56 protein-coding genes, 1 tRNA gene and 1 riboswitch (2 of these 58 only partly in view) are annotated in these 55728 nt (G+C 72.0%); of the genes, 29 read left to right on the top strand and 28 right to left on the bottom strand.

Features of this window, described 5'->3' with window-relative positions; translation table 11 throughout:
- The 3 genes from B0I28_RS15345 to B0I28_RS15335 form a co-directional block, all read left to right on the top strand.
- A protein-coding gene (locus B0I28_RS15345; RefSeq protein WP_106364706.1) for a sulfotransferase family protein crosses the window boundary here: on the top strand, positions 1–269 show its final stretch. Its footprint begins 934 nt before the window's first position; 269 of the gene's 1203 nt are visible here — the last part of the coding sequence; the start codon falls outside the window, past its left edge; the stop codon is at positions 267–269.
- An 89-nt stretch (positions 270–358) separates the two neighbouring features.
- On the top strand, positions 359–1012 hold the full coding sequence (locus tag B0I28_RS15340) for a hypothetical protein (protein WP_106364705.1): 654 nt from the start codon (positions 359–361) through the stop codon (positions 1010–1012).
- 68 nt (positions 1013–1080) lie between these two features.
- Complete coding sequence (locus tag B0I28_RS15335) at positions 1081–3624, top strand: ATP-binding protein (RefSeq protein ID WP_106364704.1); 2544 nt, start codon at positions 1081–1083, stop codon at positions 3622–3624.
- 281 nt (positions 3625–3905) lie between these two features.
- On the opposite strand, the gene B0I28_RS15330 is transcribed toward B0I28_RS15335, so the two are convergent.
- Entirely contained in the window at positions 3906–4637 is a 732-nt protein-coding gene (locus B0I28_RS15330) for a 4'-phosphopantetheinyl transferase family protein (RefSeq protein ID WP_106364703.1), read from the bottom strand.
- 125 nt (positions 4638–4762) lie between these two features.
- Between B0I28_RS15330 and B0I28_RS15325 the strand changes: the two genes are divergently transcribed.
- From B0I28_RS15325 to B0I28_RS15270, 13 genes are all read left to right on the top strand, one after another.
- Positions 4763–5572 (top strand): AfsR/SARP family transcriptional regulator, encoded by an 810-nt coding sequence (locus B0I28_RS15325; RefSeq protein WP_106364702.1) that lies wholly within the window; start codon positions 4763–4765, stop codon positions 5570–5572.
- 105 nt (positions 5573–5677) lie between these two features.
- Positions 5678–6724: a tRNA preQ1(34) S-adenosylmethionine ribosyltransferase-isomerase QueA gene (gene queA, locus B0I28_RS15320; RefSeq protein WP_106364701.1), complete on the top strand. Its 1047-nt coding sequence runs from the start codon at positions 5678–5680 to the stop codon at positions 6722–6724.
- Between the two features lie 22 nt (positions 6725–6746).
- The gene (locus tag B0I28_RS15315; RefSeq protein ID WP_106364700.1) at positions 6747–7028 is read left to right on the top strand and encodes a PqqD family protein; all 282 of its coding nucleotides are present in this window, start codon (positions 6747–6749) and stop codon (positions 7026–7028) included.
- A gap of 34 nt (positions 7029–7062) precedes the next feature.
- Positions 7063–7188: a hypothetical protein gene (locus B0I28_RS28290; protein WP_281260932.1), complete on the top strand. Its 126-nt coding sequence runs from the start codon at positions 7063–7065 to the stop codon at positions 7186–7188.
- A 66-nt stretch (positions 7189–7254) separates the two neighbouring features.
- On the top strand, positions 7255–8526 hold the full coding sequence (locus B0I28_RS15310) for a nucleotide sugar dehydrogenase (protein WP_106364699.1): 1272 nt from the start codon (positions 7255–7257) through the stop codon (positions 8524–8526).
- Between the two features lie 5 nt (positions 8527–8531).
- Entirely contained in the window at positions 8532–9650 is a 1119-nt protein-coding gene (locus tag B0I28_RS15305; protein ID WP_106364698.1) for a glycosyltransferase family 4 protein, read from the top strand.
- Positions 9647–10411, top strand: a complete 765-nt coding sequence (locus B0I28_RS15300; protein WP_106364697.1) for a PIG-L deacetylase family protein — start codon at positions 9647–9649, stop codon at positions 10409–10411. The genes B0I28_RS15305 and B0I28_RS15300 overlap by 4 nt, the downstream gene beginning before the upstream one ends.
- Positions 10408–11730 carry a metallopeptidase TldD-related protein gene (locus B0I28_RS15295; RefSeq protein ID WP_106364696.1) on the top strand — a complete coding sequence of 441 codons (1323 nt, stop codon included), beginning with the start codon at positions 10408–10410 and terminating at the stop codon, positions 11728–11730. The genes B0I28_RS15300 and B0I28_RS15295 overlap by 4 nt, the downstream gene beginning before the upstream one ends.
- Before the next feature lie 92 nt (positions 11731–11822).
- Positions 11823–12827, top strand: a complete 1005-nt coding sequence (locus tag B0I28_RS15290) for an ABC transporter ATP-binding protein (protein ID WP_106364695.1) — start codon at positions 11823–11825, stop codon at positions 12825–12827.
- Positions 12820–13665, top strand: coding sequence for an ABC transporter permease (locus B0I28_RS15285; RefSeq protein WP_106364694.1), 846 nt, complete (start codon positions 12820–12822; stop codon positions 13663–13665). The genes B0I28_RS15290 and B0I28_RS15285 overlap by 8 nt, the downstream gene beginning before the upstream one ends.
- Before the next feature lie 4 nt (positions 13666–13669).
- Positions 13670–14491, top strand: coding sequence for an ABC transporter permease (locus tag B0I28_RS15280; RefSeq protein ID WP_106364693.1), 822 nt, complete (start codon positions 13670–13672; stop codon positions 14489–14491).
- 1 nt (position 14492) lies between these two features.
- Positions 14493–15251, top strand: coding sequence for a hypothetical protein (locus B0I28_RS15275; protein WP_106364692.1), 759 nt, complete (start codon positions 14493–14495; stop codon positions 15249–15251).
- A gap of 10 nt (positions 15252–15261) precedes the next feature.
- The gene (locus tag B0I28_RS15270) at positions 15262–16329 is read left to right on the top strand and encodes a DNA glycosylase AlkZ-like family protein (protein WP_106364691.1); all 1068 of its coding nucleotides are present in this window, start codon (positions 15262–15264) and stop codon (positions 16327–16329) included.
- A gap of 9 nt (positions 16330–16338) precedes the next feature.
- Here B0I28_RS15270 and B0I28_RS15265 read toward each other — a convergent pair whose 3' ends face one another.
- From B0I28_RS15265 to B0I28_RS15255, 3 genes are all read right to left on the bottom strand, one after another.
- Positions 16339–19065: an amino acid adenylation domain-containing protein gene (locus B0I28_RS15265; RefSeq protein ID WP_181245800.1), complete on the bottom strand. Its 2727-nt coding sequence runs from the start codon at positions 19063–19065 to the stop codon at positions 16339–16341.
- Positions 19065–20030: a methyltransferase domain-containing protein gene (locus tag B0I28_RS15260; RefSeq protein ID WP_106364689.1), complete on the bottom strand. Its 966-nt coding sequence runs from the start codon at positions 20028–20030 to the stop codon at positions 19065–19067. The genes B0I28_RS15265 and B0I28_RS15260 overlap by 1 nt, the downstream gene beginning before the upstream one ends.
- A 237-nt stretch (positions 20031–20267) precedes the next feature.
- Positions 20268–22679, bottom strand: a complete 2412-nt coding sequence (locus B0I28_RS15255; RefSeq protein WP_106364688.1) for an ATP-binding protein — start codon at positions 22677–22679, stop codon at positions 20268–20270.
- 154 nt (positions 22680–22833) lie between these two features.
- On the opposite strand from B0I28_RS15255, the gene B0I28_RS15250 reads away from it, so the two are divergent.
- The gene (locus B0I28_RS15250; RefSeq protein ID WP_106364687.1) at positions 22834–23151 is read left to right on the top strand and encodes a PadR family transcriptional regulator; all 318 of its coding nucleotides are present in this window, start codon (positions 22834–22836) and stop codon (positions 23149–23151) included.
- A gap of 2 nt (positions 23152–23153) precedes the next feature.
- Positions 23154–23684 (top strand): PspC domain-containing protein, encoded by a 531-nt coding sequence (locus tag B0I28_RS15245; protein ID WP_146148116.1) that lies wholly within the window; start codon positions 23154–23156, stop codon positions 23682–23684.
- Between the two features lie 114 nt (positions 23685–23798).
- Here the strand turns inward: B0I28_RS15245 and B0I28_RS15240 are convergent, their stop codons facing one another.
- Complete coding sequence (locus B0I28_RS15240) at positions 23799–24464, bottom strand: lytic polysaccharide monooxygenase auxiliary activity family 9 protein (protein WP_219926778.1); 666 nt, start codon at positions 24462–24464, stop codon at positions 23799–23801.
- Between the two features lie 189 nt (positions 24465–24653).
- Here B0I28_RS15240 and B0I28_RS15235 point away from each other — a divergent pair, with 189 nt between their 5' ends.
- Positions 24654–25034, top strand: coding sequence for a hypothetical protein (locus tag B0I28_RS15235; protein ID WP_106364684.1), 381 nt, complete (start codon positions 24654–24656; stop codon positions 25032–25034).
- Positions 25035–25196: 162 nt separating this feature from the next.
- Here B0I28_RS15235 and B0I28_RS15230 read toward each other — a convergent pair whose 3' ends face one another.
- Positions 25197–26477 carry a CE1 family esterase gene (locus B0I28_RS15230; protein ID WP_106364683.1) on the bottom strand — a complete coding sequence of 427 codons (1281 nt, stop codon included), beginning with the start codon at positions 26475–26477 and terminating at the stop codon, positions 25197–25199.
- A 451-nt stretch (positions 26478–26928) separates the two neighbouring features.
- Positions 26929–27013, bottom strand: a tRNA-Leu gene (locus B0I28_RS15225).
- A gap of 157 nt (positions 27014–27170) precedes the next feature.
- Here B0I28_RS15225 and B0I28_RS15220 point away from each other — a divergent pair.
- Positions 27171–28184, top strand: a complete 1014-nt coding sequence (locus tag B0I28_RS15220) for a phosphotransferase (RefSeq protein WP_181245799.1) — start codon at positions 27171–27173, stop codon at positions 28182–28184.
- A gap of 45 nt (positions 28185–28229) precedes the next feature.
- The gene (locus B0I28_RS15215) at positions 28230–29327 is read left to right on the top strand and encodes a C45 family autoproteolytic acyltransferase/hydrolase (protein WP_146148115.1); all 1098 of its coding nucleotides are present in this window, start codon (positions 28230–28232) and stop codon (positions 29325–29327) included.
- Positions 29328–29339: 12 nt separating this feature from the next.
- Here B0I28_RS15215 and B0I28_RS15210 read toward each other — a convergent pair whose 3' ends face one another.
- From B0I28_RS15210 to B0I28_RS15170, 9 genes are all read right to left on the bottom strand, one after another.
- On the bottom strand, positions 29340–30164 hold the full coding sequence (locus tag B0I28_RS15210) for a TrmH family RNA methyltransferase (protein ID WP_181245798.1): 825 nt from the start codon (positions 30162–30164) through the stop codon (positions 29340–29342).
- 55 nt (positions 30165–30219) lie between these two features.
- Positions 30220–31254, bottom strand: coding sequence for an SPFH domain-containing protein (locus B0I28_RS15205; RefSeq protein WP_106364679.1), 1035 nt, complete (start codon positions 31252–31254; stop codon positions 30220–30222).
- Positions 31255–31292: 38 nt separating this feature from the next.
- Positions 31293–31772, bottom strand: coding sequence for an NfeD family protein (locus B0I28_RS15200; protein WP_106364678.1), 480 nt, complete (start codon positions 31770–31772; stop codon positions 31293–31295).
- A gap of 108 nt (positions 31773–31880) precedes the next feature.
- A complete protein-coding gene (locus B0I28_RS15195; protein WP_106364677.1) occupies positions 31881–32933 on the bottom strand; it encodes a ferrochelatase in 1053 nt (350 codons plus the stop codon).
- A 12-nt stretch (positions 32934–32945) separates the two neighbouring features.
- Positions 32946–33728: an enoyl-ACP reductase FabI gene (fabI, locus tag B0I28_RS15190; protein ID WP_106364676.1), complete on the bottom strand. Its 783-nt coding sequence runs from the start codon at positions 33726–33728 to the stop codon at positions 32946–32948.
- Positions 33729–33772: 44 nt separating this feature from the next.
- Positions 33773–34477: a beta-ketoacyl-ACP reductase gene (locus tag B0I28_RS15185; RefSeq protein ID WP_106364675.1), complete on the bottom strand. Its 705-nt coding sequence runs from the start codon at positions 34475–34477 to the stop codon at positions 33773–33775.
- A gap of 105 nt (positions 34478–34582) precedes the next feature.
- On the bottom strand, positions 34583–35533 hold the full coding sequence (locus B0I28_RS15180; RefSeq protein WP_106364674.1) for a VWA domain-containing protein: 951 nt from the start codon (positions 35531–35533) through the stop codon (positions 34583–34585).
- A 24-nt stretch (positions 35534–35557) separates the two neighbouring features.
- Positions 35558–36454 (bottom strand): DUF58 domain-containing protein, encoded by an 897-nt coding sequence (locus tag B0I28_RS15175; protein ID WP_245888987.1) that lies wholly within the window; start codon positions 36452–36454, stop codon positions 35558–35560.
- Between the two features lie 4 nt (positions 36455–36458).
- The gene (locus B0I28_RS15170) at positions 36459–37550 is read right to left on the bottom strand and encodes an AAA family ATPase (RefSeq protein WP_106364673.1); all 1092 of its coding nucleotides are present in this window, start codon (positions 37548–37550) and stop codon (positions 36459–36461) included.
- A gap of 373 nt (positions 37551–37923) precedes the next feature.
- Here B0I28_RS15170 and B0I28_RS15165 point away from each other — a divergent pair, with 373 nt between their 5' ends.
- From B0I28_RS15165 to B0I28_RS15150, 4 genes are read left to right on the top strand one after another with little or no spacing between them, the layout of a single operon-like run.
- A complete protein-coding gene (locus tag B0I28_RS15165; protein WP_106364672.1) occupies positions 37924–38487 on the top strand; it encodes an alpha/beta fold hydrolase in 564 nt (187 codons plus the stop codon).
- A 23-nt stretch (positions 38488–38510) separates the two neighbouring features.
- A complete protein-coding gene (locus B0I28_RS15160; protein WP_219926776.1) occupies positions 38511–38705 on the top strand; it encodes a hypothetical protein in 195 nt (64 codons plus the stop codon).
- A gap of 7 nt (positions 38706–38712) precedes the next feature.
- Complete coding sequence (locus B0I28_RS15155) at positions 38713–39219, top strand: PH domain-containing protein (protein ID WP_106364670.1); 507 nt, start codon at positions 38713–38715, stop codon at positions 39217–39219.
- A complete protein-coding gene (locus tag B0I28_RS15150; protein WP_106364669.1) occupies positions 39216–40652 on the top strand; it encodes a PH domain-containing protein in 1437 nt (478 codons plus the stop codon). The genes B0I28_RS15155 and B0I28_RS15150 overlap by 4 nt, the downstream gene beginning before the upstream one ends.
- On the opposite strand, the gene hisG is transcribed toward B0I28_RS15150, so the two are convergent.
- On the bottom strand, positions 40653–41498 hold the full coding sequence (gene hisG, locus B0I28_RS15145) for an ATP phosphoribosyltransferase (protein ID WP_106364668.1): 846 nt from the start codon (positions 41496–41498) through the stop codon (positions 40653–40655). It lies immediately after the preceding gene.
- 14 nt (positions 41499–41512) lie between these two features.
- Positions 41513–41776: a phosphoribosyl-ATP diphosphatase gene (locus tag B0I28_RS15140; protein WP_106364667.1), complete on the bottom strand. Its 264-nt coding sequence runs from the start codon at positions 41774–41776 to the stop codon at positions 41513–41515.
- A 215-nt stretch (positions 41777–41991) separates the two neighbouring features.
- Between B0I28_RS15140 and B0I28_RS15135 the strand changes: the two genes are divergently transcribed.
- The gene (locus B0I28_RS15135) at positions 41992–42696 is read left to right on the top strand and encodes a GH12 family glycosyl hydrolase domain-containing protein (protein ID WP_106364666.1); all 705 of its coding nucleotides are present in this window, start codon (positions 41992–41994) and stop codon (positions 42694–42696) included.
- Positions 42697–42745: 49 nt separating this feature from the next.
- Here B0I28_RS15135 and B0I28_RS15130 read toward each other — a convergent pair whose 3' ends face one another.
- Positions 42746–43627: a glycoside hydrolase family 2 TIM barrel-domain containing protein gene (locus B0I28_RS15130; protein ID WP_245888993.1), complete on the bottom strand. Its 882-nt coding sequence runs from the start codon at positions 43625–43627 to the stop codon at positions 42746–42748.
- Between the two features lie 16 nt (positions 43628–43643).
- Here B0I28_RS15130 and B0I28_RS15125 point away from each other — a divergent pair, with 16 nt between their 5' ends.
- Positions 43644–44498: a hypothetical protein gene (locus tag B0I28_RS15125; RefSeq protein WP_146148114.1), complete on the top strand. Its 855-nt coding sequence runs from the start codon at positions 43644–43646 to the stop codon at positions 44496–44498.
- On the opposite strand, the gene B0I28_RS15120 is transcribed toward B0I28_RS15125, so the two are convergent.
- Positions 44495–45247, bottom strand: a complete 753-nt coding sequence (locus tag B0I28_RS15120) for a TetR/AcrR family transcriptional regulator (RefSeq protein ID WP_181245797.1) — start codon at positions 45245–45247, stop codon at positions 44495–44497. The two genes, B0I28_RS15125 and B0I28_RS15120, sit on opposite strands and share 4 nt — an antisense overlap.
- Before the next feature lie 110 nt (positions 45248–45357).
- Here B0I28_RS15120 and B0I28_RS15115 point away from each other — a divergent pair, with 110 nt between their 5' ends.
- Together B0I28_RS15115 and B0I28_RS15110 are read left to right on the top strand one after the other, a co-directional pair.
- Positions 45358–46266, top strand: a complete 909-nt coding sequence (locus tag B0I28_RS15115) for an NmrA family NAD(P)-binding protein (RefSeq protein WP_106364662.1) — start codon at positions 45358–45360, stop codon at positions 46264–46266.
- Between the two features lie 130 nt (positions 46267–46396).
- The gene (locus tag B0I28_RS15110; RefSeq protein ID WP_106364661.1) at positions 46397–47848 is read left to right on the top strand and encodes an ArnT family glycosyltransferase; all 1452 of its coding nucleotides are present in this window, start codon (positions 46397–46399) and stop codon (positions 47846–47848) included.
- On the opposite strand, the gene ribH is transcribed toward B0I28_RS15110, so the two are convergent.
- From ribH to fmt, 8 genes are all read right to left on the bottom strand, one after another.
- Positions 47845–48315: a 6,7-dimethyl-8-ribityllumazine synthase gene (ribH, locus tag B0I28_RS15105; protein ID WP_106364660.1), complete on the bottom strand. Its 471-nt coding sequence runs from the start codon at positions 48313–48315 to the stop codon at positions 47845–47847. The genes B0I28_RS15110 and ribH overlap by 4 nt on opposite strands.
- Position 48316: 1 nt before the next feature.
- Complete coding sequence (locus B0I28_RS15100) at positions 48317–49567, bottom strand: bifunctional 3,4-dihydroxy-2-butanone-4-phosphate synthase/GTP cyclohydrolase II (RefSeq protein WP_106364659.1); 1251 nt, start codon at positions 49565–49567, stop codon at positions 48317–48319.
- Complete coding sequence (locus tag B0I28_RS15095; protein ID WP_106364658.1) at positions 49564–50154, bottom strand: riboflavin synthase; 591 nt, start codon at positions 50152–50154, stop codon at positions 49564–49566. Before B0I28_RS15095 ends, B0I28_RS15100 begins: the two co-directional genes overlap by 4 nt.
- 88 nt (positions 50155–50242) lie before the next feature.
- Positions 50243–50384, bottom strand: a riboswitch (FMN riboswitch).
- Between the two features lie 79 nt (positions 50385–50463).
- Positions 50464–51453 carry a GGDEF domain-containing response regulator gene (locus tag B0I28_RS15090; protein WP_106364657.1) on the bottom strand — a complete coding sequence of 330 codons (990 nt, stop codon included), beginning with the start codon at positions 51451–51453 and terminating at the stop codon, positions 50464–50466.
- 7 nt (positions 51454–51460) lie between these two features.
- Positions 51461–52156, bottom strand: coding sequence for a ribulose-phosphate 3-epimerase (gene rpe / locus B0I28_RS15085; RefSeq protein ID WP_106364656.1), 696 nt, complete (start codon positions 52154–52156; stop codon positions 51461–51463).
- A gap of 76 nt (positions 52157–52232) precedes the next feature.
- The gene (locus tag B0I28_RS15080; RefSeq protein ID WP_106364655.1) at positions 52233–53585 is read right to left on the bottom strand and encodes a glycoside hydrolase family 6 protein; all 1353 of its coding nucleotides are present in this window, start codon (positions 53583–53585) and stop codon (positions 52233–52235) included.
- Positions 53586–53730: 145 nt separating this feature from the next.
- On the bottom strand, positions 53731–55149 hold the full coding sequence (locus B0I28_RS15075) for an RsmB/NOP family class I SAM-dependent RNA methyltransferase (RefSeq protein ID WP_106364654.1): 1419 nt from the start codon (positions 55147–55149) through the stop codon (positions 53731–53733).
- Positions 55110–55728, bottom strand: partial view of a methionyl-tRNA formyltransferase gene (fmt, locus tag B0I28_RS15070; protein WP_106364653.1) — the 3' portion only. 302 nt of this gene lie beyond the right edge of the window; only the last 619 of its 921 coding nucleotides appear in the window; its start codon lies beyond the right edge, outside the window; its stop codon occupies positions 55110–55112. The genes B0I28_RS15075 and fmt overlap by 40 nt, the downstream gene beginning before the upstream one ends.

The raw sequence follows: 55728 nt of genomic DNA, 5'->3' as shown, positions 1-55728 counted from the left end.
GCACCTGGCGGCAGGACCACCGCGAGAGCATCGTGGACGTGCCGTACCACCGGCTCAACGCCGACCCCGACAAGTACGTGCCGGAACTGTACCGGCGGCTCGGCGCGACGTGGAGCGACACCGACGCGGCGCACCTCGCGGCCGCACTCGCACGCCCGGCCACCGACCGCAGGCACGAGTACTCGATCCGCCAGTTCGACCTCACCGAGGACGACATCGAGGCCGCGTTCGGCGACTACACCGCTTGGGTCGTGACCCTCAACAGCTGAGCAGGAGCGGCCCGGCCGCGAGCACGGCCGGCGGCCGGCGCGGTCCGGGCCCGATAGTCTCTGAGGACGACAGGGGGGCGGACAGGGACATGGCGAAGCGGGCAGCGGGCGAACAGGTCACGATCAGGAACCCGATCGAGCGCGCCTCCTGGGCCTGGGCCGGGATCGGCCTGGCGGTCGCGGTCGGGACGGTCCTGTGGATGATCGCGGCGGGCGGCGAGACGATCATGGTCCGCGACCGCTACGTCTGGATGTACGAGACCGAGGCGTACGCCTGGCAGCCGCCGCTCTACCTCGGCCTCGCCCTCCTCGGCTACCCGCTGGTCCGCAGCCTCATGCTCCTGCGCCCGCTCCCCGCCGCCCGCCTCGACCCCGCCGGGATCACCCTCCTGGACGGCGCGAAGGTCCGCGCGAAATGGGCCGAGGTCGACCGCGTCGTGCTGTGGCGCCAACGCGCCAAGCGCTTCGGCGTCGAGTCCTGGGCCCCTCGGATCGGCGTCGTCCGGCGCGGCGAGCGCACCGACAACTTCCGCAGGGCCGCCGAAGCGCGGCACTGGACGGCCGCCGACCTCCGCGACAACGGCGTCCCCGCCTGGCTCCCCGGCGGCATCCACAAGTGCAGCGCCCGCCTCCACCCCGCCCGCGCCGGGGTGCTCGCCGCCGCCGTCGCCCGGTTCGCCCCCGATGTCGCGGTCGTCGACGAACGCGAACCCGATGGCCCCGCTCCCGTCCCACCGGTCTGAAGCCCGTCAGCCTCGGCGTGCTGCTCGCGGCGCGGGGTGCGATTGGGCGTCGCGTCTATTATGTCCCCATGGCCGACCGAGCGTTCGACGCCCGAACCAACCTCCGGTCGCTCCGGCTGCGAGCGGTGATGACGCAGGAGGAGCTCGCCGCCAAAGCCGGTCTGGGCATTCGCACCGTCAGGGACATCGAATCCGGGAGGGTCCGGCCGCAGCCGAAGACGCTGCGGCTGCTCACCGAGGCCCTGGGGCTGGGGGCGGCGGACCGGGGCCGACTCTCCGACGAGCTGCGGCGGACCGACCCTGTGCCGCGCGAACTGCCGATGGCGCTGGCGGCCTTCGCCGGGCGCGGGCCGCAAATGGACGCGCTGTTCGCCGCGGTGGACGAAGGCGCCGCCGTCGTCGCAATCCACGGCATGGCCGGAGTCGGGAAGACCTCGCTGGCGGTGCGGGCCGCCCACGCGCTCGCCCCCCGGTTCCCGGACGGGCAGGTGTTCGTGGACCTCCACGGTTTCACGCACCCGGCCGGGCCGCGCCGCGGCATCGAGTCCGTGCTGACGCGCGTCCTGCGGAGCCTCCACGGCGCCGACCGGCCGCTGCCCTCAGATCTCGACGAGCTCACCTCCCGGTACCGCAGCGCCGTCGCCGACCGCCGAGTGCTCCTGGTGTTCGACAACGCGGCGGGCGCAGAGCAGCTGGGGGCGCTGCTGCCGGGCGTCCCCGGCAGTCTCGTGCTCGCGACGAGCCGGCACGACCTCTCCCCGCTGGCGGGCGCGTACACGATGGCGCTGGAGCCGCCGGCCATGCGCGACGCGGTGGCCATGCTCAGCGCGGCCGTCGCCGATCGGATCACCGACGAAGAGGCCGTCGCGATCGCCGAGCGCTGCGGGAGCCTCCCCCTGGCGATGGGCCTGGCGGCCGCACGGCTGCGCAGCCGCCCGCAGTGGCGGGTCGAAGACCTGCTGATACGCCTCGCCGGACACGGCCTGCTCGACGAGTTCGGTATGGGACACCAGGGCGTCGCCGGGGCCCTGCGCGGTTCGTACGTCGAACTCGACCCCGCGCACCGGCGCCTGTTCCGGCGCCTGGGCCTCGCCCCCGGCGACGATGTCGACGTGCACGCGGCCGCAGCGCTGTGCGAGGCGGACGCGGAGCGGACGGCCGCCATGCTGGAAGCGCTTGTGGACGTGCACTTGGTGGAGACCCGCGCGCCGGGCCGGTACCGGCTGCACGACCTGGTGCGGCAGTTCGCGGCCGGGCTCGCGGCCGCGGAGGAGACCGAGGCCGACCGCGACGGCGTCCTCCGGCGCCTGTTCGACTGGTATCTCGACGCGGCCGATACGGCTTGCACGAGCCGGTATCCGGGGTACGCGAGGCTGCTCGGCGGCGCCGGGACCGCCGCGGTTCCCGGGCTCGACGACCCGGCGCGGGCCGGCCGGTGGCTCGCGGAGGAGCGGGAGAACCTCGTCGCCGTCGCCCGCTTCGCGGGCGAGGCCGGCTTCGGCTCGGTCGCGTGGCGACTCGCGGACACGCTCCGCGGCCATGCGTTCATGGACATGGGCGCCGCGGACTTCCTGGCGCTCGGACAGGCGGCGCTGCACGGGGCGCGAGCCGAAGCGAGCCCGGCCGGCGAGGCGACCGCCGCGTTGTTCATGTCGACGGCGTACGTCAAGGACCGCGATTTCGAGGCCGTCATCCGCCATTCGGAACGGGCGGTCGAACTGTCGCAGCGGCTCGGCTGGGACTTCGGGCGGGCGTCGGCGCATCACAACCTGGCGCTCGCCTCGTGGAACCTCGGCAGGCTCCGGGCCGCGCTCGAACACGGGGAGGCGGCGCTCGCCATGAACCGCGAGGGCGGCAGGGCGCGGGCGGTGAGCGTCAACCTCGGGGCGCTGGGAGTCGTCCACGGCGACATGGGGAGGCCGCGGGTCGAGCTGCGGCTGCTCGAAGAGGCGCTGGAGCTCGCCGAGGAGGTCGACGACGTCCGCCTCCAGGCCTCGCACCTCCGAAGCCTCACGTCGGTGTGGATCCGCCTCGGTTCGGTCGCGACGGCGGAGCGGTGCCTGAACCGGCTCATGATGATCGAAGCGGACGCGGGAGCCAGGGAGATCAGCGCGTCAAGCGCGGTGTACATCGCGGAACTGCATTCGGCGCGCGGCCGCCACCTCGACGCGCTGGAGCACGCGGACCTGGTGGTGCGGCAGGCGGCGCTGCGGGGCGACCGGCTCGCCAAGGCGAGCGGGCTCGTCTCGGTGGCCGTTGCCCTCAACGGCCTCAAGCGGTCTGAGGAGGCGGTGGACGCCGCCGCGCGGGCGCTGGAGGTGGTGGACGGCGGGCTCCCGGGGACCCGGATCAGGGCGCTCGTCGAGCGGGCCGTCGCCAGCATCGCGCTCGACCGGCCCGACGCCGCAGAGGCGGATGCGGGCCTGATCCTCGAACTGGCGCGCGAGGGCGGGTACCGCGCCGCCGAGGCGGCGGCGCTCGACATCATGTCCGAGGTGCGGCTCCGGGCCGGCGACGCGGCCGCAGCCCGCGAACACCGCAGCGAGGTCGAGGCGATCTGCACCGAAATGGACGCTCCCGTGCCGGCTAGGTTCAAGGCCGCATCCGTCTAATCCGGCCGACCTCTCCGGTGGGCTCGGCGCGCCGCGGACGGCCGGTGGCGGCGATTCGGCGGCGAGGGAGCCCGAACCTGCTGGTATCCCGCCGGAATCCCGCCTTGCGGATCGGGTCGTCCTCCGAAAAACTGTCCTGAACTCCGCGTTACCGTCTGCAATCGTGAGGCGGGCAGCTGCACCAGTGCCTTGCTTCGGTCAGGAGGCAGCTCGTGCCCGGGAATCGTAGCTTCGACGTCGAATCGCCTGACCGCGCCTCCGGAGGCGACCGTGCGGCGCCGTCACCCGGCGCTCACCGCGAGGGCCGCCGTCCATCCCCGCGGCGCGAGCACATCGGCGACGGCCCAGCCGGCCTGAGGGGACCTCGGCCGCGGGCCCGCACCGACGAGGTCCCGCCGGGTGTCGCGCGCGAGACCCGTGCCCAGCGCCTTCAGGAACGCCTCCTTGCGGACCCAGGTCCGGGTGAACGCACGCCGCAACCGGTCCCCGGCGAGCCCGGAGAGGTACGCCGCCTCCGCCGGATGCATCCGCTGAGCGAGCGCGGCAGCCCGCTCCTCGCTCGCCTTGGATTCGAGATCGACCCCGACCGCGGTGCGCGCGACCGCGACGAGCACCCACGGTCCCGAACGAGACACTGAGAATTCAAGCGGCGCACCGGCGACCGTCGGTCTCCCATGCGGACGACCGCAATGCGCACACGGCTCCCGGGCCAGCCGGACGTCGGCCGGAGCGCCACCGAGGCAGGCGGCGAGCAGCGTTCGCAGCACCGCGCGGCCGACCAGGCGGCGCCGGCGCGCGAGCAGGTCGGACATCGGCTCGGCGTCCGCCATGTCCTCGGGCCCGAGCAGGTCGGCGAGTCCGGTCACGGGGCCGTCGGTCCGGCTGATCCACAGCAGGGGCCCCGCCGTGAGATCCGGCTGCGAGGGCACGGCCGAACGCAGGTCGGACCCGTCCGACCACCGCAGCTCGACCGGCCGGACGGCCCGATGCGATCCGGCGAATCCTCCGCCCACCCTTGAACTCCTCCTCCGACCGCTCCGGCAATGGCGCGAGCCTACGCCGGTCGGCACGACGGAACCGCAATCGCTCCGACCCCGACTCGAACCCACGGTCAACCCTGTTAGAGAAGAGGAATCGCATGCAACTCTCCGTTCACCTCCTCGGCCCCGTCCGCATATCCGGTCCCGATCGTGAAGCCGCCGTTCCGAGCAGGAGGGTCCGCGGACTGATCGCGGCGCTCACCCTCGACGGTCCCGTCACCACTACCGCGGACGGCCTCATCCACGCCATCTGGGAACGTCCGCCGCGTTCGGCCGCGGTCAATCTGCGCACCCTCGTGAGCCAGCTCCGATCCCGCCTCGAATCGGTCGGCCCCGGTCTCGGGGACCGCCTCACGACACTTCGCGGCGCCTACGGCGAAGGCGGCGCGTACCGGCTGCGGCTCAGCGCCGACGAATGCGACGTCCAGCGCTTCCGCGCCCGGTGCTCCGAAGGCCGGGCGGCCCTGGTCGGCGAGGACTTCGAGACGGGCAGGAAGGCGCTTGAGGCGGCCCTGGGGCTGTGGGACGGTCCCGCCGGGGTCGACCTGCCCTCGACCCGGCGCTTGAACGGCCGCTGCGACGCGCTCAACGAACTCAGGCTCACGGCCATGGAGGACCTGCACCACGTCATGCTGCGCATGGGACGGCCCGCCGAGATCGTCCCCGCCGTCCGCGCCGCACTGGAGCGCAGTCCGCTCCGCGAACGCTCGTGGAGCCATCTCATCCGCAGCCAGTACCTGAGCGGCGAGATCGGCGCCGCCCTCGACAGCTTCCGGCGGCTGCGCGCGCTCCTCGACCGCGAACTCGGCATCGAACCGTGCCCGTCCAGCCAGCGGCTCCATCTGTGCGTCCTCCGCGGCGACACCGACGGCGTGCGTCACCACGACTGGCTCGCGGGAAGCGGCTGAGCGGTCGCGGTACGCGCGCGGTGCGCGGTGAGCACGAGCGATTGCCACTGTGAAGCAACAGGGTTCGCCGAACTGAACCGCCGGACACGACTCGACGGAGGCGCCATGGAGACGTCCAAGCTCAACTTCCAGCTTCCCGCGCACTTGCTGGCGCGCCAGCCGATCGAACGGCGGGGCGGTGAGCGGCACGACTCCAAGATGGTCGTGTACCACAAGCGGTCGGAGACGGTGGAGTTCACGAGCTTCCGCGAGATCCCCCGGTTCCTGGAGCCGGGGGACGTGGTGGTCATCAACGACAGCCGCACGCTGAACGCCAGCGTCTTCGCCAATGTGGAGGACCGCGGCCGCGTCGAGGTGCAGCTGCGGTACAACCCCAAGGACAACATCTGGGGCGTCTCCAGCAAGTCGCGGCGCGCGCCGCGGATCGGCTCGAAACTCACCTTCGACGGCACTGACATCACCGCCACGATGCTCGGCCCGGACGACCGCGGCCTGTCGCTGTGGATGCTCGAATTCGACTGCGAGTTCGACGCGCTCGTCGCCTACCTGGACGAGCACGGGCGGCCCATCCCCAGCCTGTACGTGGAGGGGAGCTTCACCAACGAGGAGTACAACTCGGTGTACGCCGAGCGCCCCGGTTCCGCCGAGATGCCGGCCGCCGGGCGGCACTTCACCGAGGAGGTCCTCACCCGGCTGCGCGAGCGCGGGGTCGGGATCGCGTACATCACGCTCCACACCGGACTCAGCTCGGTCGAGATCAGCGAGGAGCACCTGGAGGACCACCGGATGCACGCCGAGTGGTGCCAGATCCCGCCGGAGACCGCCGACATGGTCAACACCGCCAAGGACGAAGGGCACCGCGTGCTCGTGGTCGGCACGACGGTCATGCGCACGCTCGAAAGCGCCGCCAAGGAGGACGGCCTTCCGCTGCGCGCGGGCGACCGGTGGACCGACCTCTACATCTACCCGGGCTTCGACTTCCAGGTGGCGGACGCGTTCGTGACGAACTTCCACGGCCCGCGCTCCTCCCGGATCGCGCTCGCCTCGGCGTTCACCGGCGCCGACCTGCTGCTGCACGGCTACGACGCGGCGATCGAGCGCGGACTCCAGTTCTACGAGTTCGGTGACACGACCCTCACCCTCCCCGATTGAGCACCACCCAGAAGGAGCGCCCATGGGCAGCCTGACCCCGGAATCGAGGCCCTTGAGGGTCGACGACGTCGTCTACTTCCCGCACGACGGCGAGGTCCTCCTCCACCACCTCGACTCCGGCCAGTACTACCGGCTCAACGCCGTGGCCGGAGAAGTCTGGGAACTGTGCGAGGGAACCCTGTCGATCGCCGACATCGCCGACCGCATCGTGGAGGCGTTCGAAGCCGACGCCGAGCAGGTCGTCAAGGATGTCAACAGCCTGATCCAGGAACTCCACGACGAGGAGTGCGTGGTCCTCGCCTGAGCGTCCGCATCGAGCCGAGAGGAGGTGAACCACCATGAAGGAAACGAAAGCGAAGACGCGCAAGCGCTACGAGCAGCCGACGCTCAAGCCCGTGCAGCTGACGAGCCTGGCCGGCCTGGCCATGGCCTGCGCCTGCGGCCCGCTGGGGACCGGTCAGTAGGAATCCGAACGTGGGGCCGCGCCGACGCCGCGGCCCCACCATCACCCTCAGAAAGGTACGACCCCTATGCGCAGCACCGGCGACTCGCCGACCATCGCGGTGATCGGCCTCGGCATGGCCGGCCTCTACCAGGCGCTGGAATTCGCCGTCCGCGGACACCGGACCATCGGCTACGACAACGCGCCCGACCGGGTCGAAGCGGTCGCCGCGGGCCGGGCCGGCCTGCCCGACGTATCCGACGCGGTATTGCAGGAGCAGCTCGCCTCGGGGCGATTCGAGGCCCACGGCGATCCCGGCCGGCTCGGCGACGCCGACGCGGTGCTCGTCTCGGTCCCCACCGACACCGGCGAGGACGGCGCACCCGACATCGGTCCGGTCGACGCCGCCGCCCGGATCATCGCCGAGCACTGCCGCCCCGGCGTCCTCGCCGTGGTCAAGAGCACCGCTTACCCCGGGATGGTCCGGGACCGCGTGGCACCGGTGCTCGCACGGGCCTTCGGCCCGGCCGGGACCGGAGGGTTCGGGCTCGCGTACGCGCCGGAGCGGGGCGACCCGGGCAACCGCGACTTCGAACGGACCGCCGCGACCCCGAAAGTGGTCGCCGGCCTCACCCCCGGCTGCGCCGAGCGCACCGCCGCGCTCTACCGGCCCTTCGGCGGCGACGTGCACGTCGCGGCGAGCCTGGAGACGGCCGAGCTCGTCAAGCTCCACGAGAACGTCTTCCGGTTCCTCAACATCGCCTACGTCAACGAGCTGGGCGACCTCGCCGGGCGCATCGGCGTCGACATCGACGAGGTCGTCGCGCTCGCCGCCACCAAGCCGTTCGGGTTCATGCCGTTCACCGCCGGCGTCGGCGTCGGCGGCATGTACGTTCCGGTCAACCCCGCCTATCTGATCGCCGGAGCCGGGCTCGCCGGCACCCGCGTCCGGACCGTGGAGGCGGCCGCCGACGTGAACGACGGCATGCCGCAGACCGTCGTCGACGGACTCGAACAGTCGCTCGGCCCCTTGGCCGGGCGGAAGATCCTGGTCCTCGGCGCGACCTACAAGCCCGGCAGCGCCGACCTGCGCCGCAGTCCGGCCGCCGCGGTCGCCGTGCACCTGTCCCGGATCGCGTCGGTCGCGGTCGTCGACCCCCACGCGGCGGGAGAGGCCCTCGCCGGCGGCGACCTCGCCGTGCACGGCGTCGACGACGTGGACCCGTCGGTGTTCGACCTGGCACTGCGTCTCGTACCGCACCCCGCTCTGGACGGCTTCACCGCCGCACTTCCGATCCCCTGCTTCGACCCGCACGGGCACCGCCTCGACACCAGCGCCCCTATGGAGGAGTCCCCTTGAGCCGCATGATCCTCGCCCTGAGCCAGTACCCGCCCGACCTCGGCGGCATCGCCAGTCACATGCGGGCCCTCGCCCCCGGGCTGCGCCCGTACGGGTGGGACACCACCGTCGTCGCCGCGGACGGCGAGACCGGCGACACCCCGAACGACCCCGGCGTGACGGTGCTCCGCGCCGCGATCCCGTACTCCGGCAGCGACTTCGACGCCGCCTATGCGCACCAGAACCTGGGCCTGCTCGCGGAGGCGACGGCAGTCGACCTCGACGCCGTCGACCTCGTCGCCTGCCACGGCAGCCAGCACGCGCTCGCGGCGATGGCGTTGCAGCGGCGCACCGGCGCGCCGCTGGTCTACCACGCGCACAACCTCTACACCGCACCGGTCGACCCCGACGGCCCCTTCGGCGAGGGGACCATGCACGACATCGAGCGCGACGTGATCCGAAGCAGCGACGCCGTCATCGCCATCAGCGGCTACATCGCCGGCCTCTGCCTGAGGCTCGGCGCCGACCCCGACCGCCTCACCGTGATCCCCAAAGGACTTCCGCTCGACGACTTCGCGGGCGCCTGGACGCCCCCGGACGACCCGGTCGTCGCGTTCGTCGGCCGGCTCTCCCCCGAGAAGGGCCTGGAGACGCTGTTCGAAGCACTCGCGCTGCTCCGCCGCGACCGGCCCTGCCGGCTCCTCGTCGCCGGGGCCGGCGACGACGCCTACACCGCCGGGCTCCTCGAAGCGGTCCGGAGTCTCGGACTGACCGACGCGGTCTGGTTCCTCGGCGCCCTGGAACCGAAGCAGCTGCCCCGGTTCTTCCAGTCCGCCTCGGTGACCGCCGTGCCCAGCCATATGGAGGCCCTGGGCCGGGTCGCGCTCGAAGCGCAGGCGTCCGGATGCCCCGTGGTGGTCACCGACACCGGCGGCCTCGGGTCGCTCGTCGACGACGGGGCCACCGGCTGGAAGGTGCCGCCGCGGGACGCGGACGCGCTCGCCGCGGCACTCGCCGACGCGATCGACCGCCCGGAGGCCGCCGCGGCACGGGCGGTCGCCGCGAGGGCCGAAGTCGAGCGGGGCTACGCGATCGGCGCCGTCGTCGAGCGGACCGACGAGTGGTACCGGAAGGCGGCCGGATGATCAGGGTGCTGGCCGTCGGCCCGCACCCCGACGACGTCGAATACGGCTGCGGCGGCCTCCTCGCGGGCCTCGACCGGGAGCGGTTCGAACCGCACGTCGCGGTCTTCCCGCCGGTCGGCCGGGACGGCGGGGCGCTGCACGGGACGGCGCTGCGCGTGCAGGAGGCCCGGGAGGCCGCCGCGGTCCTGGGCGCGGCGTTCCACGAGCTGCCCGCGCTCGCGGCGACCGACCGGTCCGGAGCGGTCGAAGCGCTGACCTCCCACTTCGCGGACCTGCGGCCGGATGTCGTGATCACCGTCGACCCCGACGACGCGCACCCGTGGCACGCCCTGGTCGCCGACGCCGTGCGCGAAGCCGTGTTCATCGCGCAAACGCCCGAGGAAGCCGGTCCGGGCATCCCCGCGCAGCTGCTCCACATGGCCGCTTACACCACTGTGGATTTCAGGCCCGACTTCTACGTGGACGTCTCCCGAGCGTTCCCGACCGCCTGGAAGGCCCTGCGCCGCCACGTCGCGGGCCTCGCCGTCACCCCGGCACTCGGGCACCAGATGCGCCTCGTCCACCAGACCGCCGGCTGCCGCGCCTCGGCCGAACTCGCCGAAGGCTTCCGCCTCTCCCACGACTTCGGCCAGGACTGGTGCGCAGGCCGGTCCCTGCTGTTCCGTCTCCTCGGGGGGCCGCACGAGTCCCCGCCGCGGCCCGGCCCCGACGCGGACGGCGTCGCGGCGCCCCCGGTCGAAGCGCCCGCCCGCCACGGATGACGGACGCGGAGACCGACCGGCTCGCCGAGGCGCTGCCGGACACCGGCGCGGCCGACGTGCGGTACCAGGCGAGCGAAGCGCGGACCGTCCGCGGCACCGCAGGGTTCGGCCCCGCAGACCTGTCCCGCCGCGCCGCCGCGGGGTTCGCGCTACGTCATTGGCACGGCGGCCGCCTCGACTCGTGGCACACCGCCGACCTTACCGACCCGCGAACGGGAACGCGCCGTTCGGAGCGCGCAGGCGGTGCGCCCCGACTGCCGACAGGAGATCTGCGGCACCCCGCTGCGCGCTCCGGCCCGGACTGGACCGCGGTCGTCGACGCGTTCGACGAGGCGCGCCTCCGCGCCGGACGCGCCGCCGGCTGCCACCGCCAGTGGGTCCTGCGCGCCGACCGGTGGGCATCGACGCTTGCGAACACCGCGGGCGCGCGCATCGGGATCGCCGGAGCCGCCGTCAGCGTCGAGGTCCGCGCTGCCGCCGAAGGGCGCAGCGCCGTCCGGTTCGGACGGTGCACGGACCCGGCCGCGGCGGTGGAACTGCTCGGACGCCTCGACGACGCCGCAGTCCGGGCCGTCGCCGCGGGCGCCGCGCGAACGCGGCCCGACGGCCTCGACGCCACCGCCGCCATCGTCGCCGACCCGGCGTTCGCCGCCCTGCTCGCGCACGAACTCGTCGGCCATCCCCTCGAAGCCGACGTCCCCTCCGCGCCGGGGCACTGGACCCGTGCCGCCGAACCGGTCGGCGGGAGGTCGCTCACGGTCGTCGACGATCCGGCCGCACTCGGCCTCGGGCCGGTCGACCACGAAGGCGTGCCTTCCCGGCGCGTGCGCCTGCTCGACCGCGGCCGGGTCTCAGGACGCCTCCACAGCCTCGCCACCGCCCGCGACGAAGGCGCCGAGCCGACCGGGCACGCGCGCGCGGCCTCCTGGCACGACCCGCCGATCCCGCGCATGACCGCCACCGGATTCACCGGCGGCAGCGGCCCGCTCGCGGCGCTCGTCGACCGCTGCGGCGACGGGCTCCTCCTCTACGGCGCCCGCGGCGGCCGCTGCGGCGCGGACGGCACGTTCACCGCCGTCAGCCAGGGCTCGCGGCAGATCACCGGTTCCCGGCTCGGACCCGAACGCGGGCCGGTCCTCCTGCGCGGCGCGACGCGGCCGCTGCTCGCCGCGGTCCTCGCCGTCTCCGAGGACGCCGGCCTCGACGCCGGCGGCGAAGGCGGCTGCGGCAAGGCCGGCCAGGACCCGGTCGAGACCGCGGGCATCGGCGGCGGCGTCCTCTTCGGTCCCGTGATCCGCCCGCTGCCGCTGTGGCGGTGAACCGCGGTACGCGGACAATGCGCGAGCGGTATCCGCCGCTGGGACCGTGGAGTGGCTCGCGACGCTGCCCCCCACGTCGGAAGGTCGATGCCATGGCCCTGATCGAGGTCGACGGACTGGTCAAGCACTACCGGGTGCGAAAGCCCGGGCGCTCGGTGCGCCGCCTGTTCACCCGCCACAGCGAACTGAAGGAGGCCGTCCGCGGCATCGACCTCCGCGTCGACGCGGGCGAAGTGGTCGGATACCTCGGTCCCAACGGCGCCGGGAAGTCCACGACCATCAAGTGCCTCTGCGGCATCATGGCGCCCGACGCGGGGCGTATCCGCGTCGCCGGGCTCGACCCGAGCCGGCGGCGCCTCGAACTCGCCCGCCGCATCGGCGTCGTCTTCGGACAGAAGACCGCCCTGTGGTGGGACCTGCCCGTCACCGAGTCGTTCGAGCTGCTCCGCGCCATCTACGACGTCCCGCGCGAGCGCCACCGGCGGCGCCTCGACGAGCTGACCGCGCTCCTGGGCCTCGACGAGTTCGCGCACGTACCCGTGCGGCAGCTCAGCCTCGGCCAGCGGGTCCGGTCCGACCTCGCGGCGGCCCTGCTGCACGACCCGCAGGTGCTGTTCCTGGACGAGCCGACCATCGGACTCGACGCCGCCGCCAAATCCGGCGTCCGGCGGTTCGTCCGCGAGATCCGCGCCCGCGGCGTCGCCGTGCTCCTCACCACCCACGACCTCGGCGACATCGAGGAACTCTGCGACCGCATCGTCATCCTCGACCGGGGCAGCGTGCTCTTCGAAGGCTCGGTGGACGAAGCGCTCGGCCGCTACGCGCCCCACAGCCGGGTGATCGTCGAGTTCAGCAGGGACGTGCAGGGAACGATCGAGGTCCCGTTCGCCGACTCGCTGCACCGCCGCGACGACCGGCAGGCCGAGATCGTCTTCAAGCGGGCCGAGGAGACCGCGGCCGCGGTCACCCGCCACCTGCTGGACGCCTACCCCGTCAGGGACCTCCGCATCACCGAACCCTCCATCGAGGACGTGGTGAAGTCCCTGTACGAGGAGCTCGGGGACCGGGCCGGGGGCGCGGAGCCGGCCCGTGGCTGACGCGCCGACCCTCCTCCCCGCCGGCACCGCCCGGCGCTGGGACCTCGCCCGCGCGTTCCTGCGGTACGGCCTCGCGAACCGGACCACCTACCGGGCGGTCTACTGGGCCCAGCTCGTGAACGCCGTCGTGAAGGTCGCGGCCATCGCCCTCGTGTGGCGGGCCTTCCACGCCGTCGATCCCGGCCAGTTCCCCGTCGGCGGCGACGCGATGATCGCCTACGGCGTGGTCGCCGCGCTCGGCTCAGTGGTCCTCGACTGGTGGTCCGGGCCCCACCACTACCTGGCCCGGCGCATCCGGCTCGGCACGATCACCGGCGACCTGCTCCGCCCGATGTCCCTGCCGCGGCAGCTGTTCGCGATCCACGCCGGGGAGACCTGCTCGGCGCTCCTGCTGCTCGGGGTCCCGGTCTATCTCGGCGCGCTGGCCCTCCTGGGCCGCGAGGCCGCCCCGGCCGGCCCGGCGGCCGGACTGCTCGCCCTCCTCAGCTTCGCCCTGAGCTTCGCGCTCCTGTTCTGCTGCAGCTTCCTCGTGGGCATGATCGTGCTCAAGACCCTCAACCTGCTCGGCGTCATGCACGTCTACCACGGCGTGATCACCCTCCTGTCGGGGTTCTGGATCCCGCTGTGGTTCTATCCCGAGCCGCTGCGCCGCATCGCCGAGCTGCTGCCGTTCCAGAGCATCTTCTTCACCCCGCTCACCATCTACATCGGCCACCGGCGGGGCGCCGACGCCGCGGTCGCGATCCTCCAGCAGGCCGTCTGGCTCTGCATCCTGCTCGTCGCCGTGCACCTGGCCTGGCGGTTCATGCGCAGGCGCCTGGTCGTTCAAGGAGGCTGACACGATGACCGCGATCACCGCAGCGCGACGCAACGCGCGCCTGTACCTGCGATTCCTCGGCGCCGGCTTCCGGAGCCAGACGATCTACGGCTTCGACTCGGCGCTGCTGCTCTTCGCCGTGGTGTTCCTCAACGTGGTGGACCTGAGCCTGCTCGCGGTCATGCTGACCCGCTTCGAAGCGCTCGGCGGATGGACCATGTGGGAGGTCGTGCTGCTCTACTGCATGTTCCTCGCCGTGCTCGGCCTCCAGTACCTGTTCACCTTGCACCTGAACCGCATCGACGAGTTCATCCAGGACGGCACCCTCGACCAGATGCTGGTGCGGCCCGTGTCGCCGCTGCTCCAGCTGGTCGCCCGGGAGTTCCACCTCCGCAACCTCTTCCACCACTTCGGGACCGGCATCGTCGGCGTGCTCATCGCGATGGCGGGCCTGGGCCTGGCCTGGACCCCCGAACGCGTCGCGATCCTCGCCGCCTCGCTGGTCGGCGGCACGCTGCTGCTCACCGGGATGGTGCTCGCCCTCGCCAGCCTGGCGTTCTGGACCGTGCGCTCGCAGGTCTTCCTGTTCGGGACGGCCGAGATCCAGGAGGCCGTCCAGCACTACCCGGCGACCGTGTTCGGGCAGTGGTTCGTGCGCGCGATGACGTTCCTGCTCCCGCTCGCGTTCGTGAACTACTACCCCGTCATGGCGCTGACCGGCCGGGCCGACGAGGCGATGCACCCGCTCCTGCCGTACGCCTCGCCGCTGGTCGGCTCCGCGGTGCTGGCCGTCGGCGTCGTCGTGTGGCGGGCGGGCCTGCGCCGCTACGAGAGCACCGGGAACTGACGTGGCGGACATCGACGTCCGAGTGGTGGACCGCGTCCCGGGCCGTTTCGGGCCCGGCCGATGGCGCTGGCGCGCAGTGGAACGCCGGGTCCTCCACCGCAGCCGCCGCTCCTGCGGCGGCCGGTGGGGCGAATCGGTGTCCGACGGGCACGACGAGCCGGCGATTCCCGCGCTGATCCCGCCCGACGCGGGCCCCGTCGAGTCCGTCGCGCGGTGCTTCGGCAGCGCCGACTGGGTCCGGACCACGCAGTGGGTCCGCGAAGGGGATCGGGCCTCCCCGCCGCGGCACCATCACGAGCTGCGGCTGCGCATCGACCGGTCGCCGGTGCCGCTGGCGTGGCCGGTCTCGCTGACCGTGGGCTCGATGTCGGAAGCCGCGTCGGCGATCGACGCCCTGCAGCGACTCCGTCCGGTCGAACCGCCCGCCGAGGATCCGCCGGTCCTGCTGACCGGCGGGGCACTCGCGCAGGTCCCGGCTCTCACATCGGAAGCGGCCCTTCCGCCGGCGGTGAACCCGGCCGGGGACGGCCTCCTCTTCGCCTCGCTGGAACCGGTCGCGGACGATCAAGGCGACGGGGTGGCCGCGCTCCTCGGCGTCCCCGCGGTGCTGCGCGGCGGCGAACCGGTCGGCTACGTCGACGGCACATGGCTCCTGTTCGGCGACACCGGCGTTCGCGGTGGCGCCGTGGTAGTGTCCGGTCCCTGGTGGTCGGCCCTGACGGTGCTTCAGTCGACGGGACTGCGGGCGACACCGCTCTAGAGGGGATCGCATGCCCGGCAATCGAGGACCCGAACGCTCGCTGGAGCCCGACGCGGCGCGCCGGGTCCGCGCCCGCCGCCACCTGCTCGGCGCCGCCGGCGTCGAGCCCGAGCAGATCCCCGGGCGGATCTGCGGTCTCCAGGCCCAAGTCGCCGAAGCGGCCGGACTCGCCCTGCTGGCCAGGACCGACGCCGACGCCGCATCGGTCCAGGCGGTGCTCGCAGGCCCGAGGCTCGTGCTCACCTGGGCCATGCGAGGGACGCTCCACCTGGTGGACCGCGAGGACCTGCGATGGTATGCCGCGGCCGTCGGCGGCCGGATCGCCGCCCGGGAGACCCGGCTCTGGCCGCGGCACGGGGTCTCCACGGCGCACGAGGAGCGAGTGACCGGTGCAATCCTGCGCGCCTTGGCCGACGGGCCGCTGGAACGCGGCGAGCTGGCGGCACGGGTCGGCGCCGACCTGGGTCCCGAGGTCGAAGGGCTTCTGCGCCATCCGTGGGGCATCGGGATCAAGCCGGCGGTCGCGGCGGGCCTGGTGGAGCTGCGTTCGCGCGGCCGCGACATGCGCCTGTCCCTGCCGGACGGGCCCGTGGAGACGGTGGACGGGGCGCAGGCCCGGCGCTGGCTCGCTCGCCGCTACCTGTCCGCGAACGTGGTCGGCGACCGCGCGTCCTTCGCGCGCTGGTCCGGCCTGACCGCCGCCCAGGCCGGGGACGCCCTCGAAGCCGCCGCGGACACCGCGATGCGGTCCGGCGGCGCCGATCGGTACTTCGCCGGCGACCTGACCGATCCCGGGCCTTCGGACCACGTGAGCTTCCTGCCGGTGTTCGACCCGTTCACACTGGCGGCCGCCGACCGTGCCGGGTTCTGGCCCGGAGCGCCCGAGGCGGTCTGGAGGCGGGGCGGCTGGGTGAGCGCGGTCGTGGTGCGGGACGGCCGGGCGCTCGGCACCTGGAAGCACCGGAAGGACCGGGGCCGGATCACCTTCTCCTACTCGTGGTCCGACGAGCGCGAGGAGCCCGCGCGCGGGCTCCTCGCGGCGGGCGAGGCCCGCATCGCCGAGCTGCTGTCCGCGTGAGCGGAGGGCTCACACGCGGTACCCGTAGTGTTCGGCGATCCGTTTCGTGGCCCGGCTCAACGGCACCGGATCCGGTTCGGCGCGCCAGGCGTCGACCCGGTCGGTGACGATCCGGTCGAACCTGCCGAACTTGAAGTCCCCGGCCATGCGCGACTGCGGGTGGAGGCCGTCGGTCATCCGGTCCGGGGCGCCGTCGTACGGATCGAGGACCCGCGGCTCGAAGTCGACGCCGAGGAGTTCGGTCACCTGCTTCGCGCAGTTCTCGGGGTCCTCCGCGAGGTCCTCGTACCGGACCCTCGTCCAATCGGCTCCCGGCAGGCGCGCCAGGAGCGCTTCGACGTTGCGGTTGCTCTGGAGCCAGATCAGCTCGGCGAGCTGGCGCGCGCTGAACGGATGGTCGTACCGGAACACCTCCTCCAGTCTCGCGTCCGCATACGACCGGATCGCGGCCGCCGGATGTCGTACGAGGTGGATCACTTTGGGCGACGCGAACATACGGGTGGCCCGCGCGAGCGCCGCCTCGTCCATCGCGTAGGTGGTGGTCTTGTCGATCAGGAGCCGGCCCCCGGTGAGCTCGCCGAGCCGGTCGTACATCGCGGCGGTCGTCCGGGGGGCGTCCGGGCCGCGCAGCCAGCGCTCAGGTGTCCAGGGGTCGCCGTCGAGCAGGTCGCGGAGGGCCCGGAGGAGGCCGTCCCCCAGGGGCGCGCGGCAGCCGTGGAGCACCTGGTCGCGCTCGGCCATGGTCGCGAAGCCGAGCAGTTCCAGTTCCGGCGGCGCGAACAGCCGCGGGTGACCCGCGAGCATGGCCCTGAGCAGGGTCGAGCCCGATCGGGGCGCCGACAGGATGAACGCGACGGGCGAGGCCGCGCGGTCGTCGCGGGTTTCCGGTCCGGTCACCAGGGACCGGAATCGTTCGATCATGTCCGGCGTGAGCGGCGCCGAGGACTCGCCGGGCGCGTCTCGGACGGGTTCGGAGGCGAGCGCCGCGGCGAGCCGGGGGTGGCGCGAGCGCAGGTGCGCGCAGAAGTCCGCGAGTCGCGGGTGCGCGTACAGTTCGCTCGCGTACGCCACTTCGCCGGTGGCGGTCTCGATCTGCGCGACGACGGTCGCGGCGTCGAGTGATCGGCCGCCGATCGCGAAGAAGTCCGCGTCGTCGTCGATTCGGTCGACCCGCAGGACGTCGCGCCACAGTGCGGCGATGCGGCGCTCCAGCGAAGGCATGTCCGGAGGCGGTGCCGCCGCGGGCGCGTCGGCCGCTGACCGCAGTGCGGCGCGGTCGATCTTCCCGCTGGGCAGGAGCGGTAGGGCGTCCATGAAGGTGATCTCGGCCGGAACCGCGTGGGCGGGAAGGAGCCCGAGCAGCCGGGCCCGGACGGCTCCGGTGTCCGCGCGGGAGTCCGAGCGGACCGCGAACGCACGCAGGCGGACCGACCCGGGCGTGTCCGTGCGGGCCACGACGGCGGCCTGCTCCAACGTGTCGTCGGCCGCCAGCGCCGCTTCCACTTCGCCGAGTTCGAGGCGGTGCCCGTCGATCTTGACCTGGTCGTCGTCCCGGCCGAGCAGTTCGATCGCACCGTCGCCGTCCATGCGGGCGCGGTCGCCGGTGAGGTAGGCGCGGGAGCCGCCGTGGACGGGGTCGGCCGGGAACCGCTCGGCGGTCGCCGCGGGGAGGCGGTGGTATCCGATCGCGACGCCGGCGCCGGCGATGGCGACCTCGCCCACCCGGCCGCGCGGGACCGGGGCGCCGTCGGCGCCGAGGACGTAGACCCTTGTGTTCGCGATCGGCGTTCCGGCGGTGACGGGCCGTCCCGGGCGGAGCCGTGCCGCGGTCGACCAGACCGTGGTCTCTGTGGGGCCGTATAGGTTCCAGACCGAGTCCGACCATTCGTGGAGGCGTTCGGCGAGGTCGGGGAGCAGCGGCTCGCCGCCGCACAGGACCGCTCGCAGCCGTACGGGCCTGCTGCGCTGCGACAGCATTCGCCAGGTCGTGGGGGTCGCCTGCATGACGGTCGCCCCGCCTGAGCGCAGCCGGTCGGCGAGGAGCGCGCCGTCGCGGACCGTGTCGTCGTCGGCGAGGTCGACGGTCGCTCCTGTCGTCAGCGGGCACCAGAGTTCGAGCACGGAGATGTCGAAGGACGGCGAGGACACCGCCATGACCACGTCGTGGCCGTTGAATCCGAACCGTCTGACGGCGTCGGTGACGAGGTTCGTCACCGACCGGTGGGCGACGAGGACGCCTTTCGAGCGCCCGGTGCTGCCCGAGGTGTAGGCGAGGTAGGCGCACCCGTCCACCGCCGGCGCCGTTCCGCCGGTCGTCCGGCGCCGTATCACGGGGCCGTCCGCACCGTCCTCGATCACGAACCTGACGCCCGCGTCGTCGGCGAGCGCGGTGGACCTCGCCTGCGGCAGGGCCGGGTCGAGCGCGGTGTAGGCGGCGCCGATCCGCCAGAGGGCCAGGATGCTTCCGGGCAGTCGGATGCTGCGGGTCATCCGGAGCCCCACCACCTCGCCTCGCCGGACGCCTCGGGCGGTGAGCCGCTCGGCGAGCATCGCGGCCTCGTGGTCGAGTGCCGCGTAGGTCAGTCCCGCGGCGGCGTCGCGGACGGCTACCCGGTCCGGGGTCCGTGCCGCCTGCCGGGCGAACCGCTGGGCCACGGTCTCGTCCGGTACGGGCCGGATCGGGCCGGATGCCGCCGAGCGGCCGGGCGGCGGGGGCGGTCCGGGCCTGGCGGCCATCAGTCGGCCTTCTTGACGGTGACGGTGTTCGTCCGGCGCCAGGTGTCGGCGGTCTCGACGGTGACCTTGTCGCCCGCCGTCACGTTGACCGGTTCCGCGAGGGGACTGTACGACTCGGTGGACCAGAGGACGCGTCCGGCCCACATGAGGTCCTGCGTCCAGACGATCCCCGACATTCTGCCGGCCGCTGCGGCGTGGAGCGTCACCTCGGGCGGGAGCGGAGTGAAGTCGTCGGCGGCGTAGTCGAACGAGCCGAAGTCGGCGGGCTCGGTGAGCAGGCGGAGGTCCTCTCGCGGGAAGCGCAGCGTGGACATGGTGCCTTCGGGTCTCCATTCGGCTCCGATCGGGTTCACCGGCCGGGTCCTCCAGAACGGGACCTCGGCTTTGGCCCGCTCGACCAGTGCGCCGAAGTCGAGTCCGTAGCAGTCCTGGAGCGTCCGGGCGCCTTCGTCGAGATCGGACTGCTCGGAGCGGAGGTCCCAGTCGAGCCGGTCGCAGCCCCGCGCGCGGTGCCGGATCCCGTTGGGCACGACCGTGCAGTCGGGCGTCCCGTATCGGCGGCGGAGTTCGAAGACCATGCGCGCCCGAGCCTCGTCCGTGAGCGGATGGTTGCCGTATATGAACGCGAGCAGCAGGTCGACGTTGCGGACGATGCCGAGATCCGGGAACGGACGGAGGTCCAGGTCGGCCTCCACGAAGGTGATCGCGTCGGCCGGCACGCCGTTCTCGGCCGCGATCTCCCGCGCGAGATCGAGGTGCTCCCGGTCGACGGCGGTGACGCGCTCCGCGCCCGCCCGCGCCGCGAGCAGCGCCAGCAGGCCGGTGCCGGTGCCGGCGTCGAGCACGTGGTCGCCCGGCCGCACTGACGCGAGGACCGCCCTGGCGACGTTGTGCCCGCGATCGGTGCTCAGCAGCAGACGCAGATGACGCGAGATGGTGAAGGGCAGGTGCAGCGATTCCGTCATCGACGCTCCTCAAGCGATCGGAAGCCTGCATCCGGGCGCTCCGAAGGAACCGCCCAAGAGCACTGGCGCTGAGGCCTTCGCACCCGGATACCGAAGTGTCGCTTCAGATTCCCGTGCTCCGGTACCGGTGGAGCATCTCGTCCGTACCACGGCCCGCGCCGAGTGCGACCGGACCGTGCGACGCCGAGCCCGAAGCGCAGCCGGGCGCGTCGGCCGCATGGGGTGCTTGCGGCGCCGTCAGAGGCCGCGCAGTTCTTCCCGGACTGCGGCGGCCTCGGGGACGCCGCACGTCGTGAAGCCTTGGAGGGCTTCGCGGAGGCGGCGGCGTGCGGTGTCGTCGTCGCCCTCGGCGCGGTGGGCGCGGGCGAGGCCGTGGCGGGCCCGGGCGAGTTCGTAGGCGTCCTCGTGGGACTCGGCGAGCGCGGCGGCGCGCTCGTGCTGGGCGGCGGCCTCGGCGGAGCGGCCGCAAGCGGTGAGAGCGCGGCCGAGGTCGTTGCGGGCGGCGCGTTCCAGTGAGGGGTCGACGAGCTTGACGGCGTGGGCGACGGCGCGGTCGAGGCGCTCGGCGGCCTCGGCGGCCCGGCCGAGGCGCAGGAGGTCCTCGCCGAGTTCGATGAGCGTGTCGGTGACGTCGGCCGTGTCGCCTTCTCCCCCATAGGCTTCCAAAGCGGCGGTGTGGACGGCGGCGGCGCGGGCGGGGTCGCCGAGTTCGCGGGCGAGAACGCCGCGGAAGGCTTCGATGCGGACGCGGTTGTGGTCGTCGCCGGCGTCGAGCCGGGCCTCGGCGGCGTCGAGCCGGCGGCGGACTTCTTCGAAGCGGCCGAGGCGCAGGAGCGGGACGACCATGTTCGTCCTGATGAGCGCTGCCGCCGCGGCGTCGTCGGCGGCCTCGGCCAGCCCGAGTGCGGCCTCGTGGACGGCGACCGACTCGGCGAACCGGCCCGAGCGGCGGTGCAGGACGCCGATGTTGGCGAGGGTGAGCGCCGCGTCGGCGTCGTTCCCCAGCTCGCGTTTGAGTCGGACCGACCGCTCCAGCCGTTCGATCGCCTCGCGGTTGCGGCCCTTCGCGAGCAGCTGCCGTCCGGTGTCGCCGAGCGTGTAGGCCTCCTTGCGGCGGTCGCCGGTGCGGCGGGCGATCTCGGCGGCGGTGCGGTTGACGGCGGCATGGGGGCCGATGTCGGAGTCGTGCACGAAGAACGCGTTGAACGCCGTCGCCAGGTGCCACGCCTCCTCGTCGAACCCGGCGGCAGCGGCGGCGGCCACCGCGGCCGCGAGGCCGGCGCGCTCGGTCTGGAACCACGCCAGCGCCTCGGCCTGGTCCTCGAAGCCGGGCAGGCCGAGGCCGTGGGCGGCGGCGCCGTCGCTGTAGCGGCGCTTGTTGGGGTGGAGGCGCGCGGCCGCGAGGTAGGCGAAGTGGAGGTCGACGCGGACGAGCCGCAGCAGCGCGGCGCGCCGTTCGGCCCGGGGCTCTTCGCGGTCGGCCAGGCGGGCGGCGAAACGGCGCACGAGGTCGTGGAGGCGGTAGCGGCCCGCGGAGCGGGTCTCGGCGAGGTGGACGTCGACGAGGGCTTCGAGCATCCCGGAAGTGCGGTCCGCGTCGATGCCGCTGAGCGCGGCGGCGGTGTGGACGTCGACGTCGTCGCCGGGGTTGAGGCCGAGGCGGCGCAGCAGGAGGCGGTGGTCGGGGTCGAGCTCGCGGTAGGAGGCGTGGAGGGCGGCGGCGACGCCGCGGTGGCCCGTGTCGATCTCGTCGAGGAGCCGGTCCTCGTCGGCGAGGCGGTCGAGCAGGTCGCCGGCCTTCCACTGGGGACGGCTGCGGAGGCGGGCCGCGGCGAGTCCCATGGCGAGGGGCAGTCGTCCGCACCGCTCGGCGATCGCAGCCGCCTCATCGGCGGTGACGCGGCCTCCGGCGGCGGCGTCGAGCATCGCCACGGCCTCGTGCAGGGGCGGCGGGCCGAGCGGCACCGCGTGGGCGCTGAGGAGGGCGGACAGGTCGCGGCGGCTCGTGGCGATGACGAGGCTGTCGGGCGTGCCGGGAAGGAGCCGTTCGATCTGCTCGGCGCCGGAGGCGTTGTCGAGCAGGAGCAGGACCCGGCGTCCGGCGAGGGTGCTGCGGTAGGTCGCGGTGAGCTCGTCGAGCTCCTCAGGGCGCGCGCGGCAGGCCGGGTCGAGGCTGCGGATGACGCGGGTGAGCACGGATTCGAGGGCGGGACGCAAGCCCTCGGCGTCGCTGAAGCCGTGGAGGTCGACGAAGAGCTGCCCGTCGGGGTACCGGTCGGCGAGGGCGTGGGCGGCGCGCACGGCCAGGGAGGTCTTGCCGACCCCGGCCGTGCCGTGCACGGCGACGACCTCGGCGCCGCCGTCGACGGCGGCGAGCAGGGACTCCAGCGGCAGTTCACGGCCGGTGAACCCCGCGAGCGGGCGCGGCAGCTCGCGCGGGGTGGCGGCGGCGACGGGTTCGGCGTCGGCGCCGAGCGCCTCGATGAGGAGGCGGAGGGTGCGCGGCTGTGGGCGGGTGCGCCCCGACTCGATGTCGCGGATCGTGCGGATGCCGACGCCGGCTTTGAGCGCGAGTTCCTCCTGGGTCAGCACGGCGTGCAACCGGAGCCGGCGAAGGTCGATGCGGGCCGCGGTCGTTCGGTCGGGCATCGGGCAATGGTAGAGCGGGCGCGCACCTCGACGGCAGTCGCGAACTGCGGTTTCACGGCATCCTGCCGGTGTCCCGCCGGTGTCCTGCCGCCCGAGCGGCCACAGTGGCGTTCTGGTACTGCGGTTAGGTACCTTGCGGTGTTACGGTAGCAGTATGGAGTCTAAGTTCGCTGCGATGCGCCGGGGCATGCTTGAGCCGGTGGTGCTGGCCGCACTGGACGGTGAGAGCCGCTACGCCGGGGAGATCGCGCAGCTGCTCCGCGATGCGCAGTTCCCCGTCCAGGACGGCACCTTGCATCCGCTGCTGAATCGCCTCCGCCGCGAAGGGCTGCTCACCTACGAGTGGCGAGAGTCCCCGAGCGGCCCCCCGCGGAAGTACCTCGCGCTCTCCGACGAAGGCCGTGCGCAGCTCGCACAGTTCCGCGACTACTTCCGCGGCCTCGCGACGATGATCGAATCGATTGGACGATGACCATGGACCACATCACTCTCAGCGGCCATTCCGGCGCGTTCCCCCTGACGGCCGACGCGAAGCGGCAGCTCGTCGCCTACCTGGGCGATGCGCGTTCGGCCGTCGGCCCCGGTCCTGACGGCGACGAGACCGTCCGCGACATCGAGATGGCGATCGGCGACCGCCTGCGCGCCGCGCTCGACCGGGGCGCCACCGGGGTCGACGAGTCGGAGATGGCGCGGATCCTCGCCGAGACCGGCCCGGTCGAAGCCGGGCCCGCTGAGACCGGTCCGGGAGCCGCCGACCGCGGGTTCAGCGGCGGCCGCCTGCCGTGGCTGTGCCGCGTGGAGGAGGGGAAGTGGTTCGGCGGCCTGTGCCTCGGACTGGCGATCCGCAGTGATCTCCGCGTCGAGTGGGTCCGCGTCTTCGCCATCGTCTTCCTGTTCGTCACGAGTGGACTGCTCGGCGTGGCGTACGTGATCGCGCTGCTCTTCGTCCCGCGCATGGAGACCGCCGAGCAGTACGAGGCGGCTCTTGCGCAGAGCAGGCGGTAGCGCCGTCCGGGCGGGCTCGGACCATCGCGGCGCCGACGCGCCCCCGGTCCGACCGCTCGCCGCGATCGGACCGGGGGTGGGGGGACTCGGCCTCCGGGGCCGGCCTCGTGCGCGCTACGCGCCGCCGAACGTGACGTCCGAGCAGGAGTAGAAGGTCTGGTCGAAGTGGCTGGCCTGCCAGATGACGTACACGATGTGGTGCCCGGTCCTGCCGGGCGCGCTCACCTGGATGTCGACCGCCTCGCCCGGCTCGTAGACGCCGGTCTCGACGACGCGTTCGAGGTCGCCCCAGTCGAGCGCGTCGGTCGTGGCGTCGTATCCCTGCTTGGTGACGTACACCCAGTAGTAGTCGGCGCCGTGCCTGGCCTGGTCCTCGTAGTGGAGGGTGAAGTCGTTGGCGAGCGCGGTGGTGTGCCAGTCGCCCGGCTGGTCGAGCGACGCGTACTCGGGGTTGGCGCCGGAGCAGAGCTGGTTGTCGGGGATGCGCTGCTCGTGCTGCCCCTGCATGCCCTCGCGGAGCAGGCTCATCCAGCTCCACATGGTGTTGGGGTTGGCCTGGAACGCCTGGTAGCACATGGGGTCCTCAGTGGCCATGTCCGGGTTCAGGTGGTCGCTGCCCCAGCGCTCCCAGCAGGAGTACTGGCGCGCGGCCGGCGAGGTCGCGGTGCCGTGGGCGCCGGCGCCCTGGGCGGTGAAGCACAGCACCGCGGCGCTGGCCATGGCGACCGCTGCGATCCTGAGGAGGAGCCGGCGGAGGCGGGGTGATCTCGATCTGAGCATGGTATCGCTCCCAGTCATCGAAGACATTGACAAATGCAAATATTATCGACATATGCTCACAATGTAAATACTCGCAGCGCCGAACGTGGGAGCGATGACGCCGACCGCTGCCGTTTTCCTGCCGGTGTTTCGCCTTGTGGCCGGTCTCCTGCGGACGCAGACTGGCAGCACAACGAAGGAGATCGACTCTTGTTCACCACACTCGCCAAGCGCGCGCTGGTCGTCGGCGCCGCCATGACGGCCATCGTCCTCGCCGCGTCAGGGCAGGCCCAGGCCGCCAACGCCTACCTCATCCTGAGCGACCGCGACGGGCGCCAGCTCGGCACCATGACCCACTACGACGCGGAGACGGACCGGTTCACGGTCTGCGACACGCAGAGCGAGGGGCGCAACGTCACCGGGAAACTCTACGCGGAAGGCGGCGACACTCCCCTGCTGACGATCACCGACGGCTCGGACGCCGGCTGCAATTCCAAGACCTACGACCTCCGCGCCGGGAGAACCTACGAGATGTTGATCTACCTGGGCGGGGAATGGGAGTTCTGGCGCACCATGAAGATCACGGAATAAGGCCGGGTCCTCAGTCCCGTCGTGCGAAGCTCCGGAGGCCGGCGACCCTTGCGGGTCGCCGGCCTCCGGAGCTTCATCCGGACGACTCCCACGGCCGCATCGTCGGCCGCGTCCCGACCGCCCTGCCGCGCTTGGCGAAGACCCCGGCAGCGGTCGTCGGCATCAGTCGGCGGTGCAGGTGACCGCGGGCGTCGCGGCCGCCCCCGTGGCGATGAAGCCCCACGCCGAGATCGTCTGTCCGGCTTGGATGTTGGCGTTCCAGCCGACGTCGGCGGCGGTGACGGACGATCCGGAGGCGGTGACGTCGGCGTTCCAGTGGCTGCTGATGCTCTGGCCGGCGGGCCAGGTCCAGGTGAGCTTCCAGCCGTCGACGGCGTCTCCGCCCGCGCTGACCAGGACATTGCCCTGCCAGCCGGAGCCCCAGTCGTTGACCACGTCGATCTCGGCCGAGCAGCCGGACTCGGTCGGCGGCGGGGTCGTCGTGTCGTCGGGGGACGTCGTCTCGTCGGGAGGCGTCGTCTCGCCGGGCGGGTCCGATTGGAACCGGCTGAAGAACTCCCAGGTCGCTGTGGGGATCCACGAGTCGGCGCCGTCGCCCGAGGCCCCGTCCCGTGGTGCCTGCATGTGCCCTCCGTCGAACGAGGCCCACACGACCGGGTGGTCCGGCGAGCACCCGGTGAACTCGGTCGTGATGTGCGTCAGACTGCCCCGCGGCGGTGTCGGCGTGGTCTGCGGGGTGCAGCCGTTGTTGCCGACGAAGCGGTTGCGCTGGGCGGTGCCGTCGCTGAAGTTGTCGGTGGTGCCATGCGCCGCGAAGACCGCGACAGGCTCGTTGCCGCCGTCGCATCCGCTGACCCACCCGGGCGAGCCGTAAGGAGCGATGGCGCGGAACACGTCGGGACGGGAGCACGCGAGCGAGTAGCTCATGGCTCCGCCGTAGCTGAATCCGACGGAGAACAGCTGCTGGGTGTCGATGCACAGATCGCCTTCGAGGAGCGCGATCATATCGTCGGTGAACGCGACGTCCTCGCCGCCGCTGTTCGCCCAGGCGTTGTCCAATCCCTGCGGGGCGACGAAGATCGTGGACCCGCCGGAGAGCCGCTTCAGTCCGTAGTAGGCATAGGTGCCGGCCTGCACGCTGTTCCCGGTCGCCACGTTCTGGGCGGTGCCGCCCCACCAGTGGAAGCCGAAGACGAGCCTGTAGGGGCGGTCGCTGTCGTAGTCGGTGGGGATGTCGAGGATGAAGCTGCGGCTCTTGCCGCCGCTCTGGATGGTGTGGGTACCGCTGGTCAGGGTGGGGGTCCGGCCGCATCCGGCGGTCGCTTCGGCCTGTACCGGGGAGGCTGAGGGCTCGGCGACCGCGACGAGTGCCCCCGTGAGGGTCACCGCAGCCAGGGACGCCGCGACAAGCGCGAGGCGCGCACCTGTTCGCAAGGGCTTCATGATGGAACGCCTTTCGGTTTGACGATGGGGTGGGTGAAACCGCGTCCTCGCGAACGAAAGTCTCATGAGAGGCCCTTGAAGATCAAGGGTAGCCTAGTTATCGATAACTGTCTATATCTAGACACGACTTGGCCCCCTTCACTTGCAATCGGCCCGGGCGCAAGACTCCGGGCCCGACTGCGCCGCGCGAAGAGCTCCGACCGAAGCTTCTACGGCACCCTCATCCGCACGAAACCGGCTCGCCGCAGGCCGGCCTGCTACCAGGTCAGGCTCCGCATGGCACGATCCTTGCGGCGAGGAGGTCGGCCCCTCGTCATTCTGCGTATCCGAGCCCGCCGAGTCCAATGGCTGGCTTCTTGGCTGCCCGAGGACTCGGTCAGGTCCGATCGAATGCGGACGTCATCCTTGTAAGGACAGCAAAAAAGGCCCTGTCACCAGGGCCTTTGTAGTGTGCGCGAGGGGGGACTTGAACCCCCACGTCCGTTAAAGGACACTAGCACCTCAAGCTAGCGCGTCTGCCATTCCGCCACCCGCGCGTGCACACTGAGAGTGTATATGGAGTTTGTTTTGGCTGCCAGTTGGGCCTTTTGGCTTGCCCCGGCACGAGACGAAACTTTACACGACGGATTTGAGGGTTGCGCAAGGGGGGTTCGCGGTCGGGGGGAGGGGCGGACGGCGGCTACGCTTGGGGGTATGACCGTGACCGCGCCAAGACTCCCCGACGCGGCGCTGGCGCATTGGGATCTGGGGCAGATCTACCAGATGCAGCGGGTGCAGACCGGGTTGATGAACCGGTCTTGGCGCGTGGACGCGTCGAGCGGTTCGTACCTGCTGAAGCTGTTCAGGGACGTCACGGGGCCTGAGCTCCAGTTCCAGTTCCATGTGCTGCAGACCCTGGGGGGCAACGGTGTCCCGGTGGTGCTGCCTGTCCTGAGCAGGGACGGGCGGACCACTATCTTCCTGGAGGGCGAGGAGTTCGGCGTCTTCCCTTGGGTCGGCGGGCGGCACCGGAGCGGGTTGTCGATGTCGCGGGACGCCTGCCGGGACCTCGGGTCCGTCATCGGGCGGCTTCACCGGACCCTGCATGCTTCCATTCCTGCCGATCGGGCTCCGAAGATGGAGAATCCGCCTACGACCGAGGCTGCTTTGCAGAAGGTCGACCGGTTGTTGGAGCTGGTCGCCGCCGGGCGCGGGGACAAGACCGGGTTCGAGGCGACTGCGGAGCAGACGCTGCGGTTGAAGCGGGGGCTGCTGGTGCGGCTCGGGGATCGGCGGCCGCCGGATCTGGCGCCGCAGTACACGGGGTACACGCATGGGGACCTGCATCCTCATAATGTGCTGCACGGGCCCGACGATCGGATTTCGGCCATTCTTGACTGGGACCGCCTCACGGTTTCGTCGTACGCGCGGGAGATGGCGCGGGCCGCGGTGTTCTACTTCACCTATGGCGATGAGCGGGGTCTGGACTGCGATCGGATCCGGGCCTTCGCCGGAGGGTACCGGTCCGTGTTTGATGTCGGCGAGCCTGAGATCGGGTTGGCGACGCATCAGCTCTGGTGGGACCGGCTGACCGACAACTGGGTCATCGAGTGGCATTACGTGCGCCACAACTCCGCCTGCGACCACCTGCTGCCCGGCCAGACCGGGCTCGTGAAGTGGTGGACCATCCACTACTCGCAGGTCGAGCAGTCGCTCATGGGCCGCTGAGATTCGCAGTGGCGGGGCGATATCGCTTCTGTCACAATGGCTCGCATGACTGAACTGCCCCTCATCCACCTCCAGGGAAGTCCCTACCGCCAAGGCGTCCAGCAAGGCGAGCAGCTCAGGGAGCAGATCGCGACGAACGTGGCCGTGTACCGGTCGCGGATGCTCACCTCCGGGCTGCCGGAGGACTCGCTCGCGGAGCGGTCGCAGCGGTACCTCGGGATCTTCACCAAGGAGGACTCGCAGTACCGGGCGATCATGGACGGCATCGCCGACGGGTCCGGGCAGAACATCCTCGACATCGCGCTGCTCAACGCTCGGTATGAGCTTCTTTACAGTGCTTGGAGCGAGTTCGGGCGGCCGTCGGTCGACAGCATTCGGTCGGAGTGCACGTCGTTCGGCGGATCGGACGGGGTCTTCGCCGCGGGCGGCACGCAGATCGGGCAGAACTGGGACTGGTTCACCGGGGTCGAGGGCGCGCTGCTCCAGTGGCGGCACGGCGAGACGACCGTGGTCGGGTTCACCGAGGCGGGCGTCGCTGGGACCAAGATCGGGATCAACTCGGCCGGGATCGGCTTGTGCGTCAACGGACTCGGGGCGAGCGTCGACGACTGGAAGCTCGACTCGGTGCCGTTCCACCTCCGGACGTGGCGGATCTTGCAGTCGAGCACGCTCGCTGAGGCTGTCGGGCACGCCGTTGCTCCACGGCCCGCTTGTTCAGCGAACTTCTTCATCGGGAGCGCGTCGTCGGGTGTGGTGACGGTGGAGACGTCGCCGCTCGGGTCGCGCGTGATCTACCAGGACGGCACCGCTCCCCTGGTGCACGCCAACCACTTCCGCGACCCCGAGGCCCTCGGGGTGTACCAGAGCTGGCTGGAGACCGGCCGTGTCTCCACGTACCACCGGTGCGACCGCATGGAGCACCTGCTGGCCAAGGAGTCCCCCGTGACGACCGAGCACCTGTACGCGGCCATGCGGGACCACGACGGCGGGCCGCTGGCCCTGTGCCGCCACCCCGTCATGACCGACCCGGAGGAGCTGCGCACGCACACCGCGCTCGCCGCGCACCTGGAGCTCGACGCGCTGAAGTTCTCCTACACGTGGGGCCCGCCCTGCGAGTCGGAGTTCACCACGGTCTCGCTGTAGCGCGGGCGCGCGCTAGCGCGGGGTCGGCTGCGAGAGCTCCCAGCAGGCCACGGCCGTGGCGGCCGCGACATTGAGGGAGTCGACGCCCGCGTGCATCGGGATGACGACGGTGCGGTCGCAGGCGTCGAGCGCGGCCGCGGTGAGACCGGGGCCTTCGGCGCCGAAGAGGAGCGCGGGGCGCTCGCGTTCCTCGGCGCTGACCCGGCCGATGTCGATCGCGCCGCGCGAGGGGCTCAGGCCGTGGAGCGTGAACCCGGCCTCGCGGACCTGGGCGAGGCCGTTGGGCCATTCGTCGAGGTAGGCGTACGGGACCGCGAACACCTCCCCCATCGAGACGCGCACGCTCCGCCGGTACAGCGGGTCGGCGCAGTCGGGGGCGAGGAGTACCCCGTCGAAGCCGAGGCCCGCGGCGACCCTGAAGATCGCGCCGATGTTGGTGTGGTTGTTGATGCCTTCGAGGACCACGAGGCGCTTCACAGAGGTCAGCAACTCCCCCGGCTCGGGCAGCGGCTTCCTGTGGAACGACGCCAGCGCACCGCGGTGGACGTGGAAGCCGGTCACCGATTCGAGGACGTCGGGCCCGGCGGCGTAGCAGGGGGCGTCCTCGGCGAGGTGGGAGAGCTGGTCGACGCGCTTGGCGTCGATGAGCATGGAGCGCATGCGGTATCCGGCGCGCAGGGCGCGGCCGATGACCTGGTGGCCTTCGGCGATGAACAGGCCGTGGGGCTGCTCGAAGCGGGTGCGCAGGGCCAGGTCGGTGAGGGCCCGGTAGTCGGCGAGGCGCTCGTCTTCGGGGTCGGAGATGTCGATAGCGGGCACGTGGTGATTCTGCCCCATGGGAAGCGGAACGGCCGGGACCGCCCGTGAGGGAGGTCCCGGCCGTCACGTGCGGTTACGCGGGAGCGGGCGGGAGCTGGCCCGGCTCCTTGCCTTCGCCGATGTCCTGGACCTCGCGGGCGGCCTGCTGGGCCGCTTCGAGGGCCTGGAGGGCGGAGTCGTCGAGTTCGAGGGCACTGGTGTCGACCTCGACCTCTTCCTCCTCGCTCGGGCCGGACTTGTCGCCGCCGCCGAACGCGTTGCCGATGCCGCCGAGGGCCTTGGTGAGCTCGGCGGGGACGACCCAGACCTTGTTGGCGGTGCCCTGGGCGATCGTGGGCAGCGTCTGGAGGTACTGGTAGGTCAGGAGGCGGTCGGTGGGCTTGGCGTTGTGGATGGCCGCGAAGACCGTCTGGATGGCCTTGGCCTCGCCGTCGGCGCGGAGCACGGCGGCGTCGCGCTCGCCCTTGGCGCGGAGGACGGCGGACTGCTGCTCGCCTTCGGCCATGAGGATCGAGGAGCGCTTGGTGCCCTCGGCGTTGAGGATCGCGGCGCGCCGGTCGCGCTCGGCGCGCATCTGCTTCTCCATGGCGTCGCGGATGCTCAGCGGCGGCTCGATGGAGCGCAGCTCGACGCGGGTGACCTTGAGGCCCCACTTGTCGGTGGCCTTGTCGAGCTCGGCGGCGAGGCGGGCGTTGATCTCCTCGCGGCTGGTGAGCGTCTTCTCCAGGTCCATGGAGCCGACGACGTTGCGGAGCGTGGTGGTGGTGAGCTGCTCGACGCCCGCGAGGTAGTCGTCGATGTTGTACACGGCCGCGGTGGGCTGCGTGATGATGTAGTACAGCACGGTGTCGATCTGCACGCCGAGGTTGTCGGCGGTGATCACCGGCTGGGGCGGGAAGTTGACGACGCGCTCGCGGAGGTCCACTTTGGCGCGGACGGAGTCCACGAAGGGGACGAGGAGGCGCGGCCCGGGTTCGAGCGTGCGGCGGTAGCGGCCCAGGCGCTCGATGATGTAGTTCCACTGCTGGGGCACGATCTTGATCGAGCGGAACAGCACGATGATCAGGAAGATCGCGACGATCAGGAGCAGTATGCCTACGGGTTCCATGGTTTCTCAGCCTCCAGTGGTCTGGCGGATCGGGCGGGCTATGGGCACGAGGGTACTGAACGGCCGCCTATCGGTAACGACTGCTTCCAGACGATGACCGTGGCGCCTTTGATCTCGACGACGGTGACGGTGTCGCCGGGTTCGAGGAGCTGGTCGGGTTCGAGGGGGTAGGCGGTCCAGTTGTCCCCGGCGATCTCGACGAGGCCGCCGGAGAGGTCGACGGTCTCGATGACGCGGGCGTCGGCGCCTTCGATCGCGCGGGTGCCGAACGGGCGGTGCGCCTGCTCCTTCGTGTCGGATTCGAGCGCCTGCTTGAGGAAGGGCCGCAGGCCGAAGATCGAGGCGATGGAGCCGACGCCGAAGAGCACGGCCTGGAGCCAGAGGGGGGCGCCGACGGCCGCCCCGATGCCCGCGAGCACGGCGCCGACGGCGACCATGGCGAGGACCAGGGTGCCGGTGAAGAGTTCGACCGCGCCGAGGATAACGGCGACGATGATCCAGATGAATACGTCGTCCACACCACAAGCATGTCACGAGCGGAGGACCTGCGGGGACTACGGTCCGGGCCCGCGCTCGGCGCGGCTCGCAAAGCGGTGCAAGCGGCTCCGTGCGCGGGCCCGTGGTCTCTAGCGGCCGCGCTTCTCCGGGGCCGGGGGCCGGCGCGCGGGGCAGCAGCCCTCGACGGTCGGGTCCCAGACGGGGAGCTTGCCGAGGCGGCGCAGGGGCGCGCCCTGGACGCGTTCGGCGACGAGGTCGCGGAACATGCCGACGAGGTCGGCGTCGACGGTCGGCGTCCCGGCCCGCAGGTAGCGCAGGCCCAGGTCGGCGGCGGTGTCCTTGGCCTCGTTGTCGAGGTCCCACAGGACCTCGATGTGGTCCGAGAGGAACCCGACGGGGCTGACGACGACGGTGTCGACGCCTTCGGAGGCGAGGACCTTCAGGTGGTCGTTGATGTCGGGTTCGAGCCACGGCATCGCGGGCGGGCCCGAGCGGGACTGCCAGACGACGTCGAAGGGCCCGGTCCATCCGGCGCGCTCGGCGACGAGCGCGGCGGCCTCGGCGACCTGGTCCGAGTAGCGGGCGCCCTCGGGGCCGGAGCACTCCTCCATGACGTCGGGGATGGAGTGCGCGGTGAAGACGACGCGGGTCTGCGACTGGTCCTCGATCTGGTCGAGGGAGGCCTTGAGCTGGCGGGCGAAGCCGCCGACGAAGCCGGGGTGGTCGAAGAAGTGGCGGATCTTGTCGATCTGCGGCGCGGTCTCGCCGACGGCGGCGCGGGCGGCGTTGATGTCCTCGACGTACTGGCGGCACGAGGAGTAGGAGCCGTACGCGCTGGTGCACAGGGCGAGGGCCTTCTTGACCCCGTCGCCGGTCATCTGGGTGACGGCGTCGACGAGCATGGGCGGCCAGTTGCGGTTGCCCCAGTAGATCGGCAGGTCGATGCCGCTCTTGCGGAACTCCTGGCGGAGCGCTTCGATGACCTCGCGGCACCACTGGTTGATGGGAGAGATGCCGCCGAAGTGGTAGTAGTGCTCGGCGACCTCGGTGAGGCGCTCGTCGGGGATGCCGCGGCCGCGGGTGACGTTGCGCAGGAAGGGCAGCACGTCGCCGGGGCCCTCGGGTCCGCCGAAGGAGACGAGCAGGACGGCGTCGTAGCCGTCAGTGTCGATGGCTGTCATGAGGCGGCTCCGCTACTGCTGTGTGCGCTCGACTCCGACGGCGTGGAACCCGCCGTCGACGTGGATGATCTCCCCGCTGGTGGCCGGGAACAGGTCGGACAGGAGGGCCGCGCAGGCCTTGGCGACGGGCTCGGAGTCGGTGAGGGACCAGCCGAGCGGGGCGCGCTTGGTCCACGCCTCCTCGAACGCCTCGAAGCCGGGGATGGACTTCGCGGCCATGGTGCGCTGCGGGCCCGCGGAGATGAGGTTGACGCGGATGCCCTTGGGGCCCAGGTCGCGGGCGAGGTAGCGGTTGACCGACTCCAGGCCGGCCTTGGCGACGCCCATCCAGTCGTACACGGGCCAGGCCTGCTGCGCGTCGAAGTCGAGGCCGACGACGGCGCCGCCGTGCTCCATGAGCGGGAGGCAGGCGACGGCGAGGGACTTGTAGGAGAACGTGGAGACCTCGACGGCCTTGGCGACGTCGGCCCACTCGGTGTTCAGGAAGTTCCCGCCGAGGGCGCCGGGCGGGGCGAAGGCGATGGCGTGGAGGACGCCGTCGAGGCCGTCGACGTGCTCGCGGACCTTGTCGGCGAGCCCGGCGAGCTGCTCGGGGTCGGTCGCGTCGAGCTCGACGACCGGCGCGGGCTTCGGGAGCTTCTTGGCGATGCGCTCGACCAGGGAGAGGCGCCCGAAACCGGTGAGGACCACTTCGGCGCCCTGCTCCTGCGCGTACTTGGCGACGCCGAAGCCGAGGGACTGCTCGGTGATGACACCGGTGACGAGCAGCCGTTTGCCGTCCAAGATTCCAGACATGTGTGTTCCTCCGTGCGTGATCAGTGCTTGAAAACTATCCGGGCCTAGTGGCCCATGCCCAGGCCGCCGTCGACGGGGATGACCGCGCCGTTGACGTAGGCGGCGCTGTCGCCCGCGAGCCAGGTGACGGCTCCGGCGATCTCCTCGACGGCCCCGAAGCGCTTCGCGGGGATCGAGTCGAGGTAGGCCTTGCGCTGGGCTTCGGGGAGCGCATCGGTCATGTCGGTCTGCACGAAGCCGGGGGCGACGACGTTCGCGGTGATGTTGCGCGAGCCGAGTTCGCGCGTGACGGAGCGGGCGAGGCCGACGAGACCGGCCTTGGACGCGGCGTAGTTGGTCTGCCCGGCGTTGCCGTAGAGGCCCACGACCGAGGAGATGAAGATCATGCGGCCGAACTTGGCGCGGAGCATCTTCGAGGAGGCGCGCTTGGCGACGCGCCAGGCGCCTTTGAGGTTGGTGTCGATCACGCGCTCGAACTGCTCGTCGCTCATGCGCAGCAGCAGCGTGTCGTCGGTGATCCCGGCGTTGGCGACGAGGATCTCGACGGGGCCGAACTTGTCCTCGACCTCGGTGAACGCGGCGTCGACGGACGCGGTGTCGGTGATGTCGCACTGGACGCCGAAGAGGCCGTCGGGGGCGCCGGAGCCGCGGTGGGTGACGGCGACGTTGTCGCCCTGGGCCGCGAAGGCCTTGGCGATCGCCAGGCCGATTCCGCGGTTGCCTCCGGTGACCAGGACCGTGCGCGCCATTGTCCGAACTCCCTCATGTTCTTTGTACGAAGCCACCGACGATCGTAGCGACGGGCCACTTCAGGGGCGAAGGGGCCTTCACGCACCGTGTGGTGCCGGACAGACTCAGGTGAGGCGGGAGGTCCACGCCAGGCTCAGCCCGGCGGCGGCGAACAGGAGGATCATCGCCGTGCCGATGAACCACTGCGAGACGTCCTCGGCGATGGTCCGGTAGCCCAGGGACGAGCCCATGTCCTCGTAGACGGCGCGCAGCTGCTCGGCGGTGACGGCCTCGTAGTACTCGCCGCCGGTCTCCTCGGCGAGCCCGGCGAGGGCCTCGCGGTCGACGGGCACGGAGACGAGCTCCTGGTCGAGTTCGATGACGCCCTCGTCGGTGCCGAACGCCACGGTGGAGACGGGGATCTCGGCCGCGGCGGCGGCCTCCCCGGCCTCGTCGACGGTGCGCCCGGCGGTGCGGTAGCCGTCGGAGAGCAGGAGGATGCGGGCGGGCGCGAGCTGCCCGGACTCGTCGGGCATGACCTGCTGCACGGCCTGGAGGGACGCGAACACGGCGTCGCCGGTGGCGGTGGCCTCGGCGAGGGTGAGGCCGTTGATCGCGGAGGTCACTTCGGCGCGGTTCTTGGTGGGGGGCACGACGACCGAGGCGTATCCGGCGAAGGACACGAGGCCGACGTTGTACTGCTCGGGCAGCTCGGCGACGAAGTCGGAGGCCGCGGACTTCGCGGCGTCGATGCGGGTCGGGTCGACGTCGGTCGCCATCATCGACAGGGACACGTCGATCGCGAGGATGATCGTGGCGCGCTCCTGCGGCTCCTCGACGTCGACCGCGGGGCGGGTCATGCCGCCGACGAGGACGGCCAGCGCGATGACGAGCAGGCCCGCGGGGAGGTGGCGGCGCCAGCCGGGGAGCTTCGGCACGAGCTTGGCGAGGAGCGAGGCGTTGGCGAACCTGACGGCGATCCGCTTGCGGGCGAACTGGGCCCAGACGTACACCGCCGCGAGGATCGCGACGGGGATGAGCGCCAGCAGCCACGCGGGTTCGAGCAGGCGGATCAACGGTTCTCCTTGGCGTTGTAGGCGTTAGCGGTAGGCGGCGAGGTGGCGGCGTTCGGCGACGAACGCGGCGATGTCGCGCAGCCAGTCGGAGCCGGTGGACAGGCGCAGGTGCGCGGCGCCGCCGGAGCGGATGCCGGCGGCGATGCGGGCGCGCTGCTCGGCGGCGGCCTCGGCGTAGCGGGCGCGGAAGCGCGCGTTGCCGGTCTGGACTTCGACGACGGCGCCGGTCTCGGGGTCGATGAGGTCGAGGACGCCGACGTCGGGGAGGGCGAGTTCGGCGGGGTCGAGGACTTCGACGCAGAGGACCTGCTGGCGCACGGCGAGGCGGCGCAGTTCCCGCGGCCAGTCGCTCGGGTTGTCCTCGTCCTCAAGGAAGTCGGAGACGACGATGGCGAGGCCGCGGCGGCGGGCGTGGCGGCGGGTCTTGTCGATGAGCTCGGCGAGGTTGCCCGCTCCTTCGCCGCGCGGCAGGCTCGTGACGGCGCGCAGGAGCGAGCGGGCGCCGCCGCGGCCGGGGCGCGGCGGGATGGCCTTCGCGGGGCCGCCTTCGGTGACGACGGCGCCGATGCGGTTGCCGCCGCGTCCGGCGAGGTAGGAGAAGGCGGCGACGGCGCCTTCGGCGAGCTCGCGCTTGAGCATGCCGACGGTGCCGAAGTCGAGGCTCGGCGACAGGTCGATCGCGAGCCACGTCTCCAGTTCGCGGTCGGCGATGGTGGTGCGCACGTGCGGCACGGTGGTGCGGGCGGTGACGGGCCAGTCCATGCGGCGCACGTCGTCCCCGGCCCGGTACTCGCGGGCTTCGCCGGGCTCGGACCCGGCGCCGGGGAGCAGGCCCAGGTAGTCGCCGTGCAGGAGCCCGTCGAGGCGGCGGGTGACCATGAGCTGGAGGCGGTCGAGGGCGCGCAGGTCGGCGGCGTTCACGCGGCTACCAGGCCCCCGGCTGCGGCGGCTGCTGGTAGGCCGGTTCGGCGGGGCGCGGCGCGGCGTCCTGGCGGGGCGTCACCGTGGGGGCGGGGACGGCGGCGAGGAGCTGGCCGACGAGGCGGTCGGCGGTGATGCCGTCGGCCATGGCGTCGTAGGAGAGGACGAGGCGGTGGCGCAGCACGTCGGGCGCGATGTCGTCGAGGTCCTGCGGGAGCGCGTAGTCGCGGCCGCGCAGGAGCGCGATGGCGCGGGTGGCGCGGATGAGGCCGAGGGACGCGCGGGGGCTGGCGCCGTACTGGATGTGGCGGGCGATGGCGCCCAGGCCCGCGGCGGTCGGGTTGCGGGTGGCCATGACGATGCGCACGGCGTAGTCGACGAGCGCGTTGTGGATGAACACGCCGTCGGCGGCCTGCTGGAGGCGCAGGAGGTCGTCGGTGTCGAGGACGCGTTCGGGGATGGGCGAGTCGACGCCCATGCGGAAGACGATCTCGCGCTCTTCGGCGTCGGTGGGGTAGCCGACGTTGACCTTGAACAGGAAGCGGTCGCGCTGGGCCTCGGGCAGGGGGTAGACGCCCTCCTGCTCGATGGGGTTCTGGGTGGCCATGACCAGGAACGGCTTGGGGAGGACGTGGGTCTGGCCGCCGATGGAGATGCGCTGCTCGGCCATGACTTCGAGCATCGCGGACTGGACCTTGGCGGGGGCGCGGTTGATCTCGTCGGCGAGCACGAAGTTGGTGTTGACCGGGCCGAGCTCGACGTCGAAGGACTCCGAGGACTGGCGGTAGATGCGGGTGCCGACGATGTCGGCGGGCACCAGGTCGGGGGTGAACTGGATGCGGTTGAACTCGGCGCCGACGACCTTCGCCATGGTCTCGACCGCGAGGGTCTTCGCGACGCCGGGCACGCCTTCGATGAGGCAGTGGCCGCGGGCGAGGAGGGCCGCGAACATGCGCTCCACCAGGGCGTCCTGGCCGACGATGACCTTCTTGATCTCGAACAGGGCCTTCTCCAGCAGCGCGGCGTTCTCCGCCGGCGTCGGCAGGCCGTTCGCTCCCGATCCCTCGGGTGATCCCATATCGGCTCCAGCTCTCATGTTCGGCGACGTGGCTGTCAAGTGGTCCGGTGCTGTCGATGGTAATGCGCGCTCCTCAGAGGCGCAGGGGCCCGGAGGGACCCGTTTCGGGACATCGCACCGCCTTTTGTCGGGAACCCGACAGTTCTCACCGAACCCCTTGGGGCGCAGCAGGTCTAGACTGCGCACGCCGTGATTCGGCAAACCCCCAGGGGGTTTTTGCCCCGCGGAGTGACACGCCGCGCGGATTCAATCCGTTGCTGCGAAATGTCGGAGCGCTATGCTTTCCCCAACCCGCACGACTTCCCCCGTGGTCGTGCGGGTCTTCTCGTCTCCGGGCAGGGCGCGTTTCAAGGACCGGACCGGCGCCTCCGACCGAACTAGAATCACTCTCATGCCCCGTCGTCGCCAGGCCCTCCTCCTTCCTGGACGCAACTACAGCGTCCAGGGGCCCCTGCTGATGTACACCCACGTCGCGCTCCAGTCGCGCGGGGCGCGCACGTACCCGATCCAGTGGACGGACGTCGACCGGCTCGCCGCCGACGAGCAGACCATGATCGAAGGGGTCTGCGAGCAGACCGAGGCGGTCCTCGACCGCGTCCACAACGACGACCCGCCGCTGCTCGTCGGCAAGTCCCTCGGCACCGCCGCGGCCGTCCTCGCCGCCCACCACGGGCTCCCGGCGGTCTGGTTCACGCCGCTGCTCAAGGACTACCCGATCGTCCAGGCCCTGCGCCGCGCGACCGCGCCGTTCCTGCTCATCGGCGGCACCGCCGACCCCGCGTGGAACGGCGCGCTCGCGCGCGAGCTGCCCGGCGAGGTGTGCGAGATCCGCGGCGCCGACCACGGCATGTTCCTGCGCGGGCGCCCCCTCGTGGACTCCGCGCACGCCCTCGCCGACGTCATCGAGGCGGTCGAGGCGTTCATCGACACAGCCGTGTGGCCTCGCCACGGCTGACGCGCATGACGCACAATCGCACTGTGTCCGACGAGAACCCTGTGTGCTCCTCCCGCGGCTGCCGCGCCGAGGCCAAGTGGATGCTGCTGTGGCGCAACCCGCGCATCCACGGCGCCGAGCGCGTCAAGCGCTGGGCCGCGTGCGAGGAGCACCTGCCGGTCCTGCGCGACTTCCTCACTGCGCGCGGATTCCCGTGCGAGACGCGGCGAGTGGAATGATCAAGGCATGAGCGCGAAGACGGTCCCGGTGTGGGACCTGTGGCCCGGCGAGGTCACCTGGCAGCCGATGTCGCCGAAGCTGCGCACCGTGTGGGTGCTGCGGAGCCTGCTGAACCTGTTCCTCCTCGCCGTCGTGGCGGCCGTGCCGCTGGGCATCTGGCTCGGCTGGCGCGGCGTCCTGTGGGCCCTCTGCGGGTACGTGCTCCTCGCGGGGCTGCGGGCCTGGGCCGTGGCCCGCACGGTCGCGACCTGGGGCTACGCCGAGCGCGAGGAGGACCTGCTGGTGCGCCACGGGCTCCTGACGCGCCGGTTGAACATCGTCCCCTACGGCCGCATCCAGCTCATCGACCTCTCCGCGGGGCCCATCGAGCGCATGTTCGGCCTGACCACGGTCCAGGTCCGCACCGCGGCCCTCGGCTCCACGTCCGAAGTGCCGGGCCTCGAACCGGCGGTCGCCTCCGCGCTGCGCGACCGGCTCGCCCTCCGGGCCGCCGAGGTCCGGGAGGGCCTTTGAGCGACGAGCCCGCTCCCCCGCTGGCGGCTGCTCCGCTCGGGCCCGAGGTACCGGTCGCGGCGCCGAGCGCCCCGCCGGAGGGCGTCCAGCGCCAGCGCCTGCACCCGCTCACGCCGCTGCTGGAGAGCTTCCGGTTCCTGACCGCGGCGGCCGCGGCCGCTGGCATCCAGGCGTTCACGTCGCGGAACTTCCTGTTCGCGATCTACATCGCGCTCGCGGCGGCCGTGATCGGCGGGATCGCGAGCCTCATCGCGCTCCAGTACCGCGGCTTCGTCATCTGGGGCCGCGAGCTGCACATCTACGGCGGGGTGTTCACACGCAGCCACCGCACGGTCCCGCTGGAGCGGCTCCAGTCGGTGGACCTGGTGCGGCCGATCCGGGCCCGGCTGTTCGGCTTGGCGCAGTTGAACATCGAGGTCGCCGGGGGCGACGGCACGGACGCGCGGCTGGCGTACTTGAAGGCCGACCGGGCCTTGGCGCTGCGCGCGGAGCTGCTGGCGATAGCGGGCCGCCCGGCCGCGCCGGTCGCCGAGCCCGCGGAGGACGAGGAGGCGCCGGAGGCGGTGCCGGACCGGGACGCGGGGCTGCTGGTGCCGCAGCTGACGGTGCGGCGCCTCGCGCTGGCCTCGTTCCTGGAGGCGCTGCCGGCGCAGATCACGTTCCTGGCGGTGTTCGGGACCGCGTTCGCGGTGGCCGGGTCGATCTTCGGGTTCACGCGCGTCGCCACGGTCGTGTGGGTGGGGTTCCTGGCCCCGGCGCTGGTGGGCTACATCCAGAGCACGATCGCGGCGGTGAACCGGTTCCTGCGCAACGGGCGGTTCCGGATCGCGCGGGACGGCACGAACCTGCTCATCCAGCGGGGCCTGACGGACACGAGCCACGAGACCGTCCCGGTGGACCGGGTGACGGGCGTGAGCTTCGCGGAGCCGGTCCTGTGGCGCTCACGGCAGTGGAAGCGCGTGGAGGTGTGGACGGCCGCGGTGGCGCAGCAGAGCGCGACCGCGGTGCGGTCGACGACGGCGCTGCCGGTGGGCGGGCCCGACGAGGTCGCGGCGGTGGCCGCGGCGGCGGTCCCGGACCTGCCGAGCGTGTTCGCGACCGAGCGGCCGCCACAGCGGGCGCGGTGGCGGATGCCGTTGCGGTGGAAGCGGACCGGTGCTGCGCTCACCGAGCGGGCGTTCGTGGTGCGCCACGGCCTGTGGGTGAACACGCATGTGGCGCTGCCGTACGCGCGGATCCAGTCGGTGAAGGTGACGCAGGGCCGCGTGCAGCGGATGCAGGGCCTGGCGACGGTGCGGGCGATGGCCGCGGGCGGGGTCGGGCACGACGCCGTGGCCGTCGACCGGGACGCGCGCGAGGCGGTCGCGATGGCCGCGGAGCTGCGGGACCGGGCGGACGCCGCGGCCGCACTGGAGCGGCCGCGGCTGTCGTGATCAGAGGCGGCAGGCGTCGATGTTCGAGGCGAGGATGCCGCGGGCGCCGAGCTCGTAGAGGGCGTCCATGACGCGGTGCAGGTCGGCGCGCTCGGTCATCGACTGGACGGCGACCCACCCTTCCCGATGCAGCGGCGAGACCGTCGGCGACTCGATGCCGGGGGTCAGCTCGACCGCGGCTTCGAGGAGTTCGGCGCGCACGTCGTAGGCGAGCATCACGTACGAGCGGGCGACGAGGACGCCGCGCAGGCGCCGCAGGAGCTGCTCGACGGCCGCGCCGGCCCCGTTGCCGCTCTTTCGGACGAGCACGGCCTCGGAGTGCATGATCGGGTCGCCGAAGACGGCGAGCCCGGCCTGCTTGAGGGTCGTGCCGGTCTCGACGACGTCGGCGATGGCGTCGGCGACGCCGAGGGCGATCGCGTTCTCGACGGCGCCCGCGAGCTCGACGATGGCGGTCTTGACGCCGTGGGCGTCGAGGTCGCGCTGGACGACGCCCGGGTACGAGGTCGCGATGCGCTTCCCGTCGAGCCCCGCGACGGAGTCGATGACGCCGGGGCGGCCCGCGTAGCGGAACGTGGAGCGGCCGAAGCCGAGCGCGAGGACCTCTTCGACCTCGGCGCCGGAGTTGACGGCGAGGTCGCGGCCGGTGATGCCCAGGTCGAGGTCGCCGGAGGCGACGTAGGTGGCGATGTCGCCGGGACGCAGGTAGAAGAACTCGACGCCGTTGTCGGCGTCGATGGACTGGAGGTCGCGGCTGGAGCGGCGCTGCCGGTAGCCGGCCTCGGTGAGCATGTCGGTGGCGCCCTGTGAGAGCGCGCCCTTGTTGGGCACGGCGATGCGGAGCATGCGGATGGGCCTTTCTAGAGGTACCGGTAGACGTCGTCGACGCTGATGCCGCGGGCGACCATCATCACCTGGAGGTGGTAGAGGAGCTGGGAGATCTCCTCGGCCGCGGCCTCGTCCGACTCGTACTCGGCGGCCATCCAGACCTCGGCCGCCTCTTCGACGATCTTCTTGCCGATGGCATGGACGCCGGCGTCGAGGGCGGCGACGGTGCCGGAGCCCTCGGGTCGGGTGGCTGCTTTCTCGGAAAGTTCGGCGTAGAGCTGCTCGAAGGTCTTCACATCCGTGAATGCTACGCGCCGCGGCGGCGCGGGCCGCCGCCGACGCGGCGCGGCGACCGGAGTGCGGGACGCCCGAGACCGAGATCACGGCGGGGGCAGATGCGGAGGATTCGGGCCTGGACATTAATTTAGTCGTATGATCTAATTTAAACATCGACATTCATCGAATGCATGTCGCGACTGGAACCGTGCTTCACGAGAAAGGCGCTCCGCCCATGCGACGCAGATCGCTCCTCACCGCCGCGATGGCCGCCCCCCTGGCCACCGCCGGCGCCGTCGGCGCCCTCCAATCCCCGGCGCAGGCCGCCACCTGGTCCTCCTCGGACCGCTGGGGCACCTGGCAGAACGGGGCCTACACGCTCTACAACAACGTCTGGGGCTCCGGCTACGGGCCGCAGTCGATCTGGGCGAACTCCTACAGCAACTGGGGCGTGTGGGCGAACCACCCGAACACCGGCGGCATCAAGTCCTACCCGAACGTGTCGTACACGCTGGGGCGCACCGTCTCCAGCATGGGGAACGTCTCCAGCAACTTCAACGTCACGGTGCCCACCGGGTCGGGCCTGGCCTACAACACGACGTACGACGTGTGGGGCAACGGCCACGCGCACGAGATCATGATCTGGACGCAGTGGTACGGCCCGGTCGGGCCGATCGGCGGCCAGCAGACCACGGTCAACCTCGGCGGCCGCAACTGGCGCTACCACCAGGGCTCGAACGGCTCGAACCCCGTGTACAGCTTCCTGGCGGACAGCCAGTTCACCAGCGGGTCGGTGAACATCACCGCGATCTGCCAGTGGCTGGTGAACACCGGGCGCATGCCGAACGTCAGGATCGACCAGATCCAGCTCGGCTGGGAGATCACCTCGTCCTCGGGAGGCAAGGACTTCCGGGTCAACAGTTACTCGCTCAGCACGTGAGCGAAGGGGCCTCCCGCCGCTCGGCGGGAGGCCCCTTTCACGTTGCGGCTCAGGCCTTACGGCGGTGCTCCTGGAACCGCTCGCGCACGGCCTTGTACGACTGCTTCGGGCGGCGGTACTCGTCCACGACGCCCTTGTCGTTGACGCCGCGGGGGCGCTTGAGGAGCATGTCGCGGTGCTCGGTGGTGCGGAAGTCGCCGAAGACCCAGATGGCGAGGCCGGAGATGCGGTCGTGGCCGATCACGTGGTCGACGACGGTGGTGAGCAGGTCGGTCTGGTAGTCCTCGGTCCACAGTGAGCGGTTGGCGTCGTTCCAGCCCGGCACCGCGCCCGCGCCGATCTCGGAGATGATGAGCGGCTTGCCGGCGTGCCCGAGGGCGTCAACGTGCGCGGCGATGCGGTCGACCTCGGCCGGGATGCCCGGCACGTCGCCCCAGTACCAGCCCGGGTAGGTGTTGGCGCTGACGACGTCGACGAGGTCGAAGCACTTGTCGTCGTGGGCGTTCAGGCTCGCGTACGTGACCGGCCGGGTCGCGTCGAGCTCGCGCAGGCGCCCCAGGAGCCGCTCGTAGACCGGGTATCCGGCCTCCGACCAGCTCGGGCACTCGTTGAGGACGCCCCACAGGATCACCGAGGGGTGGTTGCGCGCGGCGGCGACCATCTCGTCGATGTGCGCGAGCTGCGACTCGACGAACGCCGGGTCGGTGAGGTGCTCGACAGGGTACTGCCAGCCGATCGACTCCTCCCACACGAGCAGGCCCGCCTCGTCGCACAGGTCGAGGAACAGCGGATCGAGCGGGTAGTGGCTGCCGCGCACGAAGTTCGCGCCGAGGTCCTTGAGCTGCTGCACGTCGGCGACGAGGAGCCCGGCGGGCTGGGCGTGGCCGAACTGCGGGTGGAGCTCGTGGCGGTTGACCCCGAGGAGGGTCAGGGGCTCGCCGTTGAGGGTGAGGCGCGTCCTCGACCGCGATGCGGCGCAGGCCGAAGCGCTCGCGCAAATCGTCGCCGCCGAGTTCGGCGGCGAGGACGGAGAGGTTCGGCTCGGCGGTGGTCCACGGTGCGGCCCAGGGGATCTCGACGGTGCGGACGAGGGTTCCGGCGGTGTCGAGGTCGACGTCCTCGGCGAGGAGCGCGCGGCCGTCGCAGGAGAGCGCGAGCGGCGCGGTGGCGGGCGCGTCGGCGGTGTAGTCGATGCGGACCTCGACGCGGCGGCCGTCGACGGAGAGCGTGTCGACCGCGAGCGCGTCGATGCGGACCGGGCCGAGGCGGTGGAGGGCGACGGAGCGGCTGATGCCGCCGAAGTGGTACCAGTCGAAGTGCTCCATGTGCAGCGGCGAGCGCTCGCCGAAGCGGTTGTCCACCAGGACGATCACCTCGGCCTCGCCGCCGTCGGAGCGGGTCTCGGCGGTGAAGCGCGTGAAGCCGCCCGCGTGGTCGCGGATCGGCTCGCCGTTCCACAGGACGCGGCACCAGTGCTGCACGCCTTCGAAGACGAGGCGCTGGAGGCCGGGCCGCGCGGCGACGCGGGTGCGGTAGACGGCGAGGCCGCGGCGGCCGGCGTAGGCGGGGGTGGCGTCGAAGCAGCCGGGGACGGCCATGACGTCGTCGAAGGCGAGGGTCGCGGGATCGACGTCGTCGGGCTCGACGTCGCCGAGGTAGGCGAAGTCCCAGACGCCGTCGAGGTCGGTCACGGGTCGGAGGACGTGCGGGGGGAATCGGCGGGCCATGGCGGCCTCCTTCGCGGTCGGCTCCGCACGATCCTAGGCGAGCGTTTGCCAACCGGTTGCCAGGGGCCTGACTAGGCCCCTTTCCGCTTGTCGCGGAAGGCCTTCTGGCGGCAGGCCGGGGAGCAGTACTTGGCGGGGCGGCCGGTTCCGGCATGGGCGACGGGGGTGCCGCAGACCGGGCAGGCGCCTTCCGTTACGGCAGTTTCGTTACGAGTCTCGGTGACAGCCGAGGTTTCGTTACTCGATTCGGGGTTTCGTTGCGGGCGGAGACCGTCCCAGACGATCTCGGCGAGCCGCTGGGCCTGCTCGCGGGAGGAGGCGGACCCGGCGATGCCGGTGCAGCCCGACATGAGGGCGCGCACGTCGCCAGGGTCGAGGTCGGACCGGACGGCGCCCGCCTCCTGGGCCCGCCGCAGGAGCTGGGCCAGCGGGTTGTCGATGACGCAGCGGCCGCCGGCCTTCTCGGGCTCGATCCAGTCGCCGCGGGCGGTCAGGGCCTCGCAGATGGCGCGGTTCTCCAGGGCCCGGCCGGTGACGAACCGCAGGTAGCCGAAGAACGCGGCGTCGGGGTCGCGCTCGCCGAGCGCCCGTTCGCCGTACTCGGCGATCTGCGACAGGCGGTGGTCCAGGACCGTCGCGAGCAGGGCGTCCTTCGTGGGGAAGTGCCGGTAGACGGTGCCCGCGCCGACCCCCGCGGCGGCGGCGATCTCCCCGAGGGACACCGCGGTGCCGCGCTCGCCGAAGAGCCGGTCAGCGGTCTCCAGGACCTTCCGCCGGTTGCGCTGCGCGTCAGCGCGTTCGACCCGCTTCACTGCCGTCTGCAACAGTGCCCCCTCTCGCGCCCGCCGATAAACGGGTGTACTGTTCCGTTTCAGTAACCGGGTCGCCGCCTCCGATACTAGTCGGCGACTACAGGAACGGAAAGGACCGCAGTATGCCTGCGAACAGGACCATTCTCGTGACCGGCGCGACCGGCCGTCAAGGCGGGGCCGTCGCCGCCCGGCTCCTCGCCGACGGCTGGGGCGTCCGGGCCCTCACCCGGGACCCGGCGAGCGCCAAAGCGAAGGCGCTCAAGGAGGCCGGAGCGGAGGTCGTGCGCGGCGACCTGGACGACCCGGCCTCGCTCGCCGCGGCGGCCGAGGGCGCCTGGGGCGCCTTCAGCGTCCACGCGGGCGCCTACGAGGGCGGGCCCTACGGCCACGACCTCGGGCACGAGGCGCGCTCGGCGGCGAACCTCGCCGCGGCCGCGAAAGAGGCGGGGACGGCGTTCCTCGTCCACTCCTCCTCGGTCGGCGTGGGCGGGCCGCTGGAGCCCCACATGGACATGCTCCAGCGCAAGGCCGAGGCGGAGGCCGCGATCAGGGAAAGCGGGCTGCCGTACACGATCCTGCGGCCGACCTCGTTCATGGAGAACACCTTCGACTCCTTCCGGGAGCTCCAGGACGGCGCCCTGGTCTCGCTCCTCCACGCCGACACCTACGAGCCGCACATCGCCGCCGACGACATCGCGGCCTTCGCCGCGATCGCCTTCGCCGACCCCGAGACGCACGCCGGGAAGGCGTACGAGCTCGCCGGGGACGACATCACGCAGCTGGAGAAGGTCGCGATCATCTCCCGGGTCACCGGCCGCGAAGTGCCGTACGTGCCGATCGACGCCGCCGCGGTGGCCGAGCAGAGCCCGTCGACCGCGAAGACCCTGGGGCTCATCAACGAGCACCGCATCGAGGTCGACATCCCGGCCCTCAAAGCGATCCACCCGGGCCTGCTGACCTTCGAGCAGTGGATGACCGGCGTCGGCAAGCCCCTCGTCGACGCGTACTTCGCGCGGATCGACGCGGCCTAGCCCCGGATGCGCCGGGCCGGCGCAGTGCAGGTCGGCCCGCGCACCCGTCCGGCGCGCCCGATGCCGAAGGGCCGGTGAGGAGTCCGCACGGTACGCTCGGTCCGGGACCCCCTCTCCCCGAAAGGCCGCCATGCGTCCTCTCTTCAAGCTCCACCCGGCCTTGGCGAGCCTCGCGCTCGCCGCCGTCCTCGCGATCACCAACGGCCGGTACGACTACCACCGCGACGAGCTGTACTTCCTGATGCTCAAGCCCGCCTGGGGCTATGCCGACCAGGGGCCGCTGACGCCCCTGCTCGGCCACCTGTCGATCGCGGCCCTCGGGAACACCGTCTGGGCGCTCCGGTTCCCGTCGATCCTGTGCATGGTCGGCGTGCTGTGGCTCGCCGCCCTCATCACCCGCGAGCTCGGCGGCGGGAAGGCCGCGCAGGCGCTCTGCGTCTGGGGGCTCGCCTTCGCCGGGGTCGCGCTCGGGTTCGGGCATCTGCTGTCGACCGCGACCGTGGACCTCCTCGTGTGGGTCGCGGTGCTGCTGTTCGCGATCCGTGCCCTCACCCGCGATCCGCGCTGGTGGCTCGCGGCCGGCGCGACCGCCGGGATCGGCTTGTACAACAAGCACCTGATCGTCCTGCTGCTCATCGGCCTCGCCGCGGGGCTCCTCGAAGTCCGCTCACCCAACGGGCTGCGGTCGAAGTGGCTCTGGATCGGCGTCGCGCTCATGCTCGTGATCGGCTCGCCGAACCTCATCTACCAGGCTCTGAACGGCTGGCCGCAGCTGGAAATGGCCGCGGCGATCCGCGACGGGGACGGCGCGGAGAACCGCGTCCTACTGCTGCCGTTCCAGTTCCTGCTGCTCGGAGTCTTCCTCGTGCCGGTCTGGGCCGCGGGGCTGTGGGCGCTCTTCCGGCGGCCCGAGTGGCGGCCGGTCCGGGCGCTGGCCGTCGCCTATCCAGTGCTGCTGGTGATCGTGCTGGTCACCGGCGGGCAGTTCTACTACCCGATCGGGCTCCTCGCCGCCGTCTACGCGGCTGGGTGCGTCCCGGTCGCCGCCTGGGCGGCCTCGCGAGGGCGACGGGCGCTCCTCACCACAGCGGTCGCCCTGAACGCGGCCGTCTCGGCGGTGGTCGCACTGCCGCTCATTCCCGTTGAGGCCGTTGACGGCACGCCGATCCCGCTCATGAACGGGACGGTGCCCGACCAGATCGGCTGGCGGGCCTATGCCCGCCAGGTCGAGTCGGTCGTCATGTCCCTGTCACCCGAGGAGGCGGCGCGGACGGTCGTCATCACGTCCAACTACGGCGAGGCGGGCGCGCTGGACCGGTACGCCGCGCAGGCGGGCCCGGTCTACAGCGGCCACAACGCGCTCTTCGAATACGGCCCGCCGCCGGAGTCGGCGACGACCGTGGTCACCGTGGGCCTGCCGCTGGAACGCGTCGACGACTACTTCGAGGAGTGCACGGCGGTGGCCGTGCTGGACAACCACGTCGGGGTCGAGAACGAGGAGCAGGGCCGAACCGTCGGCGTCTGCCGCGGTCCGGCCCTGAACTGGTCGGAGCTGTGGCCGGAGTTCCGGCACTACAGCTAGTCGAGCGAGCGGATCGCAAGGGCCGCACCGAGGGCGGCCACGACCGCCTCGTAGCCCTTGTCCTCGGTGGAGTCGGCGAACCCGGCGCGGGCCACGGCCTGCTCCTGGTTGTCGACGGTGAGGACGCCGTGGGCGACGGGGGTCGACTCGTCGAGCGCGACCCGGGTCAGGCCCTCGGTGACCGACTTGCAGACGTAGTCGAAGTGGGCGGTGCCGCCGCGGATGACGGTGCCGAGGGCGACCACGGCGTCGTACTTCCGGGCGAGGGCCTGCGCGGCGATCGGGAGCTCGACGGCGCCCGCGACGTGCAGGACCTTGACCTCCGCGACCTTCGCGTCCTCGGCGGCGTCGAGCGCGCGCTTGAGCATCTGCTCCACCACGCTCGCGTTCCAGTCCGTGGCGGCGATGCCGAGCGTCAGCCCGGCGGCGTCGGGGACCTTGGGGGCGGGTGCTCCGTGTCCGGCCATGTTATGCGGCTTCCATTGCGGTGACGGGCGACAGGACGGGCAGGTCCGCGAGGAGGTGCCCCATCCGGTCGCGCTTGGTGGTCAGGTAGGCGAGGTTGTCGGGCGTGGCGTACGTCGGCAGCGCCACCCGGTCGACGACCTTGAGGCCGTGGCCCTCGATCCCGGCGCGCTTGTCCGGGTTGTTGGTCAGCAGCCGCATCGACTTGATGCCGAGGTCTTCGAGGATCTGCGCGCCGATGCCCCAGTCGCGGGCGTCGGCGGGCAGGCCGAGTTCGAGGTTCGCGTCCACGGTGTCGCGGCCCTGGTCCTGGAGCTGGTACGCCTGGAGCTTGTGCACCAGGCCGATGCCCCGGCCCTCGTGGCCGCGCATGTAGAGCACGACGCCGCGGCCCTCGGCCTCGACCGCGCGCAGCGCGGCCTGGAGCTGCGGGCCGCAGTCGCAGCGCAGCGAGCCGAACGCGTCGCCGGTGAGGCACTCGGAGTGGACGCGCACGAGCACGTCCTCGCCGTCCCCGATGTCGCCCTTGACGAGTGCGACGTGCTCGTTGCCGTCGAACACGGCCCGGTAGCCCAGGGCGGTGAACTCCCCCGCTTCGAGCGGCAGGCGGGCCTCGGCGAGGCGCTTGACGTGGACCTCGTTGCGCTGGCGCCACTCCACGAGCTGGGCGACGGTGATGACGGGGATGCCGTGGGCGTCGCCGAACCCGCGCAGGTCCGGCAGGCGCATCATGGTGCCGTCGTCGTTCATCATCTCGGAGAGGACCCCGACGGGCTGCTTGCCCGCGAGGCGGGCCAGGTCCACGGCGGCCTCGGTGTGGCCGGTGCGCACGAGCACGCCGCCGTCCTTGGCGCGCAGGGGGACGACGTGGCCGGGGCGGTTGAGGTCGCCCGCGACGGTGGCCGGGTTCGCGAGCGTGCCGATGGTGTGCGCGCGGTCGGCCGCGGAGATGCCGGTGGAGATGCCGCGGCGGGCGTCCACGGTGACGGTGTACGCGGTGCCGCGCGGGTCCTGGTTCTCGGCGGCCTGAGGCGGCAGCTGGAGCAGGTCGGCGCGGTCGGGGAGCATGGGCACGCACAGGTAGCCGCCGGTGTGGCGGATCGTGAACGCGACGAGCTCGGGGGTGGCGTCCTCGGCGGCGAAGATGATGTCGCCCTCGTTCTCGCGGCCCTCGTCGTCGGCCACGATGACGGGCCGGCCGGCCTTGATCGCGGCGATGGCGTCGTCGACGGTGTCCAGGCGGATGTCGTTCATCGGGTGCCTCCAGCGGCTTCCAGCAGCTTCTCGACGTGCTTGGCGACGACGTCGGTCTCGATGTGGACCGGGTCGCCGACCTGCTTGCGGCCCAAGGTGGTCGCTTCCAGGGTGGTGGGGATCAGGCCGACGCTGAACTCGTCGCCCTCGATCCATGCGACGGTGAGGGAGGTGCCGTCGACGGTGATGGACCCCTTCTCGACCACGTACTTCGCGAGTCCGGCCGGGAGGCGGAAGGTGACTTCCTCCCATTCCGCGGCGGGGGTGCGCTTGACGATGTGCGCGACGCCGTCCACGTGGCCCTGCACGAGGTGCCCGCCGAGGCGGGTGGTGAGGGTGGCGGCGCGTTCGAGGTTGACGCGGTCGCCTTCGCGGAGGTCGCCGATCGCGGTGCGGCGGTAGGTCTCGGCCATGACGTCGGCGGTGAAGACGTCGCCGTCCACTTGGACGACGGTGAGGCAGACGCCGTTGACGCTGATCGAGTCGCCGAGGGCGGCGTCGGAGGTGACGAGCGGGCCGCGGACGGCCAGGAACGCTTCACTGGCCTTGACGACCTCGCCGAGTTCTTCGACGATTCCGGTGAACACGATGGGAACTCCCTACCTGCTGCGTAATCTGCGGCGCGCAGGCGGGGGCAAGAGAATAGCTCGCAGGGGCCATCAATGGCCGCCCGCGTTGCGTCTGCTCCCATCCGGACTTTGACCGTCGGTCCTGGATTCTCACCAGGTCAACCGTCCGCTGGTTGCGGACGGGTCGCGGACTCGCGGCTGTTGCCGCTCACCGCCGGCTCGGAATTGCACCGACCCCGCTGACGCGCGTTTGCTACAAGGAATTGTGCCACGGAGTTATTCCGCGGCGGTCCGCACTGTGACGCACCCTACTTGCCGGCAGGCCGGTCAGTGCTCGTTCGTCCAGAACACGGGGCGGCGCCCGCCGCGGCCGGGGGCGCGGCCCTCGGGGTAGGCGACGTAGGTCCCGGAGTGGGACTTCGCGACGCTCTTGAGGGCGGTGGCCTCGGCGACGGCCTCGTAGGCGTCGGCGAAGCGCCGCTGCGTGGAGAGGGCGACGCCGATGGAGAGGGTGGGCAGGCGCGAGCGGGTCATGCGGCGCGAGACGCGGTCGGCGTGCTCGATGTAGCCGCGCTCGGCGTCCTCGGGGTCGCACAGCTGGCGCACGCGGCGCGCGAAGTGGTCGTTGAGGAAGCCGGTGACGGCCTCGACGTGCTCGGGGACGCACAGGATCGTGAAGTCGTCGCCGCCGACGTGCCCGAGGAACACCGGGGCGGCGCCCGCGTCGCCCGCCGCGGAGTAGACGCATTCGGCGAGGCCCTTGATGAACTCGTCGCCGCGCACGAACCCGTACACGTCGTTGACCGCTTTGAACTGGTCGATGTCGATGTAGCACAAGGCGAACGGGTCGCCGCGCTTGATCCAGGACTGGAGCTCGCGGAGGATCCGGTCGTTGCCGGGCATGCCGGTGAGCGGGGAGGACTCGCGGACCTCGCGGTGGCGGCGGATCGCGGAGTCGATGCGCGCGGAGACCTCGGCGGGGTCGAAGGGCTTGGCGATGTAGTCGTCGGCCCCGGCCTTGAGTCCGGCGATCTTGTCGGCCGAGGACGGCTGGGCGCCGAGCAGGATGATCGGCAGGCTCGCGGTGGCCGGGTCGGCGCGGAGCTGGCGGGTGAGCGCGAGGCCGTCGATGAACGGCAGGTCGGCTTCGAGCAGGACGATGCCGGGGCGGCGCAGGGCGATCCCGGCGAGCGCCTGGTAGCCGTCGCGGGCGAGGGCCGTGTCGAAGCCGTCGGCGCGCAGGCGCGAGGCCAGGAACTCGGCGATCTCGGGGTCGGCGTCGGCGATCAGGACCAGGTCGGGGGTGGAAGGGGCCATGCGCGGCTCAATGGGGGGAGCGCGCCGCGTCGGCGCGGGCGCGCAGGCGCTCGGCCGCAGCGGCGGGATCGTCCGCGCCGTAGACGGCGGTCCCGGCGACGAACGCGTCGGCCCCGGCCTCGGCGGCGGCCGCGATCGTGTCGTCGGCGATGCCGCCGTCGACTTCGATGCGCAGCTCCAGGTGGCCGGAGGCGGCGCGGGCGCGGGCGGTGCGGACTTTGTCGAGCATGGCGGGGATGAACTGCTGGCCGCCGAATCCGGCCTTGATCGTCATGATCAGGAGGGTGTCGAACTCGGGCAGGAGGTCCAGGTAGTCCTCGACCGGGGTGTCGCGGTCGATGGCGAGGCCGGCCTTGGCGCCTGCTGCGCGCAAGTCCTTCGCGAGCGCGACGGGGTCGTCGCTGGCCTCGGCGTGGAAGGTGACGTTGTAGGCGCCCAGTTCGGCGTAGCCGACAGCCCACCGCGCGGGGTCCTCGATCATGAGGTGGCAGTCGAGCGGGATGTCGGTGGCGGCCTTGAGGGACTTGACGATCGGGGGGCCGAGCGTGAGGTTGGGGACGAAGTGGTTGTCCATGACGTCCACGTGGAGCCAGTCCACGGCGCCCTCGACCGCGTCGGCCGCCTCCGCGAGGCGGGCGAAGTCCGCCGCCAGGAGGCTCGGTGCGATGACGGTGTCGGCCTGCGCCGCTTGGAACTGTGCCACACGGACAGTGTAGGTCGCGAAACCGCGACGCAGGCCGGACACCTGGTGCCTTCTGTGGCTCAGGTCAGCTTTCTGCTCAGCAGGAGACGTCGAAGTCCGCTGCCGAGCCGGAGGCGACGAAGCCGAACAGCTCCTTCGTCTGGCCCGCGCCCACGGCGGCGTTCCAGCCGACGTCCTTGGCCGTGACCGTGGAGCCCGAGGTCGTGACCTGCGCGTTCCAGCTCGACTGGATCGACTGCCCGCCCGGCCAGGTCCACGAGACGGTCCAGCCGTTGACGGCCTCGTCCGCGGTCATCGAGACCTTGCCCTGCCAGCCGCCGTTCCAGGAGGAGACCGTGTCGATGTGGACGGTGCAGTCCCCGGAGGGCCCGCCGGTGGTCGGGTCGTCCGAGGTGGGGTCGTCGGAGGTGATCGGGTCGGTCGGCTCGACCTGGCCGGGCCAGCCGGAGCCGGCGTTGTTCGCGAGCTGGTAGGCGAGGTCGGGGATGAACTGGCCCGCGGCGCCCGCGCAGCCGTCGGCCTCGCCGGGGAGCTTGACCCACAGGTACGCGTCGATGCCCGCGACGCCCGTGGCGGTGGTCGGGAACTTGCCGATGGCGCGCCCGGGCGGGTCGCACCAGTCGTTGGGGTTCGGCGGGTTGAGCGGGCCGTTGCCGTTGCGGCTGGTGTCGATCACGGCGGTCTTGCCGGAGCCGACGATACCGCGGACCTGGTTGGCCCAGGCGGTGGACTCCTCGGTGGTGCGGTAGTTGGAGACGTTGAGCGAGAAGCCGTCCGCGTTCTGGATGCCCGCGGCCTGGAGGCGCGAGCCCGCGACGCTGGGCGTGAGCCAGGCCGAGTTCCCGGCGTCGATGTAGACCTTGACGGCGGGGTCGGCGGCGTTGAGCTTCTGGGCCGCGTACGAGAGCGAGGCGTTGATCTGGGCCCGCTCGGTCGAGTTGTAGCAGTCGTGCGCGATCACGTCGGGTTCGAGGATGATGTACGCGGGGCCGTCGATCTGGGCGGCGATCTGGTCGATCCAGCCGCGGTAGACCTCGTGGCTGGACGCGCCGCCGCCGGAGGCGCCGCCGCAGTCGCGGTTGGGGATGTTGTAGACGACCATGATCGGGGCCGCGCCCGCCGCGGCCGCGCCGTCGACGACGGCCGAGACCTGGGCGGCGATCCCGCCCGTGGGGTTGGTCTGGGTGAACCAGGTGCCCGCGGGGGTCTCGGCGATCCGGTCGCGGATCATGTTGGCGCGCGAGTCGTTCGGGTTCTGGGCGACCCAGCGGGCCGCCGCCGTGTTCGGGTTCGTCCACAGTGCTTGCGCCTGTGCGGAGACGTCCTGCGCGCCCGCGTTGGGGCTGAGGAGGAAGCCCGCGCTGAGCGCGGCGACCACGGCGGTGGCCGCTCCCGCGACGATCGCCGCGAGGCGGTTTCGTCGGTTCATCTGGTGCTCCTTGGGGTCTAGATGCCGGTAGCCCGGAGTACATTTACTTATGTCAATGTATGGTAGCGCTACCAATCATCGGACTTCTGTCACCCCACCCGTCAAAAGGGCAGGGCGGAGCCCCGGGAGCGGTCGAACTGGGAAGTTACCGGTTGCCGGTCTTGCGCAGCAGCGCCATGAACATCGCGTCGGTGCCGTGCCGGTGCGGCCACAGCTGAACGAAATCGCCGCGCGTCGAATCCGGGACGCGGCCGGTGAGCCACTCGGGCCGCACCAGCTCCGCTCCCCCGGCCTTGAGCACCGACTCCACGGCCTCCGAGGTCTCGTCGAGCACCGGCGAGCACGTCACGTACGCGACCAGGCCCCCCTTGCGCGCCAACCGGAGTCCCGCCGCCAGCAGCTCCCGCTGGAGCGGCACCAGGGCGTCCAGGTCGGACCGCTGCTTGCGCCAGCGCGCCTCCGGGCGGCGGCGCAGCGCGCCCAGTCCCGAGCACGGGGCGTCCACCAGGACGCGGTCGGCGGTGTTCGGCTCGCCGAAGAGGCGGCCGTCGCCGGTGTGGACGGTGACCGGGAGTCCCTTGGCGGCCTTGGCGACCAGTTCGGCCCGGTGGGGCTGGACCTCGACGGCGTCGAGGTGCGCGCCGCGCTGCGCGGCGAGCGCGCCGAGCAGCCCGGTCTTGCCGCCGGGCCCGGCGCACAGGTCGATCCAGGCCTTGTCCGGGCCGTCCAGCGGCGCTTCGGCGAGCGCGACGGCGACGAGCTGCGAGCCCTCGTCCTGGACGTGCGCGAGGCCGGTGGCGACGGACTTGACGCGGCCGGGGTCGCCGCCAGGCAGGTACACCGCGTACGGCGAGAACTGCCCGTGGAGGCCGCCGCGGGTCTCGCGGGACAGGTCGCCCTTGGTGATGCGGCCGGGCTTGGCGCACAGGTGGACCGGGGGCGCGACGTTGTCGGCGGCGAGCGCCGGGGCGAGTTCGTCCGGCCCCAGGACGGCTTCGAATTCGCGGGCGATCCACTCGGGGTGGGCGTGGCGCAGCGAGAGGTCGCGGAGGCGGTCGCCGGTGGCGAGCTGCTCGCACCACTGGTCGAGGTCCTTGGCGGCGACCTTGCGCAGGACGGCGTTGGCGAGCCCGGAGACGCGGGGGCTGACGGCGGCCTTGACGAGGCTGACGGTGGTGGCGACGGCCGCGTGCGCGGGCACGCGCATGTACAGGAGCTGGTAGGCGCCCAGGCAGAGCGCGTCGAGGAGGTCCTGCTGGAGTTCGCGCACGTCGCGTCCGGAGGCGGCGGCGAGGATCTGCTCCAGGGTGCCGAGGCTGCGGAGGGTCCCGTAGGTGAGCTCGGTGATGAGCCCGGCGTCGCGGCCGGTGTGGCCGGTCTCGTGGATCATGCGGGGCAGCACGATGTTGGCGTAGGCGTTGTCGGCGGTGACGGCGCGGATCGCGTCGAAGGCGATGCGGCGCGGGTTGACGGTGGGGCGCGGGGCGTCCTCGTCGCGGCGCCTGCGGCGGCTGCGGTTCTCGCTCATGCGAACCTCGGGGCGGTCTGGAGGCCGCGGCCCCATGCGGCGGCGTCCATGGGCTTCTTCCCGGCGGGCTGGACCTGGCCGAGCCGGACGGGCTCGGTGGCGGTGCCGACATGCACGTGGTGCTTGGCGATGGCGACCTCTCCCGGTTCGAGCCTCGGCCCCTCGGGGTCGGGGACGACGGGGCCGAGGCGCAGGCGCTGGCCGTCGAGGTCGGTCCAGGCGCCCGGGGCGGGGGTGACGGCGCGGACGCGGCGGTCGACGGCGAACGCGGGGTCGCTCCAGCGGACGCGGGCGTCGTCGACGGTGATCTTGGGGGCGTGGGAGACGCCGTCCTCGTCCTGCGGGACGGCGATGAGCGCCCCGGCGCCGATGCCGTCCACGACGTCGACGGTGAGGCGGGCGCCCGCGACGGCGAGGCGGTCGAGGAGGTCGCCGGAGGTGTCGCGGGGGCCGATGGGCTCGGTGAGGCGGCCGTAGACGGGGCCGGTGTCGAGGCCCGGTTCGAGCTGGAAGACGCAGGCGCCGGTCATGGCGTCGCCGTTGAGGACCGCGTGCTGGACGGGGGCGGCGCCGCGCCACGCGGGCAGGAGCGAGAAGTGCAGGTTGATCCAGCCG

Origin of the sequence: Glycomyces artemisiae, assembly GCF_003002955.1 — a bacterium.
Classification (GTDB): Bacteria; Actinomycetota; Actinomycetes; order Mycobacteriales; family Micromonosporaceae; genus Glycomyces; species Glycomyces artemisiae.
This window is presented reverse-complemented; position numbering and strand designations above follow the sequence as displayed.

Coding starts and splice junctions, on each gene's coding strand:
- B0I28_RS15340 (WP_106364705.1), top strand. CDS start 359: ATGGCGAAGCGGGCAGCGGGCGAACAGGTCACGATCAGGAACCCGATC.
- B0I28_RS15335 (WP_106364704.1), top strand. CDS start 1,081: ATGGCCGACCGAGCGTTCGACGCCCGAACCAACCTCCGGTCGCTCCGG.
- B0I28_RS15325 (WP_106364702.1), top strand. CDS start 4,763: ATGCAACTCTCCGTTCACCTCCTCGGCCCCGTCCGCATATCCGGTCCC.
- queA (WP_106364701.1), top strand. CDS start 5,678: ATGGAGACGTCCAAGCTCAACTTCCAGCTTCCCGCGCACTTGCTGGCG.
- B0I28_RS15315 (WP_106364700.1), top strand. CDS start 6,747: ATGGGCAGCCTGACCCCGGAATCGAGGCCCTTGAGGGTCGACGACGTC.
- B0I28_RS28290 (WP_281260932.1), top strand. CDS start 7,063: ATGAAGGAAACGAAAGCGAAGACGCGCAAGCGCTACGAGCAGCCGACG.
- B0I28_RS15310 (WP_106364699.1), top strand. CDS start 7,255: ATGCGCAGCACCGGCGACTCGCCGACCATCGCGGTGATCGGCCTCGGC.
- B0I28_RS15305 (WP_106364698.1), top strand. CDS start 8,532: ATGATCCTCGCCCTGAGCCAGTACCCGCCCGACCTCGGCGGCATCGCC.
- B0I28_RS15300 (WP_106364697.1), top strand. CDS start 9,647: ATGATCAGGGTGCTGGCCGTCGGCCCGCACCCCGACGACGTCGAATAC.
- B0I28_RS15295 (WP_106364696.1), top strand. CDS start 10,408: ATGACGGACGCGGAGACCGACCGGCTCGCCGAGGCGCTGCCGGACACC.
- B0I28_RS15290 (WP_106364695.1), top strand. CDS start 11,823: ATGGCCCTGATCGAGGTCGACGGACTGGTCAAGCACTACCGGGTGCGA.
- B0I28_RS15280 (WP_106364693.1), top strand. CDS start 13,670: ATGACCGCGATCACCGCAGCGCGACGCAACGCGCGCCTGTACCTGCGA.
- B0I28_RS15270 (WP_106364691.1), top strand. CDS start 15,262: ATGCCCGGCAATCGAGGACCCGAACGCTCGCTGGAGCCCGACGCGGCG.
- B0I28_RS15265 (WP_181245800.1), bottom strand. CDS start 19,065: ATGGCCGCCAGGCCCGGACCGCCCCCGCCGCCCGGCCGCTCGGCGGCA.
- B0I28_RS15260 (WP_106364689.1), bottom strand. CDS start 20,030: ATGACGGAATCGCTGCACCTGCCCTTCACCATCTCGCGTCATCTGCGT.
- B0I28_RS15255 (WP_106364688.1), bottom strand. CDS start 22,679: ATGCCCGACCGAACGACCGCGGCCCGCATCGACCTTCGCCGGCTCCGG.
- B0I28_RS15250 (WP_106364687.1), top strand. CDS start 22,834: ATGGAGTCTAAGTTCGCTGCGATGCGCCGGGGCATGCTTGAGCCGGTG.
- B0I28_RS15245 (WP_146148116.1), top strand. CDS start 23,154: ATGGACCACATCACTCTCAGCGGCCATTCCGGCGCGTTCCCCCTGACG.
- B0I28_RS15240 (WP_219926778.1), bottom strand. CDS start 24,464: ATGCTCAGATCGAGATCACCCCGCCTCCGCCGGCTCCTCCTCAGGATC.
- B0I28_RS15230 (WP_106364683.1), bottom strand. CDS start 26,477: ATGAAGCCCTTGCGAACAGGTGCGCGCCTCGCGCTTGTCGCGGCGTCC.
- B0I28_RS15220 (WP_181245799.1), top strand. CDS start 27,171: ATGACCGTGACCGCGCCAAGACTCCCCGACGCGGCGCTGGCGCATTGG.
- B0I28_RS15215 (WP_146148115.1), top strand. CDS start 28,230: ATGACTGAACTGCCCCTCATCCACCTCCAGGGAAGTCCCTACCGCCAA.
- B0I28_RS15210 (WP_181245798.1), bottom strand. CDS start 30,164: ATGGGGCAGAATCACCACGTGCCCGCTATCGACATCTCCGACCCCGAA.
- B0I28_RS15205 (WP_106364679.1), bottom strand. CDS start 31,254: ATGGAACCCGTAGGCATACTGCTCCTGATCGTCGCGATCTTCCTGATC.
- B0I28_RS15195 (WP_106364677.1), bottom strand. CDS start 32,933: ATGACAGCCATCGACACTGACGGCTACGACGCCGTCCTGCTCGTCTCC.
- fabI (WP_106364676.1), bottom strand. CDS start 33,728: ATGTCTGGAATCTTGGACGGCAAACGGCTGCTCGTCACCGGTGTCATC.
- B0I28_RS15185 (WP_106364675.1), bottom strand. CDS start 34,477: ATGGCGCGCACGGTCCTGGTCACCGGAGGCAACCGCGGAATCGGCCTG.
- B0I28_RS15170 (WP_106364673.1), bottom strand. CDS start 37,550: ATGAGAGCTGGAGCCGATATGGGATCACCCGAGGGATCGGGAGCGAAC.
- B0I28_RS15165 (WP_106364672.1), top strand. CDS start 37,924: ATGCCCCGTCGTCGCCAGGCCCTCCTCCTTCCTGGACGCAACTACAGC.
- B0I28_RS15155 (WP_106364670.1), top strand. CDS start 38,713: ATGAGCGCGAAGACGGTCCCGGTGTGGGACCTGTGGCCCGGCGAGGTC.
- hisG (WP_106364668.1), bottom strand. CDS start 41,498: ATGCTCCGCATCGCCGTGCCCAACAAGGGCGCGCTCTCACAGGGCGCC.
- B0I28_RS15135 (WP_106364666.1), top strand. CDS start 41,992: ATGCGACGCAGATCGCTCCTCACCGCCGCGATGGCCGCCCCCCTGGCC.
- B0I28_RS15115 (WP_106364662.1), top strand. CDS start 45,358: ATGCCTGCGAACAGGACCATTCTCGTGACCGGCGCGACCGGCCGTCAA.
- B0I28_RS15110 (WP_106364661.1), top strand. CDS start 46,397: ATGCGTCCTCTCTTCAAGCTCCACCCGGCCTTGGCGAGCCTCGCGCTC.
- ribH (WP_106364660.1), bottom strand. CDS start 48,315: ATGGCCGGACACGGAGCACCCGCCCCCAAGGTCCCCGACGCCGCCGGG.
- B0I28_RS15100 (WP_106364659.1), bottom strand. CDS start 49,567: ATGAACGACATCCGCCTGGACACCGTCGACGACGCCATCGCCGCGATC.
- B0I28_RS15090 (WP_106364657.1), bottom strand. CDS start 51,453: ATGGCCCCTTCCACCCCCGACCTGGTCCTGATCGCCGACGCCGACCCC.
- B0I28_RS15080 (WP_106364655.1), bottom strand. CDS start 53,585: ATGAACCGACGAAACCGCCTCGCGGCGATCGTCGCGGGAGCGGCCACC.
- B0I28_RS15075 (WP_106364654.1), bottom strand. CDS start 55,149: ATGGGGCCGCGGCCTCCAGACCGCCCCGAGGTTCGCATGAGCGAGAAC.